Origin of the sequence: Flintibacter faecis, from assembly GCF_014287875.1 — a bacterium.
In the GTDB taxonomy this organism is placed as follows: Bacteria; Bacillota; Clostridia; order Oscillospirales; family Oscillospiraceae; genus Lawsonibacter; species Lawsonibacter faecis_A.
Map to the genome: position 1 here is coordinate 1 of NZ_JACOPN010000011.1, position 45,159 is coordinate 45,159.

The window sequence follows — 45,159 nt, forward strand, 5'->3', positions numbered from 1 at the left end:
CGCCAGCGTCCGGGGCAGACCAATGAAATCAGCCTGTTTGCCGGACTGATAAAATGCGGCGAGTGTGGGAAGTCGCTGACGATACGCTACACAAACGCAAAACATCCCCAGCAGATTTATTCCTGCAAGACCTACAATGCCTTTGGAAAGAACCACTGCACCCAGCACCGGATTGACTATGACACCCTTTGCAGCCATGTGCTGCGGAAAATCAGGGAATGCGCCAGAGCTGCCCTGATGGACGGGGAAGCGGTTGCCGACCGCCTGACCAATACCTGTGAAACCGAGCAGCGGGAACAGCGGGAAGCAATGGAACGCTCCCTCACAAGGGACGAGGAACGGATTGAGGTTCTGGACAAAATGGTCATGCGGCTTTATGAGGATATGATTGCAGGGCGTATCAGTGAGCAGAATTTCAACACCATGCTGGAAAAGACACAGACCGAGCAGACGGAGCTTAAAACAAAAGTGTCCGAGGGCAGAAAGCGGCTGTCCGATGAAGTCCAGCTTGCCAATGACGCAAAACAATGGGTGGAAGCCATTCAGGAATACGCCAACATCACAGAGCTGGACGCAGCCACCCTCAACCGCTTAATCAAAGAAATCGTCGTGCATGAGCGCATTGACGAAGATAAAACAAGACACATTTCTATCGAAATTCATTTTAATCTCAAACCCATCCCGGAGGTGGAACAGGTCACTGCCTGACCTGTCCCGCCGGGACGGTTCTCTTAAAAACACCATATAGATTTTTTGTACGCCGCCGCCCGCCATCGAGCAGAGTTTTACACCTAATTGGGGATAAAACAGCTCATGGCGGGCGGCGGCATCATCCTCATTGGCACCACACTGATCCCTCTGCTGTCTGGCCTGTTTTAAGGTAGGCGCTTATGGATTTTCTCACCGACTGGCTCACAAACTGGCTCAAAGAGCTTCTGATTGGCGGGATCATGGGAAACCTCGAAGGTCTTTTTGATACCGTCAATACCCAGGTCGGAGAGATTGCGGCACAGGTAGGGACTACCCCGGCGGCGTGGCACGCCGGGGTTTTCTCCCTGATCCGACAGCTTTCCGAAACGGTGATCCTGCCGATTGCCGGAATGGTGCTGACCTTTGTTGCCACTTATGAGCTCATACAGATGCTTTTGGAAAAGAACAATATGCACGAGGTTGACGTTGCGAACCTCTATAAATGGATGTTCAAAACAGCCTGTGCAATCTTAATCCTGTCAAATACATTCAATATCGTCATGGCTGTGTTCGATGTGTCGCAGAGCGTTATCGCGCAGGCAGGCGGGCTCATTCAAGGCTCCACCGATATTTCGGCGGATATGCTTGCCGAACTGGAAACCTCGCTGGAGGCGATGGACTTGGGGCCGCTTTTGGGGCTTTGGCTGCAGTCTGCGCTCATTGGATTTACGATGAAGGCGATGGGGATTATCATTTTCGTTTTGGTGTATGGCAGGATGCTGGAAATCTATCTGCTGACCAGTCTGGCCCCCATCCCCGTTGCTACGCTTTCCAACCGGGAGCTTGGCGGCGCCGGGCAGAACTACATCAAGTCCCTGTTTGCCGTGGGCTTTCAAGGGCTGTTGATCCTTGTATGTGTTGCAATTTACGCAGTGCTCATTCAAGGCATCGCAACAGGCGGCGATCCCATTGGGGCGATTTGGGGAACTGTGGGCTACACGGTTCTGCTTTGCTTCATGCTCTTTAAGACCGGGAGCATTGCCCAGCGTATCTTTGGCGCTCATTAACAGGAGGAGGTGCTTATGCCGAGAAGATACGGGGCGGATGGAACGCGCTTATGGAATGGAAAAACGCCGGAGGAGTTTACTGAGGCAGACGTTTACCGCTTTATGGCGGAAACGGAGGCCGTCCTGCAAAGAAAAGAGCTGATGGACGACCCCGCCCAGCCTGCTCCGGCAAGCGGAAAGGAGGAATTTTATCTGAGTAAGAACGACGATGTATTGCTGACCTCGGAGCAGATTGCTGCGGAGGAGCGGCGCTGGCTATTTGATGCTCCCATCGCGGAGCTTGCAGAAGTCAAGGGCGTTAGTATTGATGAGGCGGTAAAAATGCGGACGGATGCCGTCTTGCAAGAGGCGGTTGTTCCGATCACAGTATCTGTCCGCCCGATTGAGCCGCAGGGTAAACTGATCGGCTTCGCCAGCGTCAACTTTGGCGGTGTGGTCATCGACGATTTTAAGGTTGTGGATGGGAAAAACGGGATTTTCCTCGGTGCTCCCTCTAAGCCCGATCCTGCCAGCCGGACGGGATACCGGGCTACGGTTCGGATTCCTGACCGTGCCATACAGGAACGGATCAATGCGGCTGGTGTGGAGGCGTATCATGCGGCGGTGGAACAGCTTGTTGCACGGGCCCAGGCGGTACGGCCTGCCCCGATCAAGGAGCAGATGGCCGAGGCCGCGAAACAAGCTGGAAAAGAAAACGCTGCCCGGCCTGCGCCTGCCAAGGCAAAGGAGGCCCGTAATGACCGATAGCCGCACTTTGGGACAAAGTGTCCCGAAGGAGGGCTTGTTTCTCATGGATGGCATTGAGGGCCTGCGCTCCCTGCCCAAACATAGCGTGGATATGCTGTTGACTGATCCGCCTTACGGCACAACCCGGAATTATTGGGATGTGCCCCTGCCGCTCCCGGAGCTGTGGGAGGCGGTGAAATGGGCGGTCAAGCCGAATGGCGCAGTGCTGTTTTTCGCACAGTGCCCCTTTGACAAGGTGCTGGGCGCATCCAACCTCGCCATGCTCCGCTATGAGTGGATTTGGTACAAAGAGCGCGGAACGGGCTTTCTCAATGCAAACCGGGCTCCACTGAAGAAGTCCGAGAACATCTTGGTGTTTTACCAAAAGTCCCCGGTCTACAATCCACAGTTTACTTACGGCAAGCCATATACCCGTGTTCATTCCCGAAGCGGTACAAGCTCTAACTATGGGAAATTTGAACGGCAGGGCTCAGAGTCCAACGATGGCCGCCGCTATCCCGGAAATGTGCTTTTTGTGCCTACGGTGTCCGGCGGCATCCATCCCACACAGAAGCCCGTGGAGCTTTGTGAGTACCTGATCCGCACCTACACCCGCCCCGGCGAATTGGTCGCGGACATTTGCGCGGGCTCCGGCACAACCGCGATTGCAGCTATCAACACAGAACGTCGCTTTGTATGCTTTGAAACGGCCCCGGCCTTTTATGCCGCAGCCAGTGAGCGTATTCGTGCGGCGCAGGCAGTAAAAAGTTCTGGCGAGAAAGGAGTGTAATTATCCAGCAGTATTCTATCATTTACGCCGATCCCCCTTGGCGCTACTCGGCTAAGAAAGTACAGGGCGCGGCGGAAAACCATTATCCCACTATGAGCATTGAGGAGTTATGTGCGTTGCCTGTGGCTGATCTTGCAGCCCCGGACAGCGCACTCTTTTTATGGGCCACTTTCCCGCAGCTCCCGGAGGCGCTCCGGCTGATCGAGGCTTGGGGCTTCAACTATAAATCCGTTGCTTTCGTCTGGCTGAAAAAGAACAAGAAGGCGGATAGCTGGTTTTACGGCCTTGGCTTCTGGACAAGAGGCAATGCAGAAATTTGCCTGCTGGCAACCAAGGGCCACCCGAAGCGGCAGGCAGCCAACATCCATCAATTTATCGTTTCCCCGATTGAAGCCCACAGCAAAAAGCCGGACGAGGCCCGCGACAAAATTATTTCCCTGATGGGCGATCTGCCCCGCGTGGAGCTCTTTGCCAGGCAGACCCCGCCCGGCTGGGCTGTATGGGGAAATGAAGTAACACCAACCATCCCGGACTTTGGGACACATTGTCCCGAAGTGCAGAAAGGAGTGTAATCTATGCCCTATGTAAACGTACCAAACGATTTATCCAAAATCAAAACAAAAATGGCTTTCAACCTCACCAAACGCCAGCTTGTCTGCTTCGGCAGCGCGGGCGCAGTGGGGATTCCGGCCTATCTGCTGACCCGTGGCACCCTCGGCAATACCGGGGCGATGTTTCTCATGCTGGGAATTATGCTCCCGGCGTTCCTGCTGGCCATGTATGAAAAGGACGGCTTACCCTTTGAAAAGGTGGTGCGGAATATCATCCGGGCCAAGTTTCTAAGGCCGGGGATCAGGGCCTACCGAACCGAAAACATTTATGCGCCCTTTGCCGGGCCGGGCGCTGGAAAGGAGGATGTGATTGAAAAACACAAAGAAGAAAAACGGAGCCGCCGCCAAGGGTAAAGGCCGGGCGACCCTGTCTGCTCAGCAGACAATCCCGTATCTGTCTATGCACCCGGACGGTGTGTGCAAGCTCCCGGGCGGGCTCTATACAAAAACCGTGGAATATGAGGACATCAATTACTCCGTGGCATCCACCGAGGATCAGACCGCCATATTCAGCGGATGGAGCTCATTCCTCAACTACTTTGACAGTTCGCTGCCGTTCCAGCTTTCCTTTATCAACCGCCGTTCTCATTCCCGCAGCCGCTATCAGGTCAATATCCCAAAAGCGGATGACAACTATAACAGCGTCCGGGACGAGTTTACCGGGATGCTGAAAAATCAGATTGCCAAAAGCAATAACGGCATTGAACGCTCAAAATACATCACCTTTGGCATACCCGCCGAGGGGATTGCGGAGGCACGGCCCCGTCTGGAGCGTGTGGAGGCCGATGTCATGGGAAACTTTAAGCGACTGGGCGTTCCCTCGGAGCCGATGGACGGACGGGCCCGCCTTGCGCTGCTTCATAGCCAGATGCACCCGGGGAGCCGTGAGGCGTTCCGCTTTTCGTGGAAAGACATCTCGCAGACCGGGCTCGGCACAAAAGACTTTATTGCCCCGGACAGTCTCGACTTCCGCCAGTCCCGCACATTCCGCATCGGCCAGTATTGGGGCGCGGTGTCCTACTTACAGATTATGGCATCGGAGCTTTCGGATAAGTTGTTGGCGGAAATCTTGGAGCTGGATGCGGAAATGACCGTGACCATGCACATTCAGACCGTGGATCAGCTCAAGGCAATTAAGACCATCAAGGGGAAAATCTCGGACATCGGAAAAATGAAAGTGGAGGAACAGAGAAAGGCTGTGCGCTCCGGCTATGACCCGGATATTCTTCCCCCTGACCTGATCACATTCAGCAAGGACGCAGCGGAGCTTTTGGTTGATTTGCAATCCCGCAATGAGCGAATGTTTCTGCTGACCTTTACGGTGGTAAACCTTGCCCCTACTCGCCAGCGGCTGGAAAACGATGTGTTTACCGTGGGCGGTATCGTGCAGAAATACAACTGCGCTCTGCGCCGTCTGGACTGGCAACAGGAACAGGGCTTTGTTTCCTCGTTGGCCCTTGGTTACAACGAGGTAGAAATCCAGCGCGGTATGACAACCAGCTCCACAGCCATCTTTATTCCTTTTATGACAAGGGAGCTCCGCATGGCTGGGCAGGCCCTCTACTATGGCATGAACGCACTCTCTCACAATGTCATCATGGCTGACCGCAAAAAGCTGAAGTCGGCAAACGGGATGTATTTGGGTTCTACGGGCTCCGGCAAGAGCTTTGCCGCAAAGCGCGAGCTTTTGAATGTGTTTCTCACCATCCCGCAGGATCGGATCATTGTGGTTGACCCGATGGGCGAATATGCGCCGCTGGTGCGAAGGCTGGGCGGTCAGGTGATCGAGATTGCCCCGGACAGTCCGCACCACCTCAATCCGATGGATGTGGAGCTCAATATGGCTGCCGGAGAAAGCCCACTTTCCATGAAGGCGGATTTTCTTTTGTCCCTGTGCGAGCTGGTGGTCGGCGGCAAGGAAGGCTTGCAGCCCATTGAAAAGACGGTCATTGACCGCTGTGTGCGTTTGGTGTACCGGGAGCAGGCGCTCGGATTGGAAACCGCAAAAACACCGCTGTTGCAGGATTTGTATGAGGAGCTTTTACGCCAGCCGGAGCCCGAGGCCCGGCGCGTGGCAACTGCCTTAGAGCTTTATTGCACAGGCTCCCTCAATCTCTTTAACCATCCTACCAACGTCAAGACGGACAGCCGTGTGGTGTGCATCGTTCTGAAAAACATGGGCGAAAATCTTAGAAAGATTGCAATGCACATCACAAACGAGTTTGTTTCGCAGGCGGTGGATCAGAACTTCCACGAGGGTGCGGCGACTTGGTGCTACTTTGACGAGTTTCATATCCTGCTCCGCGATCCGCTGACAGCCAGCTACTTTGTGGCAGTCTGGAAAATGCTGCGTAAAAAAGGATGTGTGCCGTCTGCTTTGACGCAGAACGTCAAAGACCTTTTGGCCAGCCGGGAAATCGAGAACATTCTGGACAACACGGATTTTATGATTCTGCTTTCACAGGCGCAGAGTGACCGTACCATTCTGGCAAAACAGCTCGGTATTTCCGAGCATCAGCTTTCCTATATCACACACAGCAATTCCGGTGAGGGACTGTTGTTCTATGGAAATGTGACCATCCCGTTTGTGGATCGGTTCCCTCGCGGAGAAATCTATGACCTGCTGACTACCCGCCCGGAGGATATAAAGAATGAAACGAAAAACGAATAAGGCCAAGGAGGAGGCTTGGTCGCAGACCGCCCACACCCCTAACGGGGAGCAGCCCGGGCCGGAGGCTTCCGACACTTCGGGACAAAGTGTCCCAAAGTCCAAGTTCCGCAAAAAGAGCCAGCAGGAACAGGCTGCGGCGGCAAAGCTCCGTATGGAGTCCCAAGGCGAAAAGCTGGAACAGGCCCGGGAGAAGCTGGCAAAACAAAAGCCGCCGAAAAAGCCCGGCCCGGTAAAACGCATAGGCCGTGTTGCCAGTGGTTCCGTTCACAGCTTCGTGCATGGCAAGATTTTTGAAGTGGAACAGGAAAATGTCGGCACAGAAGGCGCACACCGTTCTGAGCTTGTGGGAGAAACCGCGCTGCGGCACGGCTCCCGCTTTGTGCGCCGTAAAGTCCGGGAACATCCGGCAAAAGTGGTACGCAAGGCCGAGGCCCGCTATACCAAGTACACGGCGGACTACCATTTTCACACCGCCGCACAGGAGCACCCGGAGCTGACGAAAAATGCCCTTACCCGCTACTGGCAGAAGCAACGGCTTCGCAGGCAATACCGCAAGCAGGCAAAGGAGGCTGCAAAGCAGGGCGCGGCTGCGGCTGGGAAAACTGCCACAGCCACAGAACGCCTGACCGCCCGGGCAGTGGAATTTGTCAAAAGTCATCCCGCAGGTGCCGTGATTGCGGTGCTCTGTGTGTTACTCCTGTTTGCTATGCAGTCCTGTTCCTCTACCATGCTTATGCTGGGGAACGCCGGGGCCGGTGCATTAGGAGCCAGCACCTATCCTTGCGAGGATCGTGATATGCTGGCCGCCGAAGCCGCCTATTGTGCGCTGGAAGATGATTTACAGCATTATCTGGACACCTATGAAAGCACCCATGACTATGACGAATACCACTTCGATCTGGACGAAATCGAACATGATCCCTATGTGCTGCTTTCTCTTTTGTGTGCGCTCCATGAGGGGCAATGGACAATAGACGAAGTACAGGGAACGCTGCAAATGCTGTTTGACCGCCAGTACATTCTCACGGAGGATGTGGTGGTGGAAACCCGGTATCGCACAGAAACCGACACATGGACGGACGAGGACGGCAACTCCCATACGGACACCTATCAGGTGCCTTACGATTATTACATCTGTACGGTCACGTTGGAAAATTTTGATTTGTCCCATGTACCTGTGTACGTTATGGGCGAGGAGCAGCTTTCCCGATATGCCATCTATATGGCAACGCTGGGGAACCGCCCTGATCTGTTCCCGGATTCTCCCTATGTGAACAAGTATATTACCGGGAAACCCGGTGATTACGAAGTGCCCGGAGAATATCTGGACGATGAAACCTTTGCCGCGATGCTTGCCGAAGCACAGAAATATATCGGCTATCCCTATGTGTGGGGCGGCAGTTCTCCTGCCACTTCCTTTGATTGCTCGGGGTACGTTTCGTGGGTCATCAATCACTCCGGCTGGAATGTGGGCAGGCTGGGAGCCCAGGGGCTCTATAACATCTGTACGCCAACAAGCTCTCCCAAACCCGGTGATTTGGTTTTCTTCAAAGGCACCTATGACACGCCGGGCGTGAGCCATTGCGGGATTTATGTCGGTGACGGGAAAATGCTGCATTGCGGAGATCCCATCGGCTACGCAAACTTGAATACAAGCTACTGGCAATCTCATTTTTACGCCTACGGGCGTTTACCGTGACAGGAGGTTTTGAAATGGCAACTACCAAAAGCATGAAAATTCAGGCCGAGATTGATAAGGTCAAGGCTAAAATCAGTGAACAGCAGGCCCGGCTCAAGGAGCTGGAGCAGAAAAAGCTGGAGGCAGAAAACAGTGAGATCGTGGACATTGTGCGCGGTATGAGCATCTCCCTTACGGAGCTCCCGCTGCTGTTTGAAAAGCTGAAGGACGGAGGTACTTTGGTACAAAGTGTCCCGAAGTTCGAAGAAGAAAAGGAGGAAAACTGAATATGAAACACTTTCGTATGTTGGCGGCGGGGCTTTGCTCCGCCGTTCTTTTATGCGGCTTTGCAATCCCGGCCTATGCCTATTCGGACGGCGGGAATGAGGAACCGCCTGTTGTGGAAGAAACTCCGGCCCCGGAGCCAGCACCTACCATTACCCCGGGCGAGGGCTTTTCGGAGGATGGAAACCTTGTGACCCGCGATCTGCTCTACGATGCCGCAACCAACAAACAGTTCATCACGGTGGAAACCAGCGGCGGCAACACCTTTTACATTGTCATTGACTATGACAAGCCTGTGGACGAGGACGGCGAACAGTATCACACCTACTTTTTGAACATGGTGGATGAAGCCGATCTGCTGGCGGCACTGGAGGCCGCTGGCGGAGAACTTCCGGCCTGCTCCTGCACAGAAAAATGTGCGCCCGGAGCCATCCATACGGATTGCGAGGTCTGCGCGGTCAACATGACCGAGTGTGCTGGCACAGCTCCCGAACCCGCTCCGGTGACGGAACCTGCGGAGGAGCCGGAATCCGAGCCCCAGCAGAAAAGTAATACCGGGACGCTTCTGCTGATTTTGGCAGTGGCTGTTCTGGGTGGCGGTGCAGGCTGGTACTTCAAAATTTACCGCCCGAAGCATGAAAAAGCTGCTGTACCCGAAGAAGATTACAGTGAGGAACTGGCTGATTATGACGATCCCGAGGACGATGGGCCACCTTGGGACGAGGACGATACCGAAAGCGAGGATAATGAATGAGATTTACAAATAACCCCTATGAGGGATTTATGAAAGAAAAAAGCTACTTTAAGGGTGTGCCGCCCAGCCTGCCGCCGAAGGGCTCCCGTTGTGACGGCTGCCCTTACTGGCGCGGGATTGGCTGCGTGTTCTGCTACCAGGAGCAACTCAAACCACCGGGCAACGGGAGGTGATGCTGTGGACCGAGAACTGACCCGGACAGAAAAAGCAGCAATCCGCAGGCTGGTATCAAAATGGTGTGCCAACTATGACCGGGACTGCGGCTGCCTGCCGCTGGATTGCGAGTGCTATATGTTTGGAAAATGCTGGACAGGGGCTTATTGCCGCTACTTCCGCGAGGCAGTTCTGCCCCTTGATCCGGCGCTGGAGGCTGCGTTGCTGACAGAGGGGCCAAGGCCGGATTTCAAGGCTTGCCCGGTATGTGGCAGAGCCGTGGCTCCTGATGGACGGCAAACCTATTGTTCGGCGGCCTGTGCAAAGGCGGCACACCGCAAACAGCAGCGGGAATATATGCGGAAAAAACGTGGCTGATGTGTTGACAATTAGACCATCACAAATCCGCTTGTAGCAAGGCTTTTTAAGGCCCTTTTCTGCGGGAGACGTATGTTTCTACGTCTGGCCCTGTTTCCGTGAGATGCTGTCAACATTTTAGCTGCCAGGGCTTTGGGACAATTTGTCCCAAAGTTCCGGCTTTTGTGGAAGGAGGTACTATGCCGAAATATTATCCGATCAATGAAGAAGCCGCAAAGCGGGCAAAAGATATGAACAGCTTTTCTGACTATCAGCCGGGCTCCGCTACGGCGGGCTACCGGGCAATGGTCGATGAAGCGTATGCAGCGGCGGAACGCCAGAAAGCGCGTGTCGATCCCATGTACCATGATAAGATTGACGCGCTGGTGGATCGCTATGCACGGAAACTTGCGGAAAATCTGAATGAACGCAATGTGATTGATGCCCGTGTGCCCTCTATTCTGATCTCCGGGGGCGGTAATTTCCCTGTGGCAAAAAAGCACAAGCAGAACGCCGCCCGGGATCGCAACTATGGAGAGTATGCGGAGATTTCAAAGCTGCTTGATAAAATCCGCTCTGTTGGTATGGGCGGGATCAGCGCAGACGATGATCTGGCCGTGGAAAAGCTGACAAAAAAGCTGGAGGGGCTGGAGTCCCAGCAGGCCACCATGAAGGCGGTCAATGCGTATTTTCGGAAACACAAAACGCTGGACGGCTGCCCGGAGCTTACGCCGGAGCAGGCAGAAAAGCTCAAAGCAGATATGGCGCAGTCATGGCACTTGGATAAAAGCAAGCCGTATCCCGCCTATCTGCTTTCCAACAACAACGCCAACATCCGCCGTGTGCGCCAACGCATTGAGGAACTGAGCAGCCGCTCCGAGTTTGCTGGCTGGACATTCCCCGGAGGCGAGGCCAAAATCAACGAGGCTGAAAACCGTTTGCAGCTTATTTTTGAGGAAAAGCCCGATGCCGATCAGCGGCAGGAACTGAAAAGCAACGGCTTTAAGTGGGCTCCCAGCCAAGGGGCATGGCAGCGGCAGCTTAACCAGAACGCCATCCGTGCTGCGGCCCGGATAGACTTTTTGCGGCCCGAGGACGGTACAAGCCCCTATCAGCTCCAGCCATTTGTGAAAAGAGAAAACAAAGAAATGTCTCGATGATGGGAGGTGTACTATGGACAAAAATCAAGGCTATTCGATTTTGAAGGCTGTTATGCTGGAAAATGGACGTGGATTTGCATTGGGCGAACATCCCACCGCGCCATCCCGCTATGTCACATGGGCCTGCTATGATGACAAGGACGGCCAGCGGCAGTACGAATGGGGCCACTATGGAAATGACCGCACCGCAATGGAACAGGATTTTACAGACCGGGTGCAGGACTATCAGCGTATTTATAACGTGGGGATCAGGCAGACCGAGGCTCCCGGCCTTTACAAGTATTATTCGACCCAGCGGCCTGTGGACATCGGGACATTCCCGAAGCCGCCTTATAACAAGCCGGATGAAATCTTCAATTACGATCAGCGCGTCCCGGTGGAAAATGGCTCGTTCTTGGCTTGGGGCTATCTTACCTATACCCGCCCGCTAACGGAAAAACAGGCATCCGACTATGAGCTGCGTCCTGCGCCTGATAATCCCGACAGGCCCCGTCCGATTGCCGAGCAGATGAAAAACGCGGCAAAGTTGGCGGAGGCAGATCGCGGCTCGGAGGCTCCGGCTTCCCAGCGCAGGCAGCCTGACCGTGGCGATAGATAAGGAGGTGCGTATATGGAAAAGAAACGTGAACAGGAATTGTCTGTACTGGAGGTGCTGCGCCTGCACCGTGAATTTCATTTGCCGCGCCCTGTTCCGGTAGACGAACAGGAAAAGCCGCTGGATAAAGTAAAGGAGCCGCCCCGCGCCTGCCGCAGCCGGGAGCGTGAGGAGCGATGACAAAGAAACGCCGCCGTCCGATCCATCTTCATGTGATGGTGTCGGAGGCGGAGCGGGCCCTGATTCAAGAACGTATGGCGGAGGCTGGCATCCGTAACATGGGAGCCTATATGCGGAAAATGGCCCTGAGTGGGTATGTGCTTCATGTTGACCTTTCGCCTGTTCGTGAGCTGGTTTCGCTCCAGCGGCGATGCTCCAACAATCTGAACCAAGTGGCAATTCAAGCCAACACCTACGGCGCAATTTATCCCGAAGAACTTGCGGCCTTGCAGCGGGACTATGCCGCGTTGTGGGGGCCGCTGTCTGATCTCTTGAAACAGCTCTCCGCTCTGGTAGAGCTCTGACCCATCCGGGGAGTGGTTGATACCGCTCCCCGGCTTTTTCTACTTCGGGACAAAGTGTCCCAAAGTAAAAATACTATTTGCCGGAAGGAGGGATTTCTACGGCGACCACCTACATCCGCCCTTATAAAACAGCGGCGGGAAAAAGTGCAATTCAAACGATGGAGGATCGTTTTACCTATGGCCTGAACCCGGAAAAGCTGGGAGCCGTATCTTCCTATCTCTGCGATCCGAACACGGCTCCCGCCGAGTTTCTTCTGGTAAAAAGTCAATACCTTGCAGAGACAGGCCGGGCCGTATCTCGCGGGGCACTGTTCTTTCAGATCCGGCAGGCGTTTCTGCCCGGGGAGGTTACGGCGGAAGAAGCAAACCGTATTGGTTATGAAACGGCGATGCGCTGGACAAAGGGAAAGTATCAGTTCTTCGTCTGTACGCATACCGACAAGGCCCATATCCACAATCACATTTATTTCAATGCGACGGCCTTTGACCGCTCCCGGAAATTTCATAATTTCATTGGTTCGTCCTTTGCCCTGCGGCGGCTCTCTGACCGCGTGTGCATCGAACATGAATTGTCTGTTATCCAAAATCCGTGCCAGCACAGCAAGGGCCGTTTTCTCCACTACGGCCAGTGGATCGGTGAAAAGCCGCCCTCTGTCAAGCAGCGGGTACGGCTGGCTATTCTCGCCTCTTTGGAGAAAAAGCCCACAGACTTCGCCGACTTTCTTCGTCTCATGGAGGAGTCCGGCTTTGCGGTAAAACAGGGCCGCGGCGGTGTCATCTCATTCCTTGCGCCCGGGCAGGAAAAACCGACCCGGCTCCGGGCTTCTACACTTGGAACCGGATTTGACCCAGAGGACATCAAGGCGGTAATTGCCGGGGAACGTCCGCTCCCTGAACTGCCAGAGGAGCCCACGGTTCCGCCACGGCGAGTCAATCTCATCATCGACATTCAAGAGCGTATGGCCCAAGGCAAGGGCCCGGCCTATGAACGATGGGCCAAGGTCTACAACCTAAAACAAATGGCCGCCGCGCTCCAGTATTTGCAGGAGCATCATCTGACAGACTATGCGGCACTGACGGCCAGCACCGAGGCTGCGGTGGATCACGTTCACAAGCTGTCTGACGAGCTCCGCACAACGGAGGAGGCTCTTTCCAAAACCTCGGAGCTGATGGCTGCCACGGTGGACTATGCCAAGACTCGCCCGGTGTTTGATGGATACAAAGCTGCGCGGTACAGCAAAAAGTATCTGGCCCAGCACGAAGCGGAGCTTGCCACTTACCGGGCGGCAAAGGATACTATGAACACCATACTGAACGGCGCAAAACTCCCTAAGATTGAAGCACTAAAAAAATCCCGCCGTGAGCTGGCAGGACAGAAAAAAGAGCTTTATGCAGAATATCGGGAGGCCCAGCGGCAAATGCGGGAGGCCGTGGCAATAAAAGCGAACATTGATCATCTGCTCGGCATAACGGACGAGCGTGAGAATAAGGCCCAGGAACGATAGTGACGGGCCGCAGACTACGGTGCAGCGCACCGGGACTTTGGGACAATTTGTCCCGAAGTACAGCGGGTTTGGGGAGCTCCCCAACAAGCATTTTTGCGGGCCCTGCGGCCAGCAAAAATTTCGGAGTGTGGCCACACCCGAATTGCTTGCCAAAACGCGCAACCCGCAACATGGCGCAAAAAACGGAGGTTACGCTTTCTTTTACGTTTCCTCCGTTTCTTTCGATGCTTTCATCGCTTGGATTGTAGCTTCAACGATTTTCAATTCTCTTTCGTCCAAGGCGTTCAACATGGCATCAATCCGCTTCCTGCACTCGCTCCCGCTATTCTGGGACGGGTAAAAGTATTGATCCACCGATATATCAAACATTGTAACCATCTGATAAAAGGTGTTGAAGCTTGGATGCTGACCATCATTTTCATTATACATAATGGTACGCGGAGCGCGGTCAACAATATAGGCCAGTTGTTCCTGTGTCATGCCGCTGGCTTCTCTTGCACGCTTGATGGCGAGCCCTATATCGTGAAAATCAAAGCGTCTTTCATCTCGTTCTATCTTCATAACATCACCTGATATGATTTTACATTTCATGTGATATTATTTGAACGACTTTGTATTTCATACTACTGACTATTTAATTTCACATACGCAAAATTGATGATCGCGGAAATGTGAGGTACAATATACCTATAACTTTGGGACAATTTGTCCCGAAGATCAGAGGTTGGTATCTAAAATAAAATCAGAAATATTGTGAGGTTTCTGTGACATTTGGGTGCTATACTGAAAATGAAGGAGTGTGATACCATGCGAATTTTAGTAGTCGAGGATGATCGGCTTTTGAATAATACTTTATGCTATAACTTGAATACTGCGGGCTATACGGTTGATTCTGCACTGACAAAATCAGTGGCCAGTAGTTTCTTGACAAAGCAGGACTATGACCTGATTGTGCTGGATGTAAATTTGCCGGACGGGAACGGTTTTGACTTCTGCCGGGAAATAAAAGAGCGTCGCCCTGATACCGTTATTATTTTTCTGACCGCAAATGATATGGAAAGCGATATGCTCAAAGGGTATGAACTGGGCGCAGAGGATTATGTGACAAAACCTTTCCCTATGAGCGTCTTTCAAAAGAAATTAGCGGTAGTGCTGGGTAGGCTGACAAAACAATATGGTGGTGATACTTATGAGGATGGCACACTGACCATCAATTTTTCAGAAATGAGTGCTACTCTATCAGGAAAGCCACTTACATTCACCCCACTGGAATATCGACTTTTGAAAATCCTGATGAAAAATCCGCAGATTGTTTTGACCCGGCAAGTCTTGTTGGAAAAGCTGTGGGACGCAGACGGAAATTTTGTGGATGAACACGCTCTGACTGCGGCGATCAGCCGGGTACGAAACAAAATCGAAACACCTGACCGTCAGTATATCAAAACGGTATATGGTATGGGCTATATGTGGATCGGAGGAGTGCTGAAATGAATGTGCGAAAACTTTCCGTCAACAAAGCCTGTATCTTTTTTGCTGTTCTCCTGCTGGTGGCAATGGGGACGGTTTCAGCAGCTTTGTATGGGCTGACCCAAAATATAACCGCTGTCTGGTATGTATTATTGTTCGGCATTTTTGTGCTGGTTTGCGCTGTTTGTTTTATGGTGCTGGTTCGCCGCAAACTGGCAATGTTCTCCGATGCTTTTTGCAGTTTAATGGATGATATGTTATCCGGGAATATGCAGCCGAAACAGACTGTGGAAGAAGAAAGTCTTTTCTATAAAATTGAATATCGGCTGAACCGTTTATATGAAGTCATGCAGGAAAACAAGAACGGCATTGCACAAGAACGGGCTGACCTGCAAGAACTGATTTCCGACATCTCCCATCAGGTCAAGACCCCGATTGCGAACTTGAAAATGATTAACAGCACTCTGCTTGAAAATGAAGTCCCTGTGCAAAAACAAAAAGAGTTTCTAACGGCACAGGCCAGCCAGCTTGATAAACTGGATTTTCTCATGCAGGCTATGATTAAAACCTCTCGTTTGGAAACAGGTGTTATTTCTCTGGAAAAGAAAAGCCAGCCGCTTTATGACACGCTTGCCGCCGCATTGGGAGGTATTCTTCTGAACGCCGAGAAAAAACAGATCAATGTTCAAGTGGACTGCCCGGAGAACTTGGTCGTTTCCCATGACAGAAAATGGACAAGCGAAGCACTGTTCAATATTTTGGACAATGCAGTGAAATATACGCCGGAGGGCGGTCAAATCCGTGTTTCGGTTGAAAGTTGGGAAATGTATGTGAAAATCGACATTGCAGATACAGGCATTGGCATTTCAGAACAGCATCAGGGAGCAATTTTCAAGCGTTTCTATCGAGAGGACATCGTACATGATGTAGATGGAATTGGTATTGGTCTATATCTGGCTCGTGAGATCGTAACCTTGCAAGGCGGTTATATCCGGGTAACATCCGAGGTTGGGAGGGGTTCAACTTTTTCCGTCTTTCTGCCTCGACAATAAAATAAGTACGCTAAAAAACAAAATGTCACAGGCCTATGACATTTGAGATTTAATTAAACAGAGGTATTTTGTTTCCCGTGACATTTCTGTGAGGTTTACCTTTTATGATAGAGCCATCAAAAAGAAAGGGTGGTGTTCTATATGAACATATTACAAACGACAGATTTGAAGAAATATTACGGCACCGAACCGAACATTACAAAAGCATTGGATGGCGTGACCCTATCCATTGAGGAAGGTGAATTTGTTGCCATTGTTGGTACTTCCGGCAGCGGTAAGTCTACTTTGCTGAACATGATGGGCGGGTTAGATACGCCAACTTCCGGCAGTATTAAAGTAAAAGGGAAAGAATTATCGAAACTCAAGGATGAACAGCTTACCATCTTCCGCAGACGTAACATCGGGTTTATCTTTCAGAATTACAATCTTGTTCCTGTGCTGAATGTCTATGAAAATATTGTCCTGCCGGTGGAGCTGGATGGTGATACCGTGGACAAGCGGTTTATGGATGAAGTCGTGAAAATGTTGGCTCTCGATGGGAAGCTGAACAGTATGCCTAACAATCTGTCCGGCGGCCAGCAGCAGCGTGTAGCGATTGCCCGCGCCCTTGTTTCCAAACCAGCTATTATACTTGCAGATGAACCGACAGGCAATTTGGATAGCCGGACAAGTAGTGATGTTCTTGGTTTGCTGAAAGTTACAAGTCAGAAGTTCCATCAAACGCTTGTAATGATTACCCATAACAATGAAATTGCCCAGCTTGCCGACCGAATTATCCGTATTGAGGACGGAAAAATCGCACAGTGACAGGGGGTGACATTGATGGATGATATTTTATTTGGGAACAATAACCAGGCAACAATCAATCGTCTTGCCAAAAGAAGCTACCGCGCTAATAAGCAGAGAAATGTTTTCGTTACCATCGCATTATTCTTGACCGCCTTTATGATTACATCTGTATTTAGTTTGGGGTGCAGTTATTTTGAAACCTATCAAATGCAGCAAATTCGTGCGATGGGCACGACTGCGGATGTGGCAATTACAAGCCTCTCAGAAGAACAATATGAAGAATTGAGCCGATCCAGCTTGGTATCCGTAGTTGGTGTCAGTCAGAGATTGGGCAGCATTGATACATCTGGAATGGACGATGCCCTGCTGAGTATTACTTGGATAGACGAAACAGAATGGCAAGAACACCGTGTACCAACAATTTCGGATATACACGGAGATTATCCGCAAGCAAAAAATGAAATTATGCTCCCTACATGGGCTTTGCGTGCAATGGGGATTGATGATCCACAGATAGGGATGAATATTTCCCTTTCCTATCAACTCGGAACAGATTATCAATATATCTCCGATGAATTTGTTTTGTCGGGCTATTACACAGATTATTCGGCTTCACGTGCAGGCAACCGTGGTGCCGCTTATGTTTCGGAGCTTTTTGCAACACAAACAGGGCTTCCCTTTGATAGTGTGTCTACCGCAATGATTTCTTTTTCTGATGACAGTAATGCCCTGCGATCCTGTGAAAAACTAAAACGGAAGATTTCGTTTACAGAAAGTCAGTCCTTTGAAATTGTACCTATTGCTCAGAGCAATTCCACCACCATTGTTCTTCCACTGGCTGCTATTATCGTCTTTATCATTATCAGCGGCTATTTGCTGATTTATAACATTCTGTATATCTCAATTTCAAGAGATACACAATTCTATGGACAGCTTAAAACGATAGGCACGACAAAAAGACAAATCAAGCGGATCGTGCGTTCTCAAATATTCAGAACGGCGGTGATCGGTATTCCCAGCGGCCTGATTGTCGGTGGTATTGTTTCGCTTGGACTTGTTCCGTTTGCCATGAATATGATGTACTCAAGCGATACAGACCTTGGGGAGATAGTGTCCTTTTCCCCCATTATTTTTGCGGGTGCCGCAATCTTCACATTTTTTACTGCAATCATCGGCAGCATGAAACCAGCGAAAATAGCTGCAAGTATTTCTCCTGTTGCGGCTTCACGCTATACGGAGGCAAATACAAGGAGTTACCGAGATCATAAGAGCCATAGAACAAAATTATCTCGGATGGCACGAGATAATATTTTTAGAAACCCTAAAAGCGCTTTCCTTACTTTTGCGTCCTTATTTTTAGGCTTAATATTGTTTTTGGTTTCTGCTGGTCTACTATCAAGCCTAAGTCCCGACAATTTTGTAAATCAATGGGGAGAAAGTGATTTCGCATTGACTTACAGCATTTCCGAAGAAGGAAACCTGCTCTCTAATGAAATGTTGCAGCAAATTGAAACAATGCAGGGAATTGAAAATCTGCGCGTCACTTATTCTGCTTCACCGTGGCCCACTATGGATGTCATTTACGACGAAAATGTATTCGGGAAATATATTGATTCCTTGGATGGCGTATCAGGTCTTGATTTTTCAAATGCGGAAACACGAAAAAACTATACAGATAATTTTTGGAGCGGCGTTTACGGAATAGATTCCAGATATATCGAAGAACTTAATAAAACGCTTGATAAGCCTATTGACTTAACCGCCTTTGAAAAGGGAGAGTTGGTGGTTTTGTCCGCTATGACGGATGATGAGGGAAACCTATTGATTCAGCCAGGGCAAGCAATCACCGTTGTCGGTGAGTCCGGGGAACAGGTCTTTACAGTGGCAACTGGCTTTCTGGACGCTGATTTTCAGAATGGTCGAGGAAATGAGAGAGGTACTGCCCCTGATTTGTATATCAGTGAGCAGGCAATAGAGAAGTTGTCTGGAGAAACCAAAATTTTTCGGATTGCTTTTGATACGATTGATAGCAGTTATGACAAAGGGATTATGGAGCAGCTTCAATCCATTACTGCTTCGTCACCGGGCATTACGATTCTGTCACGATATGAAAAGCAGCAAGAAATGGCCGGATATTTGCTGACCTCAAGGATTATAGCCGCAGGGTTGTCCGCTGTATTTTTGCTGATAGGAATTATGAATTTCATTAACACAATGGTTGTTAGTGTAAATACTCGGAAACATGAATTTGCAACACTTGAAAGTATAGGAATGACGAAAAAGCAAATTAGAAATGTATTGCTTTGGGAAGGCGGGTATTATTGGAGTATTTCTTTCCTACTGCTTGCCACACTGGGAACAGCGATATATATTCCAATATACTCAGCCTTTAGAAGAATGGTTCCTTATGCAGCTTTTCACTATCCTGTAATTTCTCTGTTGGTTGTCGCAGCTATTGTTTTGCTGGTCTGCTTGGCAACCCCCGTCATAACTTTCATGCAAAATGTTAAGCAAAGCGTTGTAGAGAGACTGCGGCAGAATTAAATATTTGCGATGAAAACCGGGAGATTATTCTCCCGGTTTTTCAAATCTCACAGGTTCGTGAGATTTCAGCCCATTATTCTGTCGAAACAGCGTGTGTCAGTGACATTTCTGTGAGGATTGCTTGTTAAGATAAGCGCAAAAGGAACAAGCTGCCGCACGACGGCAAAAGAAAAAAAGCCGTCGTACAGCAGCCTATCAACACGCCCATTTGAAACGGCGGCTTTGATTTTCAGAGCCGCCGTTTCTTTGCGTCTACACAAACCAATGACGACTTGTAGGGACACGGTAGCCGATGGGAGGTTATTTTGCCGTGTTCATTTTATTATTTCATTGTTCGCGTGATCTGCACCAGCTAAAAAAAGCGTAGCCCCTCCGTCGGAGCAGTCCGGTTTTGAACATGAAATTAAACAGTACATAACCGATAATACTTTTTCGTGCGCTTGTGCGGCCTTGTGTCGCACAGGCGCATTTTGCTTTCCAGACTTCGAGACAAAGTGTCCCGAGGTGCGGTGCCGTTCTCCGCCGTTGCTCCATTTCGTTTCCGACCAACCCCGAACAAACTGAAATGGAGGATTTTACGATGACTACTATCAATTTGAAAGATTTTTATTATTGGTACACGCAGGATCAGCTTATCGAAGTTTCTGACGAGGTGGCCGAGGTATTCAAGGCCGATGCCCGCTATGAAATGGCCTACCAGCGGCGGCTCTCCCGGCACAAGGCGCAGTATTCTCTGGACTGCGATGACGGGATTGAATATTCCGCTTGCCTGCATGAGCCGACCCCGCAGGAACTCCTTGAACGCATGAAAAAAACTTTTTGATTTTTTCTTCTTAACCCACTTGGAATTGATGAAAAAATGTCTCGGTTTATGAGAGGAGGTTTTCTTCCTAACGCGAGGGAATAACGGCAACCCTGAGTAAGTACGTGGAGCCAGACGGTGGGTGCGCGGTGACATTTCCCAAAAGAGATTGAGCGAACAACACCAACACTGTAAATGGGCCCGGCCATCCCAAGGCCATGATCCGGCGCTGAACAGGTTGGCTGCCTGTTCCTCCGGGCTTGTCGCTTTACTTGCGTTGAGAGCGCCGCACAGAAAATAACGATTGTCTTTGGACAGGCCAAGTAAATATGTGCGGCGCTCTCTAATATTCAAAAACTATAATAAACCTCGAGACAAAGTGTCCCAAGGTGGAGTAAGGCAACAGGCCAGCATCCCGGTGGTGCTGGCCTGTTGCGTTTCCCCACCAAACAGCGGGAGGCGTTCTATCAATCTGCGAAGGAGGTTTACCGTGAAATTAACTACACAGGAACTTGAACAAATGAGAAGCGTTGACATTGGCGCGGTGGCTGCCGAGTCCCTGCCTGATGTGAGCGGTATGACCTTTGACAATGCGCTTTCCCGAAAGGAGCGCATCTCTCGATTTTTGCAGACTGTCAAAAATCCATACTGCTTTTGCATCGGTGGTGTTGGCGTGAAAATTGAATTTGCTGAAAGCGGGCCATCTCTCCAAGATAAGCTGACGGATTTCCTGCTGCGGCAAAGAAGCGGGCTGTAACTTCGGTTACAGCTCGTTTTGCTTCTTCGAGACAAAGTGTCCCGAAGCGGAGGCATCCTTGTTGTCCTCCCCGGACAGAGTTATAATATAAGTGTAATGTGATAGGGAAGGAGGAACAATGGCACGAGCAAAAAACAGAGGGTATCAGCAGAGTTTCTCTCCCTCTTACACAATCCGCCGCTGGCGGCTGGGCATCTATATCCGGCTTTCAAAGGAAGATTTGAAAAAAGGAAAAGACGATAGCAACAGCGTAAAGAACCAGCGTGACCTACTGAACGATTTTTACCGACGCAACATTGACGAGTTTGAAAGTATCACGGAATATGTAGATGACGGACATACTGGAACGGACGCTAACCGTGAAGATTTTCAACGGCTCTTGGCGGATGTCATGAGTGGTAAAATCAACTGCGTTATAGTAAAAGACCTGTCCCGCTTCGCACGAAATTATAGCGATGCCGGAAGTTTGATCGACAACCTGTTTGTTCAAATGGGTGTTCGCTTTATCAGCCTTGCTGAGAATGTGGACAGCTACAAGAACCCCGACAGCGTTTCAAATATCATCGTTCCCATTACAAACGTGATGAACGATAATTACTGCTATCAGACTTCCAAAAAGATCCGGCAGGTATTTGATTACAAACGGCGCAACGGCCAGTATATCGGAGCATTTGCTCCTTACGGCTATGTAAAGCACCCAAAGGACAAGCACAGGCTGATTGTTGATCCCGATGCTGCTGAAAATGTCAAACTCATTTTCACAATGCTTATTCAAGGGTCATCAAAACGTGCTATCGCGTTGTACCTGAACGAACACGGCGTACCGAGCCCCTCGGCTTACAAGGTACAAAAGGGCTTGCCTGTTTCGACAAGAGGGTATGACGATCCTATGTGGGGAGCCCGCATGATCCACTCCATTCTTACCAATCCGACCTACACCGGGGACTTAGCCCAAGGCCGGAGCCGGGTGAAAAGCTACAAGGTACACCAGATTGAAGCTGTTCCCCGCGAGGAATGGGTGGAAGTGGCTGGAACACATGAGGCCATTATCGACTATGAAACTTTCGATAAGGTACAGGCTCTCTTACAGCGTGATACCCGTACTTCCCCGAAAGGCCGTGAGGTACATTTATTCAGCGGCTTTCTGAAATGTGCCGATTGCGGGCGGGCCATTACCCGATGCGTTAGCAAGAACAACAATGTATATTATTCTTGCTCAACCTACAAGAACCGTTCCCGGACAGCCTGCACCATGCACTCAATCAAGCATGAACGGCTGGAGGCTGCTGTTTTGTTCGCTGTACAGCATCAGGTACATTTGGCTGTTTCCTACTCGGAAATCGTCACGCAGATCAATTCCGCTCCAATCAAAAAAAGCCAGTCTTACCGACTGGACGATCTGATAGCTGCAAAAGAGCGGGAACTGACAAAGATAACACGCTACAAGCAATCTCTTTATCAGGACTGGAAAGACGGTGAAATCACCCAGCAGGAATACCGAGATATGAAGGCTGACTATGAACGGCAGACTTCTGATATTTCCGCGGTGCTTACCCGGCTGAACGCTGAACGCGCAGAACTGGCAAACGGTGTGGACAACGAGCATCCTGCACTGGTAGCCTTTATGAAGTATCAGAACATTGAAGCCCTCAACCGTGAAATCTTGGTTGAACTTGTGGACTATATCAAGGTCTATGAAAACGGCAATATCAGCGTGAAATTCAAATTTGCTGACGAGCTCCGCAAGATTGCCGAGTACATTGAAATCAACACTACGGAAGATACCGCAGTAGCGGGCTAACCCCCGCTACAAACCCCTTTGACAGTGTGTTTTCCTAATAGGCGCTAATCATAATCTCTTTGTTTGTTAACTTCGATGGTGCCGCCGCCATTTCCAGCCTAAGCGCAGATTATTTCAAAGCCGTTCCCTTTGATACTGAGACTCTGTTGTGGATGGTGGTCCCTACCACCATGTACGGCCTGATCAGCGCCTCCGCAATGCAGCGTGCCGCCTCTGCAAAGTCTGAAAAAATTGCTCTGCAAGGTGCTATTATTGGTGCCGTCGGTACTGGCCTGTTCACCTTTTTCCCCGTTGTAATCGGCATGTATGGCAGAGCTGTATTCCCCGAGGTTGAAACCTCCTCCGTACTGTTCACTGTCATGTTCAATATCTTGCCTGAATGGCTGGCTGCTCTGTTGCTGGTGGCTATTGTAGCCGCTGTTATGTCAACTGCCGACACTCAGCTCATGACCATTATGGCCAACGGTATGCACGATATTTACATGAACACCCTAGTCCCCAGATACAAGCTGAAAGATGATGAAAAGCGGATGAAGATGATCTCTACAGTTTTGACTGTAGTGGTTTTGATTGGCGCTCTTCTGCTGTCCTTCAAGTTCAACAACATCCAGAAACTGCTTTCCAAGGCCCTATCCATCACCACTTCTGCTTGTGTAGTTCCCTACTTGGGTGGCCGCTTTATGAAGAAAGGAACCGATATTGGGGCTTTGGCTTCTATGGGAGTTGCTCTGACGTTGCTTGTTCTGAACTTTACCGGTGTCATTCATCTGATTAATGATCTGATTGGCCTGATTCCTGCTGCCATTGTGTATGTGGTAGTTAGCCTGTTCACCTATAAGGAAGATAAAGCTGCCGTCTAAATCCGTAATCTCAATGCCTACCTCTCTTCTCTCCATCCAAATATGCTCCGCTCCGTCAGAAATTCATTTCCGACGGAGCGGAGCGCTGTCTATTAATAATTTGATGTTTGCGAGATTTGATACTATTGAAAAAACGAAAATGCTGTAAATTGTAGAATCCTAGTCCAAATACCAGCTGCCGCAGGCTGCCCCTGACCGGGGCCATGAGGGAGTATCTGCTGGAGGTAAAAAAACGCCAAGCAGAGGACAAGGCTCTGTTTGGCGGTGGTTACGTGGATTCCGGGTATGTCTGCGTGGCGCGGGACGGAACTCCTATCAGCCCCAATACAGTGCCCCATCATTTTCAGCGTGTGCTGAAGGCCAATGGCCTGCCGTGTATTCGCTTTCACGACTTGCGCCACTCAGTGGTCCATACCCTGCGGCAGGGCGGATGTGACGCCAAGGATATTCAGTCCTGGCTGGGTCACAGCGATGTGTCCACGACCTTCAATATCTATGGGCATCTGCTGGAGGGGGATATGGGAAAATTGGGGAATGTAATCGATAAAGCGCTGTTTTCAAAAAGGTTGGCTGGCTAGACTTTCGGGACATTTGCGGGACATTTTTGGAGGACAAAACTTTTTAAAGCAAAAGAAAAAGTTCCGAAACCTTACGATTTCGGAACTTTTCTTGGTGGAGACAACAGAACTCGAATCTGTGACCTTCCGCGTGTGAGGCGGACGCTCTACCGGCTGAGCTATGCCTCCATATTGGAGAAAACGGCGATGGGGAAGTGGTGACCCGGACGGGAATCGAACCCGTGTTGCCGCCGTGAAAGGGCGGAGTCTTAACCGCTTGACCACCGGGCCGTTTTGCTATATGGAAACGGATGACTCCGTAATTCTTAAATGGTAGCGGCAACTGGACTTGAACCAGTGACACCCCGGGTATGAACCGAGTGCTCTAGCCAACTGAGCTATGCCGCCGAATTTTTGCTGCCCTCTCGCAGAGGACAGGCATTAGTATACCCGAGAAAAGGCGGATTGTCAATAGGAAATTTAAAAGTTTTTTAAAAAAGTTTTCACAGGACGAAAACGGCCCCAGACCCCCTGGAAAACAGGGAGTCTGGGGCCATGCAGTGACCTGTTTGATTATTTGAAATACTCCGCGCCGGACTCGAACAGGGGCTGGTGCTTGTTGCCGGGGATGTTCAGGCCGACATACTGGCCCCGGCGCTCCAGGTGGCCCATCTTGCCGAAGACGCGGCCGTCGGGGGAGAACACGCCCTCGATGGCCTGGACAGAGCCGTTGGGGTTCACGTCGATGTCCATGGAGGGCCGGCCTGCCAGATCCACATACTGGGTGGCCACCTGGCCGTTGGCGATGAGCTGGTCGATCACCGCCTGGGGGCCCACAAAGCGGCCCTCGCCGTGGGAGATGGGCACGGTGTGCAGGTCGCCCACGTTGGACCGGAGCATCCAGGGGGACTGGACGCTGGACACCCGGGTGGTGACATAGCGGCTCTGGTGGCGGCCGATGAGGTTATAGGTCAGGGTGGGGCACTGGTCGTCCATGGGCCGGATCTCGCCGTAGGGTACCAGGCCCAGCTTCACCAGGGCCTGGAAGCCGTTGCAGATGCCAAGCATCAGGCCGTCCCGGTTTTTCAGCAGCTCCATGATGGCATCGGACAGGGCGGGGGAGCGGAGGAAGGAGGCGATGAACTTGCCGGAGCCGTCGGGCTCGTCGCCGCCGGAGAAGCCGCCGGGCAGCACCACCATCTGGCTGGCCCGGATGGCGGCCTCCAGGGCCTGGGCGGACTGGGCCAGGGCGTCCCGGGTCAGGTTGCGGATGACCACGATCTGGGGGTCAATGCCCGCTCGCAGACAGGCCTGGGCGGTGTCGTACTCGCAGTTGGTGCCGGGGAAGACGGGGATGACCGCCTTGGGGCGGGCCGCCTTGTGTTTGCACACGGCGATGGAGCGCTTGTCCCAGGAGATGGGCTCCACCGCCTCGCTGGAACCGGCACGGGTGGGATAGACCTGCTCCAGAACGCCGTCGTTCAGCTTCAGCAGCTCGTCCACAGACACGGCCTCGCCGGGCAGGGCGATAATGGCGGGCTGGGTGGTCTCGCCCAGGCGCTTGGCGCAGGGCAGGTTGACCTCCTCGGTCAGCTCGGCCACGATAGCGCCGGGCATGTCGGCGTACCAGTCCACGGGCTCCATCCCGGCCTGGAAGCCGATCTGGTTGCCAAAGGACATGTTCATCACGGCCTGAGCCAGACCGTGCTCCACGGCCCAGGCGGCCTTGACCTTACCGGCCTGGTGCAGATCGTAGAGAGCCTCCCAGGCGGACTTGCTGTCCTGGGAGGAGAACAGATATACGGGGTGGTCCGCCGCCTTGAACTCGGGGGAGAGGACCTTGTCGGCCTTCACCGGGGCGATGGCGAAGGAGATGAGGGTGGGGGGGACGTCCTTGTCCAGGAAGGAGCCGGACATGGAGTCCTTGCCGCCGATGGCGGCGGCACCCAGCTCCAGCTGAGCATCCAGCGCGCCCAGCAGGGCGGAGAAGGGCTTGCCCCAGCGCTGGGGCTCGCTGCGCAGCTTCTCGAAGAACTCCTGGAAGGTGAGATAGGCCTTGTGATAGTCGGCACCGGCGGCCACCAGCTTGGCCATGGAGGTGTACACGGCGGCGTGAGCGGCGGCATAGGGGTCCACCACCGACTGGTCGGGGTCAAAGCCCCAGGCCATCACGCTGGCCTGGTCGGTCTCCTGGCCGGGCAGCACGGGGAACAGGGCGGACATGGCCTGGGCGGGGGTGCGCTGGGTCTTTCCGCCGAAGGGCATCAGTACGGAGGCCGAGCCAATGGACCCGTCGAACCGCTCGGTCAGGCCCCGGCGGGAGCCGCACTTCAGGCTGGCGGCCATCTCCTTCAGGGTGTGGAAATTCTCGCGGCCCATGGCGGAGCGGTCCGCCTTGGCCACAGAGATGGCGGCGTGCTTCACGGCGCCGTTGGTGTCCAAAAAGGCACGGGACAGGTCGGCGATGGTCTGGCCCTTCCAGTGCATGACCATGCGGGGGCTGGCGGTGACCACGGCCACCCGATAGGCCTCCAGGTTCTCCGCCTGGGCGGCGGCGATGAGCTTCTCCTCGTCCTGGGGGGCGACGACAACGGCCATGCGCTCCTGGCTCTCGGAGATGGCCAGCTCGGTGCCGTCCAGGCCGTCGTACTTCTTGCGCACGGCATCCAGCTCGATCTCCAGACCGTCGGCCAGCTCGCCAATGGCCACGGACACGCCGCCGGCGCCAAAGTCGTTGCAGCGCTTGATCAGGCGGGTCACGTCGCCGTTGCGGAACAGGCGCTGGATCTTCCGCTCTTCGGGGGCGTTGCCCTTCTGCACCTCGCTGGCCATGGTGGTCAGCGACTTCTTGTTGTGGCTCTTGGAGGAGCCGGTGGCGCCGCCGATGCCGTCACGGCCGGTGCGGCCGCCCAGCAGGATGACCACGTCGCCGGGGGCGGGGCGCTCCCGGACCACGTTTTCAGCGGGGGCAGCGCCCACCACAGCGCCGCACTCCAGACGCTTGGCGATATAGCCCTCGTGGTACACCTCGGCCACGTGGCCGGTGGCCAGGCCGATCTGGTTGCCGTAGGAGGAATAGCCCGCGGCGGCAGTGGTCGCCAGCTTGCGCTGGGGCAGCTTGCCCTCCAGGGTCTGGGAGAAGGGCACACGGGGGTCGCCGCCGCCGGTGAAGCGCATGGCCTGGTGGACATACACACGGCCGGACAGGGGGTCCCGGATGCAGCCGCCGATGCAGGTGGCCGCGCCGCCGAAGGGCTCGATCTCGGTGGGGTGGTTGTGGGTCTCGTTCTTGAACATGAGCAGCCAGTCCTGCTCCTTGCCGTCCACCTGGGCGGGGACGTGGATGGAGCAGGCGTTGATCTCCTCGCTCTCGTCCAGCTCGGGCAGCAGGCCCCGCTTTTTCAGGGTCTTGGCACCGATGGTAGCCACGTCCATCAGGGTCTGGGGCCGCTGGGCGGCCTTCTCCTGGCCATAGACCTCCACACGGGCATCCAGATACCGCTGATAGGCGGCCTTCACCTGGGGGTCGTCCACATCCACCCGGTCCAGATGGGTGGAGAAGGTGGTGTGGCGGCAGTGGTCAGACCAGTAAGTATCCACCACCCGGACCTCGGTCATGGTGGGGTCCCGGTGCTCCTCGTCCCGGAAATAGGCCTGGAGGAACTTCAGATCGTCCAGGTCCATGGCCAGACCCAACTCGTCCAGCAGGGCGGCCAGCGCCTTCTCGTCCATGGTGATGAAGCCGTCAATCGTGGGGACATGGTCGGGGGTCTCGTGGGTGCGGACCAGAGTCTCGGGCTTGTCCATAGAGGCCTCCCGGCTCTCCACGGGGTTGATGAGGTAGTGGCGGATCTTGTCCAGGTCCTCCTGGGACAGCTGGCCCTGGAGCACGTACACCTTGGCATAGGCGATGAGGGGGCGCTCTACCCCGGCCATCAGCTGGATGCACTGGGCGCAGGAGTCGGCCCGCTGGTCAAACTGGCCGGGCAGGGCCTCCACCGCCAGCAGAGAGCAGGGCTGGGGGAGCTGGGGGAAGGTCTCGTCATAGACCACGTCCACCTGGGGCTCGGAGAACACGATGCCCTTGGCCTGCTGATAGACAGCGGGGTCGATCTGGTCGGCATCATAGCGGTTCAGAATGGCCACAGAGGTCAGTCCGGCCACGCCGAGCTGCTCCCGCAGGGCCTTGCACAGTCCCTGGGCCTCCACGTCGAAGCCAGGCTTCTTCTGAGAATAACAGCGGTAAACACTCATTTCTATCTCTCCTCCCGGCGGCCACAGTTCATTGGTGGCTCGCCTGCATAAATTAACAAAGTGATTTAAGAAAGCTTCCAGTTTTCCAGTTGATAGAACACGTTCCCACGGACGGGGGACAGGCCGGACAGCCTGCTCCACTGGGTGAGCACGGAACCATTTTTAAAGCAGACAGGCACGATGGGGGCCTGCTGGTTCAGATAGGCAAACAGGTCAGCGGCGGCCTTGGCTCGGGTTTCCCCCTGGGCGGACTGAAAGGCGGACAGCAGGGCATCCCCCAGGGCATCCTGCCAGCGGCCATAGTTCAGGCTGCCGGAGGAGGACAGCAGGGGGGCCAGGTCAAAGTCGCCGGTGAGGGTCACCTGGCCCAGATACAGGTCAAAGCTTCCGGCGGCCAGGGCGCTGACATAGCTGTCATAGGACAGGCGGGATAAATGGACGGTAAGGCCCACGGCCTCCAGCTGCGCGGCGATGCGCTGGGCGGCGGAGACTTTGGCGGTGTTCTCGGTGTTCACCACCAGGGTGACGGAGCGGCCGGTGAGCCGCAGCTGTTCTAAGGCGGCTTGGGACTGCTGGAGGGAATAGCCCAGGGTCCCGGCCTGGGCGGCGTTATACAGGGGACTGCTGGGGTGGACTGGCAGTCCGGCGGCCACGGCGTGGCGGGCGAAATCCACCTGCACGATGGACGTGCGGTCGATGGCCCTGGCGATGGCCTGGCGGACCTCCGGGGCGCGGCACAGGCCGCTTTGGGTGTTCAGCCCCAGATAGAGGAGCTCGGTGGTGGCATAGTCCCAGGTCTGATAGCTGCCGGAGTAGCCAGGGGCGTTGGTGCCCATCAGGTCCACGTCCACCAGGCCGATATCTCCGGCGGAGAAGGAGGACACCAGGTCCTCTGACCGGGACGCGGCGGTGAGCCGGATGGTCTGTACCGGCAGGGCCTTTCCCTGCCACCAGCCGGAGCGGGCGGCCAGGGCCAGGGCCCCGTCTGTTTCAGACAGCACATAGGGCCCCGTGCCCACAGGGCGGTCCCCGGTGCTGGAGGCGATGGGGATGTCCAGCAGGGCGGGCAGGTTCCCGTTGGCCCGGACCAGGGTGACGGTGACCACATTCCCCTGGCCGGAGATGGAGGACACGTCCCGCAGCCGCTGGGTATAGCGGGCGGACTGGCGGGCGGTGTTCAGGGCATCGGCTGCGACAGAGCCGGTGAGGGGGGAGCCGTCGGAGAAGGTGATGCCCTCCCGCAGGGTCAGTTCCCAAATGAGGCCGTCTGTGCTGGCGGCCTGACTGCACAGCACAGGCACGGGCTGAAAGGTCTCGTCCAGCTGAAACAGGGGTTCATACAGCAGGGGGGCCAGGGTCAGGTTGGAACGATTGGTCCCCAGGACGGGGTGGAAAGAATCAGAGAGACAGGCCGCCAGGGTGAGACTGGCGGGAGCGGGAGCGGGCTCTGGATCGGAGCCGCTGCCCGAGGAGGAGACGGAGGAGCCGCCGCCGCTGGAGGAGGCGGAGCCGTCCTCCTTTGGGCCGCAGGCGGTGAGCAGGGTCACAGCCAGGGCCAGGCAGAGGAGAAAACGGAGATGTTTCATAGTCATTCCTTAAAATATCAAAACGGTCCCAGCCGGTTCAGGCGGGGAGAGGCGAAAATCAGGGTTCAGCCAGCTGGATCATGGCGGCCATACTGCCCCGGCGGGTGCCCTGGATGCGGTGGGACCAGAAACGGTCCAGACGGCAGGCGGTGCAGTCGGGGCACAGGGCGATGCGGGCCGGGTCTAAGCCGGTGCGCTCCAGCCAGCGGGCGTTGGCGCCCTTTAAATCCACATGGAACTTGTCCGTGCCAGAGATGGGGAAGATGAAGTCCTGGGCAGCGGCCCCCAGACCGGCCCGCAGGCCGTCGGGCACGTCGGCATGGGTCTGAAAGCAGCAGGGGGCGATGCCCGGGCCGATGGCGGCCAGGATGTCCTCCGGGCGGCAGCCATAGCGCTCTGTCATGGCCAGGACACCCTGAGCGGCCGCCCCGGCGGCGGTGCCCCGCCACCCGGCGTGGACGGCGGCGATCACCCGGCGGATAGGGTCATAGAGCAAAATGGGGATGCAGTCCCCGGAGAAGATGGTCAGGCACACCCCCGGCTGGTCGGTCACCAGGCCGTCGGCGGGGAACTCCCCGGGCAGGGAGGGGTCGGACAGCACATCTGCCCGGGTGACAGAGCGGATGGTGGTGCCGTGTACCTGGCGGTTTTTCACCAGGGCATCTGCGTCGGTACCCACGGCCCGGCAGAAGCGGCGGAAGTTCTCCCCCACCCGGGCGGGGTCGTCCCCCCGTCCGGCCCCCAGGTTCAGACTGTCCCAGGGGGCGGGGGATACGCCGCCCAAGCGGGTGGAAAAGCCGTGGGGCGCGCCGCACCAGCGGGGGTCGGTACAGGCATAAAAGGGGACCCCATGTCGTTCCTGAAAAACGATCTCCACGGCGGTCCCCCCTTGAGACATAATTAGATACCTTATTTTATCCTAAAAATGCCCCTGTGACAACCCCGAATAGGAAGAAAAAAACGTGCAAACCACCTTAGGAAGCCAGGGCGGCTTTCAGCACTTTTGCCGCCACCGTCCCGGCCACCTCTGACCCGCTGCCGCCGTTTTCCACCAGGACCACAAAGGCATAGGGGGCCTCCTCATTGCGGAGGAAGCCGGCAAACCAGGCGTGGGGCTTTTGATCGGCCCCCACCTCTGCCGTGCCCGACTTGGCGCACAGGTCCATGCCGGAAAAGCGCTTGGCGCCGTAGGTGGCAGAGACGTTATTGGCCATCATGTCGGCCATGGCCTGAGCGGTGTCCGCTTTGATCATCCGCCGGGTGGTGTGGGTGAACTGGGGCAGGGCGGGCAGACCGGGGGAGACCACCTTTTGGATCAGGGTGGGCTGCACGGCCTTGCCCCCGTTGGCGATGGCCCCCATATAGATCATCAGGGCGCAGGGGTTCACGCTGTCGTGATACTGGCCCACCCCCGCCCAGGCCAGGTCGTTGTCCGATGCACCGGACAGATCCACCGACCCGGCGGCGGTGGGGATGCCGTTCACGTCATAGGAGCGGGTGAGCCCGGCCTTTCCGGCGTATTTTTCCAAAGTGCTGGCCCCCAGCTCCTCCGCCAGCTGGCCGAAGGCGATGTTGCAGGAGTTGGCCAGGGCATCCTGAATGGTCTGCTCCCCATGGGCGGCGGTGCAGGTCACCGTCTCCCCGCCGATCTGGGCCGAGCCCTCGCAATGGAAGGTGCGGCTGTACAGATCGGGGAGCTTCTCCAGGGCGGCGGCCAGGGTCACGGTCTTGAACACGGAGCCTGGGGTAAAAGAAGAGGAGAGAAACCGGTTGAGATACACCCCCTGATACTGGTCGTTGGTCTCTAAATCGTCGGGGATGTTCTTCGGGTCGTAGGAGGGGGAGGAGACCATGCACAGCACCTCTCCCGTCTTGTAGTTGTACACGGCCACGGTGCCCTTCCGGCCGTCCAGGGCCTGATAGGCCGTCTTGTTCAGGTCGGCGTCGATGGTGAGATACAGGTCGTTGCCCGCCCGGGCGTTATAGGCCCCCAGCAGCAGGGAATAGCCAGTGAGCTTGCGGGCAAAGGCGGTGAGGGCCCCGGTGCCGATGTTCCCCTGGGGGTCGCCCACGGCGTGGAGGGTGGCCTTCCGCAGCGTTTTCCCGTCGGCGCAGCGGCGGTCGCCGTTGTCGTCCACATAGGACAGCACCGTGCCGTTCCGGTCCAGGACGGTGCCGCTGATGAGAGCTCCGTCCCGGTTATAGAGGTGGCGGTTGAAGGGGGAGGAGGCCCAGCGGCTGCCGCTGAAGCCGAAGCGGAGCAGAAACAGCCCCAGTCCCGCCAGCAGCAGTCCGGCCAGAACGAGACAAAGCCGGGCCCGGCGTTCCAGTTTTTTCATTGGGAAGAGACCTCCTTTTTCACGGGAGCCCGGCGGCTCCGCTCCCGGGTGTCCGCCCCCCGGAGAAAGGCCAGCAGGCCCCAGGAGGCGATCATGGCCGAGCCGCCGTTGGACACAAAGGGCAGCGTCACCCCGGTGAGGGGCAGCAGGTCCATGGCGCCGAACACGTTCAGGGCGGTCTGGGCCGCCAGAAGGGCCCCGGCGGCGCAGGCGGCGATGGTGGGGAAGGCGGAGCGGCCCACCCGGCAGGCCCGGGCGGCAAACACCGTGAGGGTCAGAATGGACAGCACTGCCAGCACGGCGATGAGAATCCCCCACTCCTCGCACAGCATCCCGAACACCAGGTCGGTGTCTGCCGCGGGGATGTTCTGCAGCCAGCCGTTGCCCGCCCCCATGCCGGCCAGACCGCCGGAGGCGGCGGCGGACATGGCCCGGGTCTGCTGATAGCCGGTGGTGGAGGCCGCCTGCCAGGCGTGGCCCCAGGAGGCAAAGCGCCGGAAGATATAGGGCTTAAAGCGCAGCACCAGCAGCCCGGCAAAGGCCGCCCCGCCGCACAGCAGGGACAAGGTGGCAAAGTCCCCGGAGCGGAGATAGGCGATGACCAAAAATGTGGCAAAGAAGATGCAGGCGGTGCCAAAGTCGCTCATCAGGGCCAGACACAGCAGACACACCCCGGTGAGCACCATGAACAGCCCCAGGTTCCGCCGGTGGAACAGCCGCTCCAGGGTGGCGGAGCCGGCGAAGATATAGAAAATTTTTGCGATCTCCGAGGGCTGGAAGGAGAACGGCCCCAAGATGATCCAGTTGGCTGCGCCGAACTTGCTTCGGCCCAGCACCAGTGTGACGGACAGCAGACCGATGGCCAGGGCGGCCATGAGCCAGCGCAGCTTTTGCAGCCGGGCGGGGTCAGCCATCCAGGCGGTGAGGGCGGACAGAAAGAGCAGCCCCAGAAGGATGGCGACGAGCTGCTTCACCGTGGCCTCCGGGGCGGAGGAGGCGGTGACGGCCAGGGAGAGGGTGGACAGGAAAAAGGCGATGGTCTCCAGCTCGAACCCCCGCAGACGACGGCGGGCGGAGGAGTAGTACCACCACATGACCGCTGTGAGTACCAGCAGGGTCAGAGGGGCGGTGCGGTGCTCTCCGCCGCTGGCTAAAAACAGCTGCACGGCGGCCAACACCTGGAACAGGGTCAGCCACAGCAGGGAGGGGACCATGGACAGGGGGGCCTCCGCCCTCCGGCGCTGGAGCAGCTGCTCCTCCTCCCCCCGGGACAGGGGCAGAAACAGCAGCTTTACCCCGCCCACGCTGAGGGCGTCCCCCACCTTCAGGGGGGCGGAACCCTCCACGGGCTCGTCGTTCACCAGCGTCCCGGCCTTGGAGCCCAGGTCGTGGATGCGCCACTGGCCGCCCTCCTCCCGGACCAGGGCGGCGTGCTGCCGGGACACGGTAGGCAGGTCCAGCCGCAGGTCGGCCAGGGGGGCCCGGCCCAAGATGTTTTCCCAGTGCCGGATGGGCAAAGAGCCGCCCCCGGGCAGGGCCAGCTGGCCCCAGACCTCCCCGGCAGTGGGGATGCGCAGCAGCCCCCGGATGGCCCGGACGAGGATGAGCAGGGCTAGCAGGGGGAAGAGAAACCGGGTGACCCCGGTGTACAGCCAGACCAGGTCGCCGTGGGCCTGGACCCACTGGGGTACCTGGGTGCGCAGGATGTCGGCCTGGGGAAAGGCACGGAACAGGGCGTCCCCCAGGGCGTGGAGTTTTTCGGACAAAGAAAGGACCTCCTCTCTCAGCGGACAGGGAATGATAGAACAGGATATCACGAAACACCAAAGAGTACAAGGGGGAGAAAAAACGGGAAGGGCAAAGGCCCTTCCCGGAGTGAGGAGTGATGAGAGAGAAGTTAGGAGTTTTGCGCCCAGCGGTCCCGGCGCAGGAAGAAGGGCAGAAAGCACAGGACCATGAAGATCCAGTGCAGGCCCTCGGCATAGGCGATGGCCATGTTCAGGAACGCGCCGGCCAGCAGATAGGACAGGGCGATGCGCAGCAGCAGGGCGGCGATGCTCACGGCGCTGGAATAGACCACCCGGCCCGTGCCCTCGATGGTCCCCCGCATGGAGCAGGCCAGCCCGAAGAACACATAGAACAGGGAGATGCGCTGGAAGAACCGGCGGCCAATGGCGGCGGCCTCCGCCTCCACGCCGAACAGGGCCACCAGCTTGCCGCCGAACAGCAGCATGACGGCCATGAGCAGCAGAGAGACCACCAGATTCATCACAGCGCCCGTGCGCCAGAAGTGCCGGGCCCGCTGCGGCTCCCCCGCCCCCTTGCTCTGGGCCACCATGGTGGAGATGGCCGACCCCAGATTGATGATGGGCAGCAGCATAATGGTGTCCACTCGATAGGCGGTGGTGATGGCGGCCACGGTGTGAGAGCCGAAGCCGTTCATAAAGTTTTGCAGGGCGATGTTGCCCCCGGCGGTGACGGTGAATTGCAGGGCGGGGGGCAGACCGAACCGCAGCCCCTGGGCAAAGTCCTCCCGGCGGAACAGGGGCTCTTTCAAGGACAGGCGCAGCAGGGGATAGCGCCGGTGGGCATAGACCAGGATGAAGAGGGCCATGGCCCCCTGGGACAAAACGGTGGCCGCCGCCGCACCCGCCACCTGCCAGCCAAGGCCCGCCACGAACCACAGGTCCAATGCCACATTGGCCAGGGAGGACACCACCACCGCGTAGAAGGGTGCCCGGCTGTCCCCCATGGCCCGGAGCAGGGCGGAATAGAGGTTATACGCCGCCAGGAAGGGCACGCCGATGAAGATGATGCGCAGATAGTCCCCGGCAAAGGCCAGAATGTTCTCCGGCGTGTGGAGCAGGTGCAGCAGGGAGCCGCTGGCCCACACCCCAAGGGCGGCGCACAGAACAGCCAGGGGCAGCAGCACCACTAAAAAGGTGGACAGGATGGGCCGCAGCCCCGCCCGGTCCCCGCTGCCAAAGCGCTGGGCGGCCAGAATAGACAGCCCCTGGGTAAAGCCGGTGATGGCCATGGTGAAAAATACGCTCACCGCCGTGGTGGCCCCCACTGCCGCCAGGGCGCTCTCCCCCACGGCGTGGCCCACGATAAAGGCGTCCGCCCAGTTATAAAGCTGCTGTAATATACCGCTGATGATCAGCGGCAGGCTGAATCGGATCAGTACGGCGGCCACGCCGCCCCGCGTATCTGTCTGTGTCACAACATGACCTCCTGGTAAAAAAGCAGCCAGACTGTTCAGCCTGACTGCTCGGACGGTAGGTGCTCACCCGTGCATCCACCATATCACAGCGCTGCAATAAAGTCAAGACCGATCAAGGAGTGTACATGATCAAGTGCAGGGCGGTGGAGCCGGGGTTCAGGTTCCGATAAGAGTGGACGGCGTCGCCTGGGAAGCGGATGCTTTCCCCGGGATGGATGGTGAAGGTCTGTTCCCCGGCCACGATCTCCAGCGCCCCCCGGATCAGGGTGATGAATTCGATGGTACCTATGACGTGGGGGTCAGAGCGCCAAAAGCTGCCCGGGTCCAGCTCCATGTAATAGACGGAGAAGCGGCGGCCCTCGTCATCGGGAAAGACGGAATAATTTTTTACCCGGCCCTCGTCCTCTAAGATGGGCTGGATATCGGGCAGGCGGATGATCTGATAGTCCGGCTTGGGCCGGGCGGTGAGGGCGTCGAAGGGGACGCGCATCCCGTTGGCGATCTTCCACAGGGAGGACAGGGTGGGGTTGCCGTCCCCCCGCTCGATCTGGGCCAGCATGCTCTTGCTCACCCCGCTTAGCCGGGACAGCTCGTCCATGCTCAGCTTCTGTTTTTCCCGCAGGCGCTTGATGTTCTGCGCCACCGCAAAATTCACCGGGTCCAAAATCATTCCTCCACTGTTGACATTTTAATAAACAGGACGTATTATTATATCGAACAGAACGATATATTGAACGTTTGAATGTATTATATCACACGACAAAAGAAAAGGGAAGGATGTGTCACCATGAAATATAACTTTGATCGGCCCATTGACCGCACCCGGGAGATATCCATCAAGTGGTCGCCCCAACTGCGGCGGCAGATGTTCGGCGCAGGCGACGTCATCCCCATGGGCATCGCAGACATGGACTTTGAAACGGCCCCCGCCGTGGCTCAGGCCATCCAGCGCCGGGCGGAGCACCGGACCTATGGCTACGCCTATCCCTCACCGGAGTATCTTCAGGCCTGCGTGGACTGGCAGAAACGCCGCAATGGCTGGGACATCCGGCCCGACTGGATCCTCTATACCCCCGGGGTGAACATGGCTCTGGTGTGTGGCATTGAGCTTTATACCCAGCCGGGGGACCGGGTGATCGTCCAGTCCCCGGTGTATTACCCCTATTACGACTATATCCGCCGCACCGGACGGGAGGTCGCTTTTAACCCACTGGTGGAGCGGGAGGGCCGGTATGAGATGGACTTTGACGGGCTGGAGCACCTGGCCAAAGACCCGAGAACTAAGTTCATGATCCTGTGCAGCCCGCACAACCCGGTGGGCCGCTGCTGGACCCGGCAGGAGCTGGAGCGGGTAGGCCGCATCTGTCTGGAACACGGCGTGATGCTGGCCGTGGACGAGATCCACGGGGACCTGATCCTGAATGGGCAGTTCGTGGCCTATGGCACTCTGGAGGAGGAGCTGGTCCAGCGGTGCATCATCTGCACCTCCCCCTCTAAGACCTTCAATCTGGCGGGGCTGCTGGTGTCGGATATCATCATCCCCAACGACCAGATCCGGGCGGATTTCCAGGAGAAGCTGGCTCCATACTATCTGTGGCCGGGCAGCTTTGGGGCAGCGGCCCAGATCGCCGCCTATGAGCAGGGGGAGGACTGGCTGGAGCAGTTGCTGGCCTATCTCCGGGGCAATGCCCAATACATCGGGGAATTTATCGCCGAAAGAATGCCCAGGGTAAAGTATCGCCCGCCGGAGGCCACCTATCTGGCCTGGCTGGACTTTCGGGACTATGGCATGGACCGGGAACAGCTGTGGGACTTTATGTGCCACAAGGCCTGGGTGGCCACAGATGACGGGCCAAAGTTCGGCCCCAACGGCGAGGGGGACGGCTTCCAGCGGCTGAACTTCGCCTGCCCCAGGCAGCAGCTCACCAAGGCCCTGGAGCGCATCGCCCAGGTCCTGGATCGGCTGTAATAAAACATAAAATACCGCCGCTCCGCATTCTTTTCAGAACAGCGGAGCGGCGGTGTTTTTCAGATCGTCCGGTCCAGCACGGTCACTTTGGTGATGATGTCCCGCAGGCGGTCGTTGCCGACCATGTAGTCCAGGGCCTCGTCAGGGGTAGCGCAGAGCTTCTCGGTGTTCTGCTGATAGGCTGCAGCTATGCTGATCTCTCCGCTGCTGCAATGTGTGACATCATATATGATTCCGTTCCAAGAAAACTCGACCTCTCCACCCCAGCGAATGCAATCTTTGAAGTCACGAATAGTTTTGAAGCGATTTTGCTCTGGCGTGTTTGCTGGAACGATTGTGGAAGACATAGTAAAAAGACCTCCATAAGATTTAAATTCCGGGGCCGCATCTGGGTAATTTATAGGCGATTGAGGTTGAGGATACCCCGTTGGATTATTCCAGAGGATGGGGTGATCGTGTGGATCAGTGTGTGCCCACGGTTTGTTATGATCTATATAATGGCGTTCCATTATTGCACGGCCATCTTCGCTCTTCTGGTTTCGGGGCAAAGATCCATTAGATTGTCCTTGCGACAACATCTACTTTTGTAATCACGTCCCGCAGGCGGTCACCGCCGACGATATAATCCAGTGCGTCATCTGCTGATTCGCACACTTTGTCAGTTTCCGGCTTATTCGCCTCGTAAATCGTGATTTTGTTGTCGGTGCCATATCGAATCACATTATAGGTCTTTCCCTTCCAGCGAAATTCTATTTCAGCGCCCCAGTTCAGGCTTTGCTTGAATTCGCTGATAGATTCAAAGTTCATATTGCCTGCAATGATAATATTGCTCATGGACTTGTTCCTCCCACATAGGCGCTTCCGCCGCCTTTGGCTGCACCTCCCAGAAGGTACGGCTCCATTGTATCACAAACGACGTGGGAATTTCCACCAATTTTATAAGAATTTACATCATTTTCGGAGAAAGTTTTTTCGTCGTCCATGTATTTCCACGAACTGCGCTCGTAGTCCACATAGATGATATCCCCCTGCATCTTGGGGAAGGGGGTGTGATAGCAGATGATCGTTTCAGGTTCGATGCGCTGAAATCTCTTGAAGAAATTTCCACATACAAGAAAACATAAAATACCGCCGCTCCGCATTCTTTTCAGAACAACGGAGCGGCGGTGTTTTTCAGATCGTTCGGTCCAGCACGGTCACTTTGGTGATGACGTCCCGCAGGCGGTCATTGCCGACCATGTAGTCCAGGGCAGCATCAGACGTTTTAAATATCTGACTTTCGTCTGGAACTTCAGGGCGGGTGATGCGAATCATGCCGTTTTCTGACCAGATACCATATTCCTGGCCCTGCCACTCGATAACGACTTCTGCGCCGTAACGCATACTGGTTTTAAACTCGCTGATGGTCTTAAAGCGATAGGCTTCTGAATCATATGGGATAATGTGGGAGTTCAATAAGCACACTTCTTTCGTATATTGCTTTAACTCAGGTGCCCCGTCGGGATAATTGATAACTGGCCCTTTTTGCGGGTGTTCGTTAGGATTGTTCCAAGTGATTATATGGTCATGAGGATTGGTATGGCCGCTTCCGGGAGAATGTTCCGTTTCGTGACGAAGCACGATGGCTTTTCCGGCTGTATCATATTTTACTGTAACCCAATATCCGCCTTTTCGGAGGTGAAGGAAATACCGCTGAACAGTGTTGGGCGGTCCAATAAAAATTCTATCCTGAGGTTTGTTTGGGTTTGGTCTCCATTTCCCCCCATAAGCGCTCCCGCCGCCTTTGGCTGCACCTCCCAGGAGGTACGGCTCCATTGTATCACAAACGACGTGGGAATTTCCACCAATTTTATAAGAATTTACATCATTTTCGGAGAAAGTTTTTTCGTCGTCCATGTACTTCCACGAACTGCGCTCGTAGTCCACATAGATGATATCCCCCTGCATCTCGGGGAAGGGGGTGTGATAGCAGATGATCGTTTCAGGTTCGATGCGCTGAAATCTTTTGAAAAAATTTCCACACACAAACAAAGAAAAACCACCACTCGGATGAGTGGTGGTTTTTATGGCAGCGGGAGAAGGATTCGAACCCTCACAAACAGAGTCAGAGTCTGTCGTGCTACCCTTACACAATCCCGCTATGTCCGCCCGGCGAAGTGGTTTGCCGCAAGAACATGACTGATTATAGCAGGTATTCGGAAAATGTCAAGGCTTATTTTTAAATTTCTCAGAAATTTTTTCACGGCGTGAAAACAGGGGCAAAAAGCCCGGCCCCGCCCACCGGGAAAAGAGAGCCCGGCGGGGGAGCGGGACAGGGGAAACTCAGCCCTGGATGTCGCAGCAGCGGCGGTCGCAGAAGTTGTCCCGGATCAGGGGCAGGATGGCCTGGTGCTCCGGGTGGTTCTGATACAGGGGCAGGTCGGATTCCTGCTCTACCTCGGAGTAGAGGACCAGGTCGCAGCTGCTGCTGTCCATGGGGGGACAGAAGACGCTGATGCTCTTCAGCACGGGCACCTTGCCCTTCAGGGCGGTGAGCTTCTCCACCACCTCCTGGCCGATGGCCTGGCGCTGCTGGGGAGTGAGCTCGGGCTTGAAGTTCCAGGATACGATATGACGGACCATAAATGGGACCCTCCTTAGTGTAGTGTTCGGCAGAATTCATTTTACTCCCCGGCGGGGACAGCGTCAACCGCCCGGGGCCCTCTTTTTTGCATGGAACGGGGCAGCAGACCCAGTGCGCCGGCGCAGTCCCGGATGTCCTCGTAGGGGGCCAGAAAGATGGATACCCCCGCCCGGCGGGCCACCTCCACCTTGCGCAGCATGGTGTCCCCGTCATCAAAGAGGACAAAGTGGGCCCCGGTGTCCCGGTCCATATAGGTATAGTACCGGGCGCACAGCTCCCGGGAGAAGAACACGGAGGGACGCAGGGCGTCCATCTGCTGGCGCAGCTGCTGCCGGGTGAGGGGGGTGCCGCTGCCCGTGGGGGAGGGGAGGGAAAAGTCCTCCGCACTGCGTTCCAGGGACAGGGCGACCCGGTCCCGGCCAAAGCGCTCCGCCGCCTCCTCCAGCCGCTGGGACAGACTGCCCCCGGACAGGGCGGAGGATAGAATGACCCGGCTGTGGGAGACGCAGTGGCCAAAGGGCTCCGGCACATACAGGGCCAGTCCCCGCTGAACAAACAGTCGGTCCAGCTGACCGACCAGCTGCTCCAGGGGCGGCAGACGGCGGTCAAAGTCCAGCACTGCCCCGGAAAAGCCCCGGACGGAGCACTCGCTGACCACCTCCTGGCAGAAGGGCCCCACAGGGCCTGCGCCGTCGTACCCCTGGCCGTCCACCACCATTACTCCGCCCCGGAGGGGGACGGAGCCCCCGGCCCGGAACAGATGAGGGCCCCTGCCCACCCGATAGGCCAAGTGGGCGGGCTGGGCGCTCCAGCCCTGAATGTTCCGCAGCTGCTGGGGCGGGACGGGAATGAGAAAGATATCTGTTGCCATGGGCGGCTCCCCCTTGTCCAAATTGGGCGGATGTGATATACTATCCACCTGTTAAAACGGCCTGTGGCGGCCGGGCATCTGTGAGGATATCCTATGTCCGTCCGTCCAAAATAAGAACCGTAAGAACCGAAGGAGGGCCTGCCTGTGTCGTTTTCTCTCATCCCCCGGGGGGTATATCCCGCCGTGACTCATATATCCCCCAAGGCCCTGGCGGAAAAGGGTGTGCGCCTGGTGCTGGCCGACCTGGACAACACCCTGGTCCCCTATCGAGTAACAGAGCCATCCCGGGCGGTCCGGCAGTGGAGGGACGCTCTGGCGGCGGAGGGGATCGCCCTGTTTTTGCTGTCCAACAGCCGCAAGCCGGGGCGGCCCCACAGCTTTGCCCAAAAGCTGGACATTCCCTGCATTGGCCATGCGGGCAAGCCCAAGCGGGAGGGCTTTTTCCGGGCCATGGAGCGCATGGGTGTCACCCCGGACCAGACGGTGATGGTGGGTGACCAGATCTTCACCGATGTGCTGGGGGCCAACCGCTCCGGCGTGACCCCTCTGCTGGTCAAGCCCATCCGACTGGCGGGTAACCCGGGGCGCTACATTCGATACGCCGTGGAGACCCCCTTCCGCCTGCTGGGCCGGTGGAGACCCTTTGTATGAGCGGAGACGGTTACATGGAAGCACGATTCGGCCCGGCGGGCAACGCCGTTGCCTTCTCTGAGCGGTATCAGTCCTCGCTGGATGCCCCGGCCTGGATCGCCGGACTTGGGCTGGACTGCTATGAGTACCAGTGCGGCAAGGGGGTCCGCATCGGGCAGGACACGGCGGAGAAGCTGGGGGAGCGGGCCCGTCAGGCGGGGATATCCCTGTCCCTCCACGCCCCCTATTTCATCAGCCTGTCCAACCCGGACCCGGAGATGCGGCGCAAGACCATCGGCTATATCACCGCCGCCTGCCAGGCCGCCCGGTGGATGGGGGCCGCCCGGGTGGTGCTCCACACCGGGGCCCTGCTCAAGCGCACCCGGCGGCAGGCCCTGGACATCGCCAAGGAGACTTTGCGCCAGGCCATGGCCGCCTGCGACGACCAGGGTTTTGGGTACATCATCCTGTGCCCGGAGACCATGGGCAAGATCAACCAGCTGGGCGACCTGGACGAGGTGCTGGAGCTGTGCCAGCTGGACGGGCGGCTGCTCCCATGCATCGACTTCGGACATCTATATGCCCGCTCCTTGGGGGCGGACGACGGGGCGGAGGTCTTTGCCCGGATGCTGGACAAGGTGGAGTCGGCCCTGGGTGAAGAGCGGGCCGGGCGCTTCCACAGCCACTTCTCCCGCATCGAGTTCACCCCCAAGGGGGGCGAGAAGTGCCACCGGACCTTTGCCGACCACGGGGGCTTTGGGCCGGACTGGGGGCCCCTGGCGGCGGAAGTGGCCCGCCGGGGCTGGAGCCCCACCTTCATCTGCGAGAGCGCCGGCACCCAGGCTGAGGACGCCCGCACCATGAAAGAGATCTATCAGGCCCAGCGGGCCCTGTACAGCAGCCAATGAGAGGAAGGAACCAACATGAATCATTTAAAACAGATCGCAGAGAAGCTGCCTGAGTATGGACTGGATGCCATGCTCATCACCAGCGAGCCCGGGGAGCGCTATGCCATCGGCTTTCACGGGGAGGGGCTGCTGCTCGTCACCCGGGAAGAGGCCCACTACACCACCGACGGACGGTATATCGAGGCCGCTCAGGAGCAGATCCAGGGGGCGGATGTGAAGCTTATCACCCCAGACAGCGGCCACCTGGCCCAGGCCAGGGCCTTTTTGGAGGAGCGCGGACTGCACAACGTGGGCTTTGAAAGCGGCAACGTGACGGTGGATGCCCACCGGCGCTACAGCCAGGAGCTGCCCTGCATCCTCACCCCAGCCCAGCAGTTGCTGGACGGTCTGCGTGCCAGCAAGGACGAGGAGGAGCTGGCGGTGATGCGCCATGCCCAGGAGATCACCGACGGGGCGTTTAAGGCGGTGCTGGACTTCATCCGTCCCGGCATGACGGAGCGGGAGATCGCCGCCCGCCTGGTATACGAGATGATGCGCCGGGGCGGGGAGAAGCTGTCCTTTCCCCCTATCGTGGCTGCCGGGCCAAACGGTTCCCGGCCTCACGCCGTGCCCGGGGATCGAGCGGTGGAAAATGGGATGTTCATCACCATGGACTTTGGATGCAGGGTGGAGGGCTACTGCTCTGATATGACCCGCACTGTGGCCATGGGAGAGCCCACCGAGGAGATGGAGCAGGTATACGCCGTTGTGCTGGCCGCCCAGCGGGCGGGGATCAACGCCGCCCGGGCTGGGGTCACCGGCCGGGAGATGGATGCCGCCGGCCGACAGGTCATTGCCGAGGCGGGCTACGGGGAGTATTTTACCCACAGTTTCGGCCACTCCCTGGGCCTGAATATCCACGAGTCCCCCAACGCCAGCCCCAGCGAGACCCGGACCCTGCCCGCCGGGGCGGTCATCTCCGCCGAGCCTGGGATCTATATCCCGGGCCGCTTCGGTGTGCGCATCGAGGATGTGCTGGTGCTGAAGGAGGGCGGCTGCGAGGATATCACCCGCTCTCCCAAGGACCTGATCGTCCTGTAAGCGGGCCCGGAACAAAGCAAAGAGCCGGTTCTGTCAAAAACAGACAGAAAACTTTGCCCGAACTGCCCCGATTCCTTAGAATCCCCTCTTGTCAAAGGGGAGAAAATAGGGTAGAATAAATTAGCTTAATCTATAAAAACAGTGGAGGATGATTCCAATGGCAACGATTACCGCAGGCGATTTCCGCAACGGTGTGACCTTCGAGATGGATGGCCAGGTCATGCAGGTCGTGGAATTCCAGCATGTTAAGCCCGGCAAGGGCGCGGCTTTTGTCCGCACCAAGATGAAGAACGTTCTCAGCGGCGGCGTGACCGAGACCTCTTTCAACCCCACCGCCAAGTTCGAGACCGCCTTCATCGAGCGCAAGGATGCCCAGTACAGCTATAACGACGGCGACCTGTATTACTTCATGGATCAGGAGACCTTCGACATGATCCCCGTGGCCAAGGCCGATCTGCCCAGCAGCTTCGACTTCGTCAAGGAGGAGACCATCTGCAAGCTCATGTTCTATAAGGAGAAGGTGGTGGGCGTGGAGGCCCCCAACTTCGTGGAGCTGGAGGTCACCCAGACCGATCCCGGTTTCAAGGGCAACACCGCCACGAACGTGACCAAGCCCGCCATCGTGGAGACCGGCGCCGAGATCAAGGTGCCCCTGTTCATCAACCCCGGCGACCGCATCAAGATCGACACCCGCAACGGCGGCGAGTATCTGGAGCGCTGCAAGGGCTAAGCGTCCAAGCCGTTGTGAACAGGCGAGGCGTGATACCATCCGGTTTCTAAAAGCAATTTGAGGCACAGCCTCAGAAAGGGAGATAGCTATGACGATTTCTGAAAAAGTTGCTTACCTGAAGGGGCTGGCCGAGGGTCTGAACCTGGACACCGAGAAGTCCAAGGAGGGAAAGCTCATCTCCGTGATGATCGGCATCCTGGAGGAGATCGGCCTGTCCATCGAGGACCTGGAGGAGAACACCCAGGCCCTGGGCGAGGAGATCGACGTGCTGTCTGACGACCTGTCCGACGTGGAAGATGTGGTCTTTGACGAGGATGAGGACGAAGACGAGGACGACGAGGATTATGACGATGACTGGTTCGAGGTGGAGTGCCCCACCTGCGAGGAGCCCCTGGTCATCGACGACAAGGCTCTGGCCGACGGCATGATCCAGTGCCCCAACTGCCATGACAAGTTCGCTCTGGATCTGAGCGACGACACCGTGGAGGCCGACGAGGAGTAATTTCCCGCCAGATACAGACATCATGAAAACAGCCGCGCAGAGTTTCGTCTGCGCGGCTGTTTTTCTGTCAATAGAAATTGATCGTTTGCGTTCGGATTGGCTGACATACCGGGTGATGGCGGTTTTACTGGATAATGTACAATAACTTGCGCAAATTAAAAAGAGCATAAAAGAAGACATAGCTTGCAGGCTCTGGTAGAATGAAGTTACCACACAAACATTCGAAAGGAGCAAGCAAACTATGTCCGA

44 protein-coding genes, 4 tRNA genes and 2 pseudogenes are annotated in these 45,159 nt (G+C 56.0%); 32 read left to right on the forward strand and 18 right to left on the reverse strand.

The window, feature by feature from the left end:
• The 17 genes and pseudogenes from H8S55_RS12670 to H8S55_RS12750 form a co-directional block, all read left to right on the forward strand.
• On the forward strand, positions 1–708 hold a 708-nt coding region (locus H8S55_RS12670; RefSeq protein WP_186879235.1), incomplete at its 5' end, for a recombinase zinc beta ribbon domain-containing protein.
• A gap of 90 nt (positions 709–798) precedes the next feature.
• Positions 799–879, forward strand: a pseudogene (locus tag H8S55_RS12675) (Maff2 family mobile element protein); the annotation flags it as partial.
• Between the two features lie 11 nt (positions 880–890).
• Entirely contained in the window at positions 891–1,757 is an 867-nt protein-coding gene (locus H8S55_RS12680) for a VirB6/TrbL-like conjugal transfer protein, CD1112 family (protein ID WP_186879236.1), read from the forward strand.
• Between the two features lie 15 nt (positions 1,758–1,772).
• On the forward strand, positions 1,773–2,504 hold the full coding sequence (locus tag H8S55_RS12685) for a septation protein SpoVG family protein (RefSeq protein ID WP_186879237.1): 732 nt from the start codon (positions 1,773–1,775) through the stop codon (positions 2,502–2,504).
• Entirely contained in the window at positions 2,494–3,273 is a 780-nt protein-coding gene (locus H8S55_RS12690) for a DNA-methyltransferase (protein ID WP_021738873.1), read from the forward strand. Before H8S55_RS12685 ends, H8S55_RS12690 begins: the two co-directional genes overlap by 11 nt.
• A gap of 17 nt (positions 3,274–3,290) precedes the next feature.
• A complete protein-coding gene (locus H8S55_RS12695) occupies positions 3,291–3,845 on the forward strand; it encodes an MT-A70 family methyltransferase (protein ID WP_118685249.1) in 555 nt (184 codons plus the stop codon).
• A gap of 3 nt (positions 3,846–3,848) precedes the next feature.
• Entirely contained in the window at positions 3,849–4,238 is a 390-nt protein-coding gene (locus tag H8S55_RS12700; RefSeq protein ID WP_015563852.1) for a PrgI family protein, read from the forward strand.
• Complete coding sequence (locus tag H8S55_RS12705) at positions 4,195–6,555, forward strand: VirB4-like conjugal transfer ATPase, CD1110 family (RefSeq protein ID WP_186879238.1); 2,361 nt, start codon at positions 4,195–4,197, stop codon at positions 6,553–6,555. The genes H8S55_RS12700 and H8S55_RS12705 overlap by 44 nt, the downstream gene beginning before the upstream one ends.
• Positions 6,536–8,254, forward strand: a complete 1,719-nt coding sequence (locus tag H8S55_RS12710; RefSeq protein ID WP_186879239.1) for a C40 family peptidase — start codon at positions 6,536–6,538, stop codon at positions 8,252–8,254. Before H8S55_RS12705 ends, H8S55_RS12710 begins: the two co-directional genes overlap by 20 nt.
• A 14-nt stretch (positions 8,255–8,268) precedes the next feature.
• Positions 8,269–8,520: a DUF4315 family protein gene (locus H8S55_RS12715; protein ID WP_186879240.1), complete on the forward strand. Its 252-nt coding sequence runs from the start codon at positions 8,269–8,271 to the stop codon at positions 8,518–8,520.
• Between the two features lie 2 nt (positions 8,521–8,522).
• On the forward strand, positions 8,523–9,272 hold the full coding sequence (locus H8S55_RS12720) for a DUF4366 domain-containing protein (protein ID WP_186879241.1): 750 nt from the start codon (positions 8,523–8,525) through the stop codon (positions 9,270–9,272).
• A gap of 177 nt (positions 9,273–9,449) precedes the next feature.
• Positions 9,450–9,803 carry a cysteine-rich VLP domain-containing protein gene (locus tag H8S55_RS12725; protein WP_186879242.1) on the forward strand — a complete coding sequence of 118 codons (354 nt, stop codon included), beginning with the start codon at positions 9,450–9,452 and terminating at the stop codon, positions 9,801–9,803.
• Positions 9,804–9,982: 179 nt separating this feature from the next.
• Positions 9,983–10,942 (forward strand): DUF8626 domain-containing protein, encoded by a 960-nt coding sequence (locus H8S55_RS12730; RefSeq protein ID WP_097786405.1) that lies wholly within the window; start codon positions 9,983–9,985, stop codon positions 10,940–10,942.
• A 13-nt stretch (positions 10,943–10,955) separates the two neighbouring features.
• Positions 10,956–11,540 (forward strand): defense against restriction DarA-related protein, encoded by a 585-nt coding sequence (locus H8S55_RS12735; RefSeq protein ID WP_186879243.1) that lies wholly within the window; start codon positions 10,956–10,958, stop codon positions 11,538–11,540.
• A 12-nt stretch (positions 11,541–11,552) separates the two neighbouring features.
• Positions 11,553–11,717: a hypothetical protein gene (locus H8S55_RS12740; RefSeq protein WP_172749917.1), complete on the forward strand. Its 165-nt coding sequence runs from the start codon at positions 11,553–11,555 to the stop codon at positions 11,715–11,717.
• A complete protein-coding gene (locus H8S55_RS12745) occupies positions 11,714–12,061 on the forward strand; it encodes a plasmid mobilization protein (protein WP_186879244.1) in 348 nt (115 codons plus the stop codon). Before H8S55_RS12740 ends, H8S55_RS12745 begins: the two co-directional genes overlap by 4 nt.
• Before the next feature lie 158 nt (positions 12,062–12,219).
• Positions 12,220–13,566, forward strand: coding sequence for a relaxase/mobilization nuclease domain-containing protein (locus H8S55_RS12750; protein WP_186879245.1), 1,347 nt, complete (start codon positions 12,220–12,222; stop codon positions 13,564–13,566).
• A gap of 201 nt (positions 13,567–13,767) precedes the next feature.
• Here the strand turns inward: H8S55_RS12750 and H8S55_RS12755 are convergent, their stop codons facing one another.
• Positions 13,768–14,127, reverse strand: coding sequence for a helix-turn-helix domain-containing protein (locus H8S55_RS12755; RefSeq protein ID WP_054754179.1), 360 nt, complete (start codon positions 14,125–14,127; stop codon positions 13,768–13,770).
• A gap of 246 nt (positions 14,128–14,373) precedes the next feature.
• On the opposite strand from H8S55_RS12755, the gene H8S55_RS12760 reads away from it, so the two are divergent.
• From H8S55_RS12760 to H8S55_RS12800, 9 genes and pseudogenes are all read left to right on the forward strand, one after another.
• Positions 14,374–15,057 (forward strand): response regulator transcription factor, encoded by a 684-nt coding sequence (locus H8S55_RS12760; RefSeq protein WP_117461330.1) that lies wholly within the window; start codon positions 14,374–14,376, stop codon positions 15,055–15,057.
• Positions 15,054–16,085, forward strand: a complete 1,032-nt coding sequence (locus H8S55_RS12765; protein WP_117461331.1) for a sensor histidine kinase — start codon at positions 15,054–15,056, stop codon at positions 16,083–16,085. Before H8S55_RS12760 ends, H8S55_RS12765 begins: the two co-directional genes overlap by 4 nt.
• 141 nt (positions 16,086–16,226) lie before the next feature.
• Complete coding sequence (locus tag H8S55_RS12770) at positions 16,227–16,892, forward strand: ABC transporter ATP-binding protein (RefSeq protein WP_005335790.1); 666 nt, start codon at positions 16,227–16,229, stop codon at positions 16,890–16,892.
• Positions 16,893–16,907: 15 nt separating this feature from the next.
• Positions 16,908–19,418: an ABC transporter permease gene (locus H8S55_RS12775; RefSeq protein ID WP_186879246.1), complete on the forward strand. Its 2,511-nt coding sequence runs from the start codon at positions 16,908–16,910 to the stop codon at positions 19,416–19,418.
• Positions 19,419–19,998: 580 nt separating this feature from the next.
• Positions 19,999–20,238: pseudogene (locus H8S55_RS12780) on the forward strand (sigma-70 family RNA polymerase sigma factor); the annotation flags it as partial.
• 472 nt (positions 20,239–20,710) lie between these two features.
• A complete protein-coding gene (locus H8S55_RS12785) occupies positions 20,711–20,977 on the forward strand; it encodes a DUF6870 family protein (RefSeq protein ID WP_007884026.1) in 267 nt (88 codons plus the stop codon).
• Positions 20,978–21,095: 118 nt separating this feature from the next.
• Positions 21,096–22,778 (forward strand): recombinase family protein, encoded by a 1,683-nt coding sequence (locus H8S55_RS12790; RefSeq protein WP_186879247.1) that lies wholly within the window; start codon positions 21,096–21,098, stop codon positions 22,776–22,778.
• A gap of 59 nt (positions 22,779–22,837) precedes the next feature.
• Complete coding sequence (locus H8S55_RS12795) at positions 22,838–23,638, forward strand: sodium:solute symporter family transporter (RefSeq protein WP_186879248.1); 801 nt, start codon at positions 22,838–22,840, stop codon at positions 23,636–23,638.
• Between the two features lie 203 nt (positions 23,639–23,841).
• Entirely contained in the window at positions 23,842–24,216 is a 375-nt protein-coding gene (locus H8S55_RS12800) for a tyrosine-type recombinase/integrase (RefSeq protein WP_186879249.1), read from the forward strand.
• A gap of 92 nt (positions 24,217–24,308) precedes the next feature.
• Here the strand turns inward: H8S55_RS12800 and H8S55_RS12805 are convergent.
• From H8S55_RS12805 to H8S55_RS12850, 10 genes are all read right to left on the reverse strand, one after another.
• Positions 24,309–24,384, reverse strand: a tRNA-Val gene (locus H8S55_RS12805).
• Positions 24,385–24,411: 27 nt separating this feature from the next.
• Positions 24,412–24,486: transfer RNA gene (locus H8S55_RS12810), tRNA-Glu, on the reverse strand.
• Between the two features lie 40 nt (positions 24,487–24,526).
• A tRNA-Met gene (locus H8S55_RS12815) sits at positions 24,527–24,603 on the reverse strand.
• Positions 24,604–24,768: 165 nt separating this feature from the next.
• Positions 24,769–28,449, reverse strand: a complete 3,681-nt coding sequence (locus H8S55_RS12820) for a phosphoribosylformylglycinamidine synthase (protein WP_186879250.1) — start codon at positions 28,447–28,449, stop codon at positions 24,769–24,771.
• A gap of 65 nt (positions 28,450–28,514) precedes the next feature.
• On the reverse strand, positions 28,515–30,035 hold the full coding sequence (locus H8S55_RS12825) for an ABC transporter substrate-binding protein (RefSeq protein WP_186879251.1): 1,521 nt from the start codon (positions 30,033–30,035) through the stop codon (positions 28,515–28,517).
• Between the two features lie 58 nt (positions 30,036–30,093).
• The gene (gene pgeF / locus H8S55_RS12830; protein ID WP_186879252.1) at positions 30,094–30,912 is read right to left on the reverse strand and encodes a peptidoglycan editing factor PgeF; all 819 of its coding nucleotides are present in this window, start codon (positions 30,910–30,912) and stop codon (positions 30,094–30,096) included.
• Between the two features lie 97 nt (positions 30,913–31,009).
• On the reverse strand, positions 31,010–32,374 hold the full coding sequence (locus tag H8S55_RS12835) for a penicillin-binding transpeptidase domain-containing protein (protein ID WP_186879253.1): 1,365 nt from the start codon (positions 32,372–32,374) through the stop codon (positions 31,010–31,012).
• A complete protein-coding gene (locus tag H8S55_RS12840; protein WP_243200613.1) occupies positions 32,371–34,140 on the reverse strand; it encodes an FtsW/RodA/SpoVE family cell cycle protein in 1,770 nt (589 codons plus the stop codon). Before H8S55_RS12840 ends, H8S55_RS12835 begins: the two co-directional genes overlap by 4 nt.
• A gap of 131 nt (positions 34,141–34,271) precedes the next feature.
• Positions 34,272–35,597: an MATE family efflux transporter gene (locus tag H8S55_RS12845; protein ID WP_186879254.1), complete on the reverse strand. Its 1,326-nt coding sequence runs from the start codon at positions 35,595–35,597 to the stop codon at positions 34,272–34,274.
• A 112-nt stretch (positions 35,598–35,709) separates the two neighbouring features.
• Complete coding sequence (locus H8S55_RS12850) at positions 35,710–36,252, reverse strand: helix-turn-helix domain-containing protein (protein ID WP_366468006.1); 543 nt, start codon at positions 36,250–36,252, stop codon at positions 35,710–35,712.
• Between the two features lie 132 nt (positions 36,253–36,384).
• Here H8S55_RS12850 and H8S55_RS12855 point away from each other — a divergent pair, with 132 nt between their 5' ends.
• Entirely contained in the window at positions 36,385–37,566 is a 1,182-nt protein-coding gene (locus H8S55_RS12855) for a MalY/PatB family protein (protein ID WP_207721860.1), read from the forward strand.
• A 59-nt stretch (positions 37,567–37,625) separates the two neighbouring features.
• Here the strand turns inward: H8S55_RS12855 and H8S55_RS12860 are convergent, their stop codons facing one another.
• The 7 genes from H8S55_RS12860 to H8S55_RS12890 all read right to left on the reverse strand — a co-directional run bounded on the left by H8S55_RS12860 (position 37,626) and on the right by H8S55_RS12890 (position 41,060).
• The gene (locus H8S55_RS12860) at positions 37,626–37,913 is read right to left on the reverse strand and encodes a hypothetical protein (protein WP_186879257.1); all 288 of its coding nucleotides are present in this window, start codon (positions 37,911–37,913) and stop codon (positions 37,626–37,628) included.
• Positions 37,914–38,121: 208 nt separating this feature from the next.
• Positions 38,122–38,400, reverse strand: coding sequence for a hypothetical protein (locus tag H8S55_RS12865; RefSeq protein WP_186879258.1), 279 nt, complete (start codon positions 38,398–38,400; stop codon positions 38,122–38,124).
• Positions 38,397–38,579: a hypothetical protein gene (locus tag H8S55_RS13955; RefSeq protein WP_207721861.1), complete on the reverse strand. Its 183-nt coding sequence runs from the start codon at positions 38,577–38,579 to the stop codon at positions 38,397–38,399. Before H8S55_RS13955 ends, H8S55_RS12865 begins: the two co-directional genes overlap by 4 nt.
• A gap of 160 nt (positions 38,580–38,739) precedes the next feature.
• A complete protein-coding gene (locus H8S55_RS12875; protein ID WP_207721862.1) occupies positions 38,740–39,597 on the reverse strand; it encodes a hypothetical protein in 858 nt (285 codons plus the stop codon).
• A 35-nt stretch (positions 39,598–39,632) separates the two neighbouring features.
• A tRNA-Gln gene (locus H8S55_RS12880) sits at positions 39,633–39,706 on the reverse strand.
• 182 nt (positions 39,707–39,888) lie between these two features.
• Complete coding sequence (locus tag H8S55_RS12885) at positions 39,889–40,188, reverse strand: Dabb family protein (protein WP_147564039.1); 300 nt, start codon at positions 40,186–40,188, stop codon at positions 39,889–39,891.
• A gap of 41 nt (positions 40,189–40,229) precedes the next feature.
• On the reverse strand, positions 40,230–41,060 hold the full coding sequence (locus H8S55_RS12890) for a hypothetical protein (RefSeq protein ID WP_186879261.1): 831 nt from the start codon (positions 41,058–41,060) through the stop codon (positions 40,230–40,232).
• Between the two features lie 144 nt (positions 41,061–41,204).
• Between H8S55_RS12890 and H8S55_RS12895 the strand changes: the two genes are divergently transcribed.
• The 5 genes from H8S55_RS12895 to H8S55_RS12915 all read left to right on the forward strand — a co-directional run bounded on the left by H8S55_RS12895 (position 41,205) and on the right by H8S55_RS12915 (position 44,910).
• Entirely contained in the window at positions 41,205–41,711 is a 507-nt protein-coding gene (locus tag H8S55_RS12895; RefSeq protein ID WP_186879262.1) for a YqeG family HAD IIIA-type phosphatase, read from the forward strand.
• Positions 41,712–41,725: 14 nt separating this feature from the next.
• Positions 41,726–42,598, forward strand: a complete 873-nt coding sequence (locus H8S55_RS12900; protein ID WP_186879266.1) for a TIM barrel protein — start codon at positions 41,726–41,728, stop codon at positions 42,596–42,598.
• Between the two features lie 15 nt (positions 42,599–42,613).
• Entirely contained in the window at positions 42,614–43,678 is a 1,065-nt protein-coding gene (locus H8S55_RS12905) for a M24 family metallopeptidase (RefSeq protein ID WP_186879263.1), read from the forward strand.
• A gap of 157 nt (positions 43,679–43,835) precedes the next feature.
• The gene (efp, locus tag H8S55_RS12910) at positions 43,836–44,408 is read left to right on the forward strand and encodes an elongation factor P (RefSeq protein WP_147562198.1); all 573 of its coding nucleotides are present in this window, start codon (positions 43,836–43,838) and stop codon (positions 44,406–44,408) included.
• Positions 44,409–44,496: 88 nt separating this feature from the next.
• Positions 44,497–44,910: a CD1247 N-terminal domain-containing protein gene (locus H8S55_RS12915; protein WP_186879264.1), complete on the forward strand. Its 414-nt coding sequence runs from the start codon at positions 44,497–44,499 to the stop codon at positions 44,908–44,910.
• Positions 44,911–45,159 lie beyond the last annotated feature (249 nt).

Bases quoted from the DNA above. Each gene is read 5' to 3' on its own strand.
- H8S55_RS12715 (WP_186879240.1), top strand. From the start codon at position 8,269: ATGGCAACTACCAAAAGCATGAAAATTCAGGCCGAGATTGATAAGGTC.
- H8S55_RS12860 (WP_186879257.1), bottom strand. From the start codon at position 37,913: ATGTCTTCCACAATCGTTCCAGCAAACACGCCAGAGCAAAATCGCTTC.
- H8S55_RS12800 (WP_186879249.1), top strand. From the start codon at position 23,842: ATGAGGGAGTATCTGCTGGAGGTAAAAAAACGCCAAGCAGAGGACAAG.
- H8S55_RS12680 (WP_186879236.1), top strand. From the start codon at position 891: ATGGATTTTCTCACCGACTGGCTCACAAACTGGCTCAAAGAGCTTCTG.
- H8S55_RS12820 (WP_186879250.1), bottom strand. From the start codon at position 28,449: ATGAGTGTTTACCGCTGTTATTCTCAGAAGAAGCCTGGCTTCGACGTG.
- H8S55_RS12865 (WP_186879258.1), bottom strand. From the start codon at position 38,400: ATGAGCAATATTATCATTGCAGGCAATATGAACTTTGAATCTATCAGC.
- H8S55_RS12855 (WP_207721860.1), top strand. From the start codon at position 36,385: ATGAAATATAACTTTGATCGGCCCATTGACCGCACCCGGGAGATATCC.
- H8S55_RS12690 (WP_021738873.1), top strand. From the start codon at position 2,494: ATGACCGATAGCCGCACTTTGGGACAAAGTGTCCCGAAGGAGGGCTTG.
- H8S55_RS12765 (WP_117461331.1), top strand. From the start codon at position 15,054: ATGAATGTGCGAAAACTTTCCGTCAACAAAGCCTGTATCTTTTTTGCT.
- H8S55_RS12685 (WP_186879237.1), top strand. From the start codon at position 1,773: ATGCCGAGAAGATACGGGGCGGATGGAACGCGCTTATGGAATGGAAAA.
- H8S55_RS12900 (WP_186879266.1), top strand. From the start codon at position 41,726: ATGGAAGCACGATTCGGCCCGGCGGGCAACGCCGTTGCCTTCTCTGAG.
- H8S55_RS12790 (WP_186879247.1), top strand. From the start codon at position 21,096: ATGGCACGAGCAAAAAACAGAGGGTATCAGCAGAGTTTCTCTCCCTCT.
- H8S55_RS12760 (WP_117461330.1), top strand. From the start codon at position 14,374: ATGCGAATTTTAGTAGTCGAGGATGATCGGCTTTTGAATAATACTTTA.
- H8S55_RS12700 (WP_015563852.1), top strand. From the start codon at position 3,849: ATGCCCTATGTAAACGTACCAAACGATTTATCCAAAATCAAAACAAAA.
- H8S55_RS12890 (WP_186879261.1), bottom strand. From the start codon at position 41,060: ATGGCAACAGATATCTTTCTCATTCCCGTCCCGCCCCAGCAGCTGCGG.
- H8S55_RS12740 (WP_172749917.1), top strand. From the start codon at position 11,553: ATGGAAAAGAAACGTGAACAGGAATTGTCTGTACTGGAGGTGCTGCGC.
- H8S55_RS12755 (WP_054754179.1), bottom strand. From the start codon at position 14,127: ATGAAGATAGAACGAGATGAAAGACGCTTTGATTTTCACGATATAGGG.
- H8S55_RS12770 (WP_005335790.1), top strand. From the start codon at position 16,227: ATGAACATATTACAAACGACAGATTTGAAGAAATATTACGGCACCGAA.
- H8S55_RS12835 (WP_186879253.1), bottom strand. From the start codon at position 32,374: ATGAAAAAACTGGAACGCCGGGCCCGGCTTTGTCTCGTTCTGGCCGGA.
- H8S55_RS12745 (WP_186879244.1), top strand. From the start codon at position 11,714: ATGACAAAGAAACGCCGCCGTCCGATCCATCTTCATGTGATGGTGTCG.
- H8S55_RS12735 (WP_186879243.1), top strand. From the start codon at position 10,956: ATGGACAAAAATCAAGGCTATTCGATTTTGAAGGCTGTTATGCTGGAA.
- H8S55_RS12720 (WP_186879241.1), top strand. From the start codon at position 8,523: ATGAAACACTTTCGTATGTTGGCGGCGGGGCTTTGCTCCGCCGTTCTT.
- H8S55_RS12915 (WP_186879264.1), top strand. From the start codon at position 44,497: ATGACGATTTCTGAAAAAGTTGCTTACCTGAAGGGGCTGGCCGAGGGT.
- H8S55_RS12825 (WP_186879251.1), bottom strand. From the start codon at position 30,035: ATGAAACATCTCCGTTTTCTCCTCTGCCTGGCCCTGGCTGTGACCCTG.
- H8S55_RS12905 (WP_186879263.1), top strand. From the start codon at position 42,614: ATGAATCATTTAAAACAGATCGCAGAGAAGCTGCCTGAGTATGGACTG.
- H8S55_RS12885 (WP_147564039.1), bottom strand. From the start codon at position 40,188: ATGGTCCGTCATATCGTATCCTGGAACTTCAAGCCCGAGCTCACTCCC.
- H8S55_RS12750 (WP_186879245.1), top strand. From the start codon at position 12,220: ATGGAGGATCGTTTTACCTATGGCCTGAACCCGGAAAAGCTGGGAGCC.
- H8S55_RS12710 (WP_186879239.1), top strand. From the start codon at position 6,536: ATGAAACGAAAAACGAATAAGGCCAAGGAGGAGGCTTGGTCGCAGACC.
- H8S55_RS12730 (WP_097786405.1), top strand. From the start codon at position 9,983: ATGCCGAAATATTATCCGATCAATGAAGAAGCCGCAAAGCGGGCAAAA.
- H8S55_RS12775 (WP_186879246.1), top strand. From the start codon at position 16,908: ATGGATGATATTTTATTTGGGAACAATAACCAGGCAACAATCAATCGT.
- efp (WP_147562198.1), top strand. From the start codon at position 43,836: ATGGCAACGATTACCGCAGGCGATTTCCGCAACGGTGTGACCTTCGAG.